Origin of the sequence: Streptomyces azureus (assembly GCF_001270025.1) — a bacterium.
Classification (GTDB): domain Bacteria; phylum Actinomycetota; class Actinomycetes; order Streptomycetales; family Streptomycetaceae; genus Streptomyces; species Streptomyces azureus.
The window spans coordinates 56,765-108,931 of the sequence record NZ_DF968220.1; the positions used below are offsets into that span (position 1 = coordinate 56,765).

The 52,167-nt window shown below is 71.2% G+C and carries 50 protein-coding genes, 1 tRNA gene and 2 pseudogenes (1 of these 53 running past the window's edge); 24 read left to right on the top strand and 29 right to left on the bottom strand.

Annotation, left to right across the window (positions count from 1 at the left end; translation table 11 throughout):
* From rsmA to rsmI, 5 genes are all read right to left on the bottom strand, one after another.
* Positions 1-757: the 5' portion of a 16S rRNA (adenine(1518)-N(6)/adenine(1519)-N(6))-dimethyltransferase RsmA gene (rsmA, locus tag AOQ53_RS07055; protein WP_059415928.1), read on the bottom strand. The gene continues 131 nt to the left of window position 1, outside the view; only the first 757 of its 888 coding nucleotides appear in the window; the start codon lies at positions 755-757; the stop codon falls past the left edge of the window.
* Positions 758-926: 169 nt separating this feature from the next.
* A complete protein-coding gene (locus tag AOQ53_RS07060; protein WP_174523241.1) occupies positions 927-2,387 on the bottom strand; it encodes a resuscitation-promoting factor in 1,461 nt (486 codons plus the stop codon).
* 118 nt (positions 2,388-2,505) lie between these two features.
* Positions 2,506-3,387, bottom strand: a complete 882-nt coding sequence (locus AOQ53_RS07065; protein WP_059415929.1) for a TatD family hydrolase — start codon at positions 3,385-3,387, stop codon at positions 2,506-2,508.
* A gap of 79 nt (positions 3,388-3,466) precedes the next feature.
* Positions 3,467-3,883 carry a hypothetical protein gene (locus AOQ53_RS07070; protein ID WP_059415930.1) on the bottom strand — a complete coding sequence of 139 codons (417 nt, stop codon included), beginning with the start codon at positions 3,881-3,883 and terminating at the stop codon, positions 3,467-3,469.
* Positions 3,884-4,179: 296 nt separating this feature from the next.
* Positions 4,180-5,028: a 16S rRNA (cytidine(1402)-2'-O)-methyltransferase gene (gene rsmI, locus AOQ53_RS07075; protein WP_059415931.1), complete on the bottom strand. Its 849-nt coding sequence runs from the start codon at positions 5,026-5,028 to the stop codon at positions 4,180-4,182.
* Between the two features lie 86 nt (positions 5,029-5,114).
* Here rsmI and AOQ53_RS07080 point away from each other — a divergent pair, with 86 nt between their 5' ends.
* The 4 genes from AOQ53_RS07080 to AOQ53_RS07095 all read left to right on the top strand — a co-directional run bounded on the left by AOQ53_RS07080 (position 5,115) and on the right by AOQ53_RS07095 (position 10,653).
* Positions 5,115-6,860 (top strand): dolichyl-phosphate-mannose--protein mannosyltransferase, encoded by a 1,746-nt coding sequence (locus AOQ53_RS07080; protein WP_059415933.1) that lies wholly within the window; start codon positions 5,115-5,117, stop codon positions 6,858-6,860.
* A gap of 43 nt (positions 6,861-6,903) precedes the next feature.
* Positions 6,904-7,092 carry a hypothetical protein gene (locus AOQ53_RS07085; RefSeq protein ID WP_059415935.1) on the top strand — a complete coding sequence of 63 codons (189 nt, stop codon included), beginning with the start codon at positions 6,904-6,906 and terminating at the stop codon, positions 7,090-7,092.
* A 159-nt stretch (positions 7,093-7,251) separates the two neighbouring features.
* Entirely contained in the window at positions 7,252-8,886 is a 1,635-nt protein-coding gene (locus AOQ53_RS07090) for a penicillin-binding transpeptidase domain-containing protein (protein WP_059415936.1), read from the top strand.
* A 96-nt stretch (positions 8,887-8,982) separates the two neighbouring features.
* Positions 8,983-10,653: a penicillin-binding transpeptidase domain-containing protein gene (locus AOQ53_RS07095; protein WP_059415937.1), complete on the top strand. Its 1,671-nt coding sequence runs from the start codon at positions 8,983-8,985 to the stop codon at positions 10,651-10,653.
* Between the two features lie 15 nt (positions 10,654-10,668).
* Here the strand turns inward: AOQ53_RS07095 and AOQ53_RS07100 are convergent, their stop codons facing one another.
* On the bottom strand, positions 10,669-11,034 hold the full coding sequence (locus AOQ53_RS07100; protein WP_059415939.1) for an SsgA family sporulation/cell division regulator: 366 nt from the start codon (positions 11,032-11,034) through the stop codon (positions 10,669-10,671).
* Positions 11,035-11,203: 169 nt separating this feature from the next.
* Between AOQ53_RS07100 and AOQ53_RS07105 the strand changes: the two genes are divergently transcribed.
* From AOQ53_RS07105 to AOQ53_RS07130, 6 genes are all read left to right on the top strand, one after another.
* Positions 11,204-12,322: an energy-coupling factor ABC transporter permease gene (locus AOQ53_RS07105; protein WP_059415941.1), complete on the top strand. Its 1,119-nt coding sequence runs from the start codon at positions 11,204-11,206 to the stop codon at positions 12,320-12,322.
* A gap of 1 nt (position 12,323) precedes the next feature.
* The gene (gene cbiQ, locus AOQ53_RS07110; protein WP_059415942.1) at positions 12,324-13,085 is read left to right on the top strand and encodes a cobalt ECF transporter T component CbiQ; all 762 of its coding nucleotides are present in this window, start codon (positions 12,324-12,326) and stop codon (positions 13,083-13,085) included.
* Positions 13,073-13,849, top strand: a complete 777-nt coding sequence (locus AOQ53_RS07115; protein WP_059415944.1) for an energy-coupling factor ABC transporter ATP-binding protein — start codon at positions 13,073-13,075, stop codon at positions 13,847-13,849. The genes cbiQ and AOQ53_RS07115 overlap by 13 nt, the downstream gene beginning before the upstream one ends.
* A 30-nt stretch (positions 13,850-13,879) precedes the next feature.
* Positions 13,880-14,341 (top strand): MarR family winged helix-turn-helix transcriptional regulator, encoded by a 462-nt coding sequence (locus AOQ53_RS07120; RefSeq protein ID WP_059415945.1) that lies wholly within the window; start codon positions 13,880-13,882, stop codon positions 14,339-14,341.
* Positions 14,342-14,454: 113 nt separating this feature from the next.
* Positions 14,455-14,901 carry an organic hydroperoxide resistance protein gene (locus tag AOQ53_RS07125; protein WP_059415947.1) on the top strand — a complete coding sequence of 149 codons (447 nt, stop codon included), beginning with the start codon at positions 14,455-14,457 and terminating at the stop codon, positions 14,899-14,901.
* Positions 14,902-14,936: 35 nt separating this feature from the next.
* Positions 14,937-16,100 carry a serine hydrolase domain-containing protein gene (locus AOQ53_RS07130; protein WP_059415949.1) on the top strand — a complete coding sequence of 388 codons (1,164 nt, stop codon included), beginning with the start codon at positions 14,937-14,939 and terminating at the stop codon, positions 16,098-16,100.
* Positions 16,101-16,292: 192 nt separating this feature from the next.
* Here the strand turns inward: AOQ53_RS07130 and AOQ53_RS07135 are convergent, their stop codons facing one another.
* The 4 genes from AOQ53_RS07135 to AOQ53_RS07150 all read right to left on the bottom strand — a co-directional run bounded on the left by AOQ53_RS07135 (position 16,293) and on the right by AOQ53_RS07150 (position 18,271).
* Positions 16,293-16,568, bottom strand: coding sequence for a DUF1876 domain-containing protein (locus AOQ53_RS07135; RefSeq protein WP_059416018.1), 276 nt, complete (start codon positions 16,566-16,568; stop codon positions 16,293-16,295).
* A 71-nt stretch (positions 16,569-16,639) separates the two neighbouring features.
* Complete coding sequence (locus AOQ53_RS07140) at positions 16,640-17,485, bottom strand: DMT family transporter (protein ID WP_059415951.1); 846 nt, start codon at positions 17,483-17,485, stop codon at positions 16,640-16,642.
* Positions 17,482-18,036, bottom strand: a complete 555-nt coding sequence (locus tag AOQ53_RS07145) for a YbaK/EbsC family protein (RefSeq protein WP_059415953.1) — start codon at positions 18,034-18,036, stop codon at positions 17,482-17,484. Before AOQ53_RS07145 ends, AOQ53_RS07140 begins: the two co-directional genes overlap by 4 nt.
* Positions 18,037-18,079: 43 nt before the next feature.
* A complete protein-coding gene (locus AOQ53_RS07150; protein WP_059415955.1) occupies positions 18,080-18,271 on the bottom strand; it encodes a hypothetical protein in 192 nt (63 codons plus the stop codon).
* 84 nt (positions 18,272-18,355) lie between these two features.
* Between AOQ53_RS07150 and AOQ53_RS07155 the strand changes: the two genes are divergently transcribed.
* Positions 18,356-19,495 (top strand): glutathione-independent formaldehyde dehydrogenase, encoded by a 1,140-nt coding sequence (locus tag AOQ53_RS07155; protein WP_059415956.1) that lies wholly within the window; start codon positions 18,356-18,358, stop codon positions 19,493-19,495.
* Between the two features lie 63 nt (positions 19,496-19,558).
* Here AOQ53_RS07155 and AOQ53_RS07160 read toward each other — a convergent pair whose 3' ends face one another.
* Both AOQ53_RS07160 and AOQ53_RS07165 read right to left on the bottom strand, forming a co-directional pair.
* Positions 19,559-21,760 carry an MMPL family transporter gene (locus AOQ53_RS07160; RefSeq protein ID WP_059415958.1) on the bottom strand — a complete coding sequence of 734 codons (2,202 nt, stop codon included), beginning with the start codon at positions 21,758-21,760 and terminating at the stop codon, positions 19,559-19,561.
* 102 nt (positions 21,761-21,862) lie between these two features.
* On the bottom strand, positions 21,863-22,462 hold the full coding sequence (locus tag AOQ53_RS07165) for a TetR/AcrR family transcriptional regulator (protein WP_059415961.1): 600 nt from the start codon (positions 22,460-22,462) through the stop codon (positions 21,863-21,865).
* Between the two features lie 164 nt (positions 22,463-22,626).
* On the opposite strand from AOQ53_RS07165, the gene AOQ53_RS07170 reads away from it, so the two are divergent.
* Positions 22,627-25,938, top strand: a complete 3,312-nt coding sequence (locus AOQ53_RS07170) for a S41 family peptidase (RefSeq protein ID WP_059415963.1) — start codon at positions 22,627-22,629, stop codon at positions 25,936-25,938.
* 80 nt (positions 25,939-26,018) lie between these two features.
* Here AOQ53_RS07170 and AOQ53_RS07175 read toward each other — a convergent pair whose 3' ends face one another.
* From AOQ53_RS07175 to AOQ53_RS07190, 4 genes are all read right to left on the bottom strand, one after another.
* A complete protein-coding gene (locus AOQ53_RS07175) occupies positions 26,019-26,240 on the bottom strand; it encodes a hypothetical protein (protein WP_059415965.1) in 222 nt (73 codons plus the stop codon).
* A gap of 76 nt (positions 26,241-26,316) precedes the next feature.
* Positions 26,317-27,201 carry an SDR family oxidoreductase gene (locus AOQ53_RS07180; protein WP_059415966.1) on the bottom strand — a complete coding sequence of 295 codons (885 nt, stop codon included), beginning with the start codon at positions 27,199-27,201 and terminating at the stop codon, positions 26,317-26,319.
* Positions 27,198-28,121: an alpha/beta fold hydrolase gene (locus tag AOQ53_RS07185; RefSeq protein WP_059415969.1), complete on the bottom strand. Its 924-nt coding sequence runs from the start codon at positions 28,119-28,121 to the stop codon at positions 27,198-27,200. Before AOQ53_RS07185 ends, AOQ53_RS07180 begins: the two co-directional genes overlap by 4 nt.
* Complete coding sequence (locus AOQ53_RS07190) at positions 28,118-29,707, bottom strand: flavin-containing monooxygenase (RefSeq protein WP_059415971.1); 1,590 nt, start codon at positions 29,705-29,707, stop codon at positions 28,118-28,120. Before AOQ53_RS07190 ends, AOQ53_RS07185 begins: the two co-directional genes overlap by 4 nt.
* A 130-nt stretch (positions 29,708-29,837) precedes the next feature.
* Between AOQ53_RS07190 and AOQ53_RS07195 the strand changes: the two genes are divergently transcribed.
* Complete coding sequence (locus AOQ53_RS07195; RefSeq protein WP_059415974.1) at positions 29,838-30,485, top strand: MerR family transcriptional regulator; 648 nt, start codon at positions 29,838-29,840, stop codon at positions 30,483-30,485.
* A gap of 11 nt (positions 30,486-30,496) precedes the next feature.
* On the opposite strand, the gene AOQ53_RS07200 is transcribed toward AOQ53_RS07195, so the two are convergent.
* A complete protein-coding gene (locus tag AOQ53_RS07200) occupies positions 30,497-31,300 on the bottom strand; it encodes an exodeoxyribonuclease III (RefSeq protein ID WP_059415976.1) in 804 nt (267 codons plus the stop codon).
* A gap of 59 nt (positions 31,301-31,359) precedes the next feature.
* On the opposite strand from AOQ53_RS07200, the gene AOQ53_RS07205 reads away from it, so the two are divergent.
* The gene (locus AOQ53_RS07205) at positions 31,360-31,836 is read left to right on the top strand and encodes a GNAT family N-acetyltransferase (protein WP_059415978.1); all 477 of its coding nucleotides are present in this window, start codon (positions 31,360-31,362) and stop codon (positions 31,834-31,836) included.
* A gap of 59 nt (positions 31,837-31,895) precedes the next feature.
* Here the strand turns inward: AOQ53_RS07205 and AOQ53_RS07210 are convergent.
* The 7 genes from AOQ53_RS07210 to galU form a co-directional block, all read right to left on the bottom strand.
* Positions 31,896-31,969 (bottom strand) — tRNA-Ala (locus AOQ53_RS07210).
* 82 nt (positions 31,970-32,051) lie between these two features.
* Positions 32,052-33,245, bottom strand: a complete 1,194-nt coding sequence (sepX, locus tag AOQ53_RS07215) for a divisome protein SepX/GlpR (protein ID WP_059415980.1) — start codon at positions 33,243-33,245, stop codon at positions 32,052-32,054.
* 172 nt (positions 33,246-33,417) lie between these two features.
* Positions 33,418-34,038 carry a GNAT family N-acetyltransferase gene (locus tag AOQ53_RS07220; protein ID WP_099054543.1) on the bottom strand — a complete coding sequence of 207 codons (621 nt, stop codon included), beginning with the start codon at positions 34,036-34,038 and terminating at the stop codon, positions 33,418-33,420.
* A 23-nt stretch (positions 34,039-34,061) separates the two neighbouring features.
* Positions 34,062-34,562: a MogA/MoaB family molybdenum cofactor biosynthesis protein gene (locus tag AOQ53_RS07225; RefSeq protein ID WP_059415984.1), complete on the bottom strand. Its 501-nt coding sequence runs from the start codon at positions 34,560-34,562 to the stop codon at positions 34,062-34,064.
* The gene (gene moaC / locus AOQ53_RS07230) at positions 34,559-35,053 is read right to left on the bottom strand and encodes a cyclic pyranopterin monophosphate synthase MoaC (RefSeq protein ID WP_059415986.1); all 495 of its coding nucleotides are present in this window, start codon (positions 35,051-35,053) and stop codon (positions 34,559-34,561) included. The genes AOQ53_RS07225 and moaC overlap by 4 nt, the downstream gene beginning before the upstream one ends.
* Before the next feature lie 62 nt (positions 35,054-35,115).
* Positions 35,116-36,453, bottom strand: a complete 1,338-nt coding sequence (gene glp, locus AOQ53_RS07235; protein WP_059415987.1) for a molybdotransferase-like divisome protein Glp — start codon at positions 36,451-36,453, stop codon at positions 35,116-35,118.
* Positions 36,454-36,457: 4 nt separating this feature from the next.
* Entirely contained in the window at positions 36,458-37,360 is a 903-nt protein-coding gene (galU, locus tag AOQ53_RS07240) for a UTP--glucose-1-phosphate uridylyltransferase GalU (RefSeq protein ID WP_059416020.1), read from the bottom strand.
* 93 nt (positions 37,361-37,453) lie between these two features.
* On the opposite strand from galU, the gene AOQ53_RS07245 reads away from it, so the two are divergent.
* On the top strand, positions 37,454-38,077 hold the full coding sequence (locus tag AOQ53_RS07245; protein WP_063888870.1) for a 5-formyltetrahydrofolate cyclo-ligase: 624 nt from the start codon (positions 37,454-37,456) through the stop codon (positions 38,075-38,077).
* A gap of 57 nt (positions 38,078-38,134) precedes the next feature.
* Here the strand turns inward: AOQ53_RS07245 and AOQ53_RS07250 are convergent, their stop codons facing one another.
* On the bottom strand, positions 38,135-40,936 hold the full coding sequence (locus AOQ53_RS07250) for a penicillin acylase family protein (protein WP_059415989.1): 2,802 nt from the start codon (positions 40,934-40,936) through the stop codon (positions 38,135-38,137).
* Positions 40,937-41,195: 259 nt separating this feature from the next.
* On the opposite strand from AOQ53_RS07250, the gene AOQ53_RS07255 reads away from it, so the two are divergent.
* The 5 genes from AOQ53_RS07255 (at position 41,196) to AOQ53_RS07275 (ending at position 46,377) form a co-directional block, all read left to right on the top strand.
* A complete protein-coding gene (locus AOQ53_RS07255) occupies positions 41,196-42,704 on the top strand; it encodes a potassium/proton antiporter (protein ID WP_059415991.1) in 1,509 nt (502 codons plus the stop codon).
* Positions 42,705-42,978: 274 nt separating this feature from the next.
* Positions 42,979-44,271, top strand: coding sequence for an MFS transporter (locus AOQ53_RS07260; protein ID WP_059415993.1), 1,293 nt, complete (start codon positions 42,979-42,981; stop codon positions 44,269-44,271).
* Between the two features lie 67 nt (positions 44,272-44,338).
* Positions 44,339-44,656, top strand: coding sequence for an FmdB family zinc ribbon protein (locus AOQ53_RS07265; protein ID WP_059415995.1), 318 nt, complete (start codon positions 44,339-44,341; stop codon positions 44,654-44,656).
* 77 nt (positions 44,657-44,733) lie between these two features.
* A complete protein-coding gene (locus AOQ53_RS07270; RefSeq protein WP_059415997.1) occupies positions 44,734-45,594 on the top strand; it encodes an S-methyl-5'-thioadenosine phosphorylase in 861 nt (286 codons plus the stop codon).
* A 195-nt stretch (positions 45,595-45,789) separates the two neighbouring features.
* Positions 45,790-46,377: a hypothetical protein gene (locus AOQ53_RS07275; protein WP_408055141.1), complete on the top strand. Its 588-nt coding sequence runs from the start codon at positions 45,790-45,792 to the stop codon at positions 46,375-46,377.
* 34 nt (positions 46,378-46,411) lie between these two features.
* Here AOQ53_RS07275 and AOQ53_RS48355 read toward each other — a convergent pair.
* Positions 46,412-46,555, bottom strand: a pseudogene (locus tag AOQ53_RS48355) (RNA-guided endonuclease TnpB family protein); the annotation flags it as partial.
* A pseudogene (locus AOQ53_RS48360) lies at positions 46,554-46,715 on the bottom strand (RNA-guided endonuclease TnpB family protein); the annotation flags it as partial. The pseudogenes AOQ53_RS48355 and AOQ53_RS48360, both read right to left, overlap by 2 nt.
* 172 nt (positions 46,716-46,887) lie before the next feature.
* Here AOQ53_RS48360 and mscL point away from each other — a divergent pair.
* A complete protein-coding gene (gene mscL / locus AOQ53_RS07280; RefSeq protein WP_059416001.1) occupies positions 46,888-47,346 on the top strand; it encodes a large conductance mechanosensitive channel protein MscL in 459 nt (152 codons plus the stop codon).
* Between the two features lie 25 nt (positions 47,347-47,371).
* Here mscL and AOQ53_RS07285 read toward each other — a convergent pair whose 3' ends face one another.
* Positions 47,372-47,551, bottom strand: a complete 180-nt coding sequence (locus tag AOQ53_RS07285; RefSeq protein ID WP_010035397.1) for a hypothetical protein — start codon at positions 47,549-47,551, stop codon at positions 47,372-47,374.
* A gap of 282 nt (positions 47,552-47,833) precedes the next feature.
* Positions 47,834-48,385 (bottom strand): glyoxalase superfamily protein, encoded by a 552-nt coding sequence (locus AOQ53_RS45855; protein WP_059416003.1) that lies wholly within the window; start codon positions 48,383-48,385, stop codon positions 47,834-47,836.
* Positions 48,386-48,751: 366 nt separating this feature from the next.
* On the opposite strand from AOQ53_RS45855, the gene AOQ53_RS07295 reads away from it, so the two are divergent.
* The 3 genes from AOQ53_RS07295 (at position 48,752) to AOQ53_RS07305 (ending at position 52,080) form a co-directional block, all read left to right on the top strand.
* Positions 48,752-49,780, top strand: coding sequence for a P1 family peptidase (locus AOQ53_RS07295; RefSeq protein ID WP_059416022.1), 1,029 nt, complete (start codon positions 48,752-48,754; stop codon positions 49,778-49,780).
* 155 nt (positions 49,781-49,935) lie between these two features.
* Positions 49,936-51,153 carry a L,D-transpeptidase gene (locus tag AOQ53_RS07300; protein WP_174523242.1) on the top strand — a complete coding sequence of 406 codons (1,218 nt, stop codon included), beginning with the start codon at positions 49,936-49,938 and terminating at the stop codon, positions 51,151-51,153.
* 180 nt (positions 51,154-51,333) lie between these two features.
* Positions 51,334-52,080 carry a DUF6227 family protein gene (locus AOQ53_RS07305; protein ID WP_059416007.1) on the top strand — a complete coding sequence of 249 codons (747 nt, stop codon included), beginning with the start codon at positions 51,334-51,336 and terminating at the stop codon, positions 52,078-52,080.
* Positions 52,081-52,167 lie beyond the last annotated feature (87 nt).

Sequence of the window (52,167 nt, forward strand, 5' to 3'; positions counted from 1 at the left end):
CGGCGGACCCGGCCCAGCCGGCGAGCGCGGCCCGCAGCGTCTTGCGGCGCTGGGCGAAGGCGGCGTCGACGACGGCGAACACCTCGCGCCTGGAGGCCGTCGTCTTCATCGGCTCGCTCCGGCGGACGAGGGAGACCAGGCCGCTGTCGACGTTGGGCGCAGGCCAGAAGACGTTCCGTCCGATGGCGCCGGCCCGCTTGACCTCGGCGTACCAGTTGGCCTTGACCGACGGGACGCCGTACACCTTCGAGCCGGGCGGGGCGGCGAGGCGGTCGGCGACCTCCGACTGGACCATGACCAGGGTGCGTTCGATGCTCGGGAAGACTTCGAGCATGTGCAGCAGGACCGGGACGGCCACGTTGTAAGGGAGGTTGGCGACCAGCGCGGTCGGGGCGGGGCCGGGCAGCTCCGTGACGTGCATCGCGTCGGAGTGGACGAGGGCGAACCGGTCGGCGCGGTCGGGCATGCGGGCCGTGATGGTCGCGGGCAGCGCGGCGGCGAGCACGTCGTCGATCTCGACGGCCGTGACGCGGTCGGCGACCTCCAGCAGGGCGAGCGTCAGTGACCCGAGGCCCGGCCCCACCTCGACGACCACGTCGTCGGGGTGGACCTGTGCGGTGCGGACGATACGGCGGACGGTGTTCGCGTCGATCACGAAGTTCTGGCCGCGTTGCTTGGTGGGGCGTACGCCGAGGGCTGCCGCGAGTTCGCGGACGTCGGCGGGGCCGAGGAGGGCGTCGGGGGTGGGGCTGGTCACGGGGACAAGGGTACGGGGGGTTTGGGGTCGGGTTTCTTGGTCCTCGGCGGTGGGGCCGGGGGCGGGGGGTGCGCGGCTCGGCGGAGCGGGGTGCCGCTGCGCCCACCCGTGCCGCCCTTGGCGGCACGATTGCCCGCAGCTGGGCCGGACTGGCGCCCCGCAGCTGGCCTCACCCGCGCAGGCGGCCCCCGCAGTGCGGCCAAGGGCTCGTCCCCCGCCGCACATACAGCTTCTTCGCGCGGTACGTCTGTTCCGCTGCCGGGGCGTCCTGGGGGCGGCCCTTGCCGCCGAGGGCCTGCCAGGTCTGGGTGTCGAACTGGTAGAGGCCGCCGTAGGTGCCCGACGAGTCGACCGCGTCGGGGCGGCCGCCGGACTCGCAGGCCGCGAGGGCCTGCCAGTCGAGGTGGTCGGCGCCCCGCACGGACGTCGGTCGCGGCTTCGTGCCGACCTTCACCACTTGCGGGCGTGGTTCGCGCACCACCTCGGACCGGATCCGGCGCGGCTTCTGCTTGACGCCGTTGACGGTGCGCAGGGAGTAGGTGACCCGGCGCAGGCCGGGCCGGCCCGCCTCTTCGACGACCTCCGTGCCGCGGAACAGGGTCGGGTCGCCGGTCCGCCGCACCTGGAACGGGATCTGCTCCTCTCGGACCTCCTTGCCGTCGGTGATCCGCAGCACCGTGACGGTCTGCCCGTCGCGCGGGAAGCTCCCCTGCGGGACGGACGTGGTGTCCTGGCCGCGCAGGGTGATCCCGGCCTCCTCGACGGCCTCCCGCACGGTCGCCGCGTTGGTGCGGACGGTGCGGGCCCGGCCGTCCGCCATGATCGTGACCGTACGTTCGGTCCGCACGTCCAGCGCGAGCCCTTCCCGCCCGATACGCCGGGAGCGCGACGTGGACACGTACGCGCCTTCCTGTCGCACCCCCAACTGCCGGAGCGCTCCCTCCACGGTGTGTGCCGTCGTCCACACCTCGCTCCGCTGTCCGTCAAGGGTGAGCCGCAGGGGGCGGCCGTAGTGCACGGCGACCTCGTCGCCGCTCGTGAGCTCCGTGCCGGGTCCGGGTGCCACCACGTCGTGGGCGCCGACGTCGACGCCCTCCTCCGCCAGCAGCTCGGTGACGTCGTCGGCGAAGGTGTGCAGGGTGCGCGCCTTGCCGTCGACGTTGAGCTCGATCGCCTTGTCCTTGGCGACGAACGCCGTGGTGCCGCCCGCCAGGAAGGCGACGACCAGGGCCTGCGGGAGCAGCCGCCGCATGGAGCCGTCGCCCGGCCGCTCGGCGTACCGCGCTTTGCGCCGACGCGCGGACCGCCGGTGCGAGCCGGTGCGCGCCGCGGCGCGGGCTTCGGCGCGCGCTTCCGCGCGCGTTGTGCGCGCGCCGGTCGCGGGTGGTGCCGCATCGTCGTCCGGGGCGCCCTGGCGGGGCAGCCCGGGCAGGGGCGGCACCTCGTAGGCGGGCCGGTAGGTGTCCTCGTGGGCGAGGGGCACCCCGTACCCGAGCGTCTCGGCGCTGCGCAGATCGGCGGGCGGCGCGTCGAAGCCGCCGTACACGGGGTCAGCGTAGGCCGGGCCATACGTCTCGTACGTCTCGAATGTCTCGTACGTTTTGTAGGTCTCGTACTGCGAGTTGCTCACGCCGACACGCTCCAGGGGCCGGAGGGGGTCCAGAGGGGTCCGGATCGGGCCCCCAGAACCTAGCGGAGCGTTCGTCACTCTCCAAAGCGACGCGACTACGCACAGTAGTACGGCGCGGTCAGTAGCCGAAGGCGCGCGCCGTGTTCTCCGCGAGAGCCGTCCCCAGCGTGTCCTCGTCGACGCCGCGCACCTCGGCCATGGCCCGCACGGTGATCGGCACGAGGTACGGGGCGTTGGGCCGGCCGCGGTACGGCACCGGGGTGAGGAAGGGTGCGTCCGTCTCCACCAGCAGCAGTTCCGGCGGGGCCACCGCCACCGCGTCCCGCAGGTTCTGGGCGTTCTTGAAGGTGACGTTGCCGGCGAAGGACATGAAGTAGCCCGCGCTCGCGCAGATCTCCGCCATCTCGGCGTCGCCGGAGTAGCAGTGGAAGACGGTCCGCTCGGGGGCGCCCTCCTCCTTCAGCACGCGCAGGACGTCGGCGTGGGCGTCGCGGTCGTGGATGACCAGGGCCTTGCCGTGCCGCTTGGCGATCTCGATGTGGGCGCGGAAGGACCGCTCCTGCGCGTCCTTGCCCTCGAGGCCGGTGCGGAAGTAGTCGAGGCCCGTCTCACCGACTCCCTTGACCTGGGGCAACGCGGCCAGCCGGTCGATCTCGGCGAGCGCGTCGTCCAGGGCCGCCCGGCCGCCGGGTTCGCGCGCGCCCTGCCTCGACCAGCCGTCGGGGTCGCCGTGGACGATCCGGGGCGCCTCGTTCGGGTGCAGGGCGACCGTCGCGTGGACGGCGTCGTACGCGGCCGCCGTCTCGGCCGCCCAGCGGGAGCCCTCGAGGTCGCAGCCGACCTGCACGACCGTCGTCACTCCGACCGACGCCGCCTTCGCCAGCGCCTCCTCGACCGTGCCGGACTGCATGTCCAGATGGGTGTGGGAGTCGGCGACCGGCACCCGGAGGGGGTCCGGGAGCGGGGGCGCGGCGTGCTTGCCGGAGTCGTTCGAAGGCATGCCCCGATCCTACGAAAGGGCGACGCCCTCCCCGGCAGGGGAGGAGCGGGGAGGGCGTCGACAAGGAGAGCCGGACGGGTCAGCTCGCCTTGCGCTGGAAGGGATGCAGCAGGTCGGACAGCTGCCAGTGGTGGTGCTCGGGCTGCTCACCCGTCCCCTCGGCGTCCGCCCCCGGGGCCTCCACGGGCCCGGCGGGCGGCGGCACGCGGTTATGCCGGTACTCCGCGTTGCGCGCCGACTCGACCCGGCCGGGCCGCATGATCCGTACGACGTGTCCGTCGCAGTTCTGGCACGTGGGCTTGCTCAACGGGGAGGGCACGACCTTGCCGTCCGCCACGTAGAAGACGAACTCGTGTCCCGCGGCGTCCGTGTGGTGCTCTATCTCGTAGGACTGCTCCCAGCCGTACCCGCAGCGCATACAGGCGAAGGAGTACGACTCGTTGACGACGGCGTTCGCGCCGGCGCGGAGCCCGGTCTGCCCTGCGATCTCACTCATGCCAGCTCCTGTTCCGCTGTGGCGTGAGGACGATTCCGTCCCCGCAACCCAGTGGACTCCTCGGCCGGACCGAAGGCAGCAGACCTGTCGACTATTGGCGCCGTTTTGGGGGTTCCTTGCCCCAGCTCCCCGTCGCCTTTGCCCACCCATGGGGCGCACGCTCATTCGACATGCGCCGTGCTCAGAGGTACTCAGCGCCCTTTCAGGGGCGCGACCCAAGGGGCGCGGGGAACCGCACGACCAGCCCAGGACGACCCGCGGCCCGCAGCGCCCACCCGCCCCCAAGTGGAACCCGGCTATGTCGCCGCGTTCTTCGCGGCAACCACCGCATCGAAAACCTGCCGCTTCGGCACCCCGGCCTCCTGAGCCACCGCGGCGATCGCCTCCTTGCGCCGCTCCCCGGCCTCCTCCCGCACCCGGACCCGCCGCACCAGCTCCTCCGCCCCGACTTCCTCGGCCCCCCGCTCCGGCGCCCCCTCCACCACCACGGTGATCTCCCCGCGCACACCTTCCGCGGCCCAGGCCGCCAGCTCGCCCAGTCCCCCGCGCCGTACTTCCTCGTACGTCTTCGTGAGCTCCCGGCACACCGCGGCCCGCCGCTCCGCCCCGAACACCTCGGCCATCGCCGCGAGCGTGTCGTCGAGCCGGTGCGGGGCCTCGAAGTAGACGAGCGTGCGCCGCTCCCCGGCCACCTCCCGCAGCCGCCCCAGCCGCTCCCCGGCCTTGCGCGGCAGGAACCCCTCGAAGCAGAACCGGTCGACGGGCAGACCCGACAGCGCGAGCGCGGTGAGCACGGCGGACGGCCCGGGCACGGCGGTGACCCGGACATCCCGCTCGACGGCGGCGGCGACCAGCCGATAGCCGGGGTCGGACACCGACGGCATCCCCGCGTCCGTGACGAGCAGCACCCGCGCCCCGCCCACCAGCTCTTCCACCAGCTCCGGCGTCCGCGCGGACTCGTTGCCCTCGAAGTACGACACCACCCGCCCCTTGGGCGTGACGCCGAGCGCCTGGGTCAGCCGCCGCAGCCGCCGCGTGTCCTCGGCGGCGACGACATCGGCTCCGGCCAGTTCCTCGGCGAGCCGGGGCGGGGCGTCCGCGATGTCGCCGATGGGGGTGCCTGCGAGTACGAGGGTTCCGGTCACGCCCCCCATCCTCCCAGGGGCCGAGGACGGGGACGCATACCGGCCATGCACGGGACTCACACAGCACGGTTCCCTACGATGGCGCGGTGACCAGTACCGCGTCCTCCACGGACACCCGGCAGGGCCAGGCGCCGCACGAGCAGCGGCCGCCCTGGCAGCAGCGGCTGCGCCGCTTCGGCTACCAGCAGCCAAGAAGCGACGCCCGCGACGTCCGTGACCGGCTGGTGCCGCCGTACACCGAGCCCGGCCCGCGCCTGTGGGCCGCGCTCGGCATCCCGCACACGCTCGCGGGGCGGCTGGTGCGCTGGTCGGGCTGGATCGGCCCGCTGCTCGTCACCCTGCTGGCGGGCGTGCTGCGGTTCTGGAACCTGGGCAACCCCAAGGCGGTGATATTCGACGAGACGTACTACGCCAAGGACGCTTGGGCGCTCGTCCACCGCGGTTTCGAAGTCAACTGGGACAAGAAGGCCAACGACCTGGTCCTCTCGTCCGGCGGGCACGTCACCATCCCGACGGACGCGGCGTACGTCGTGCACCCGCCGGTCGGCAAGTACGTCATCGGGCTCGGCGAGCTGCTGTTCGGTTTCGACCCGTTCGGCTGGCGGTTCATGACGGCGCTGCTCGGCACGCTGTCCGTGCTGCTGCTGTGCCGGATCGGCCGCCGGCTGTTCCGCTCGACCTTCCTCGGGTGCCTGGCGGGCGCGCTGATGGCGGTGGACGGCCTGCACTTCGTGATGAGCCGCACGGCGCTGCTCGACGGCGTGCTGATGTTCTTCGTGCTGGCCGCGTTCGGCTGTCTGCTCGTCGACCGGGACAAGGCCCGCGAGAAACTCGCCGCGGCGCTCCCGGTGGACGCCGACGGCCGGGTCCGTCCCGACCGGCACGTCGCCGAGACGGCACGCCTGGGGTGGCGCCCCTGGCGCTGGGCGGCGGGCCTGATGCTGGGCCTGGCCTTCGCCACGAAGTGGAACGGCCTCTACATCCTGGCCGCGTTCTGCCTGATGGCGGTCCTGTGGGACGTCGGCTCACGCAGGGTCGCCGGCGCCCGGCACCCGTACTCGGCGGTGTTCAGGCGCGACACGGGCCTGGCGTTCGTCGCCACGGTCCCGGTCGCGATCGTCACCTACGTGCTGTCCTGGACCGGCTGGATCCTCTCCCCCACCGACGGCTCGGGCGGCTACTTCCGCAACTGGGCCGCGACCGACGGCAAGGGCGGCAACTGGACCTTCCTGCCCGACTGGCTGCGCAGCCTGTGGCACTACGAGCACCAGGTCTACGAGTTCCACGTCGGCCTGTCCTCGCCGCACACCTACCAGTCCAACCCGTGGAGCTGGCTGGTCCTGGGCCGCCCGGTGTCGTACTTCTACGAGTCCCCCGCGCCCGGCCGGGACGGCTGCCCCGCGGACGCCGGCGAGAAGTGCGCCCGCGAGGTCCTGGCCCTCGGCACGCCGGTGCTGTGGTGGGTCGCCTGCTTCGCGGTCCTCTACGTCCTGTGGCGCTGGCTGCTGCGCCGCGACTGGCGCGCGGGCGCCATCGCCTGCGGCATCGCGGCCGGCTACCTGCCCTGGTTCATGTACCAGGAGCGCACGATCTTCTTCTTCTACGCCATCGTCTTCCTGCCGTTCCTGTGCCTGGCTGTGGCCATGCTCCTCGGCGCGATCATCGGCCCACCCCGCTCCACCGACACCCGCCGCGTCGTCGGCGCCACGGGCGCGGGCGTACTCGTCCTGCTGATCGCGTGGAACTTCGTCTACTTCTGGCCCCTGTACACCGGCACCGCCATCCCGATCGACGACTGGCGGGCGCGGATGTGGCTGGACACCTGGGTCTAGCTGAGAGGATGGCGCGGATCATCACACGAAACGGGGGGCGAGCATGCTCGTGCTCATACTGTCGGTCGTCGTCCTGCTCGTCATCGGCGGCTGCGTCTGCGTCTTCTGGGCGGCCCGGGGCGACGCCCCGCGCTGGGCGCGTGGGGTGGCCAAGGTGACGCTGCTCGGCAGTGAACTGACCCGGAGCGCGAACGGGCGTTCCGGGTCACAGCACAGCAGCGGGGACGACTAGCCGAAGAATCCCGGCACGCTGTCCGGGCGTGGTGCGCGTTCGGTCAAAAATCGAAACAACCGTCCCTGTGGTCACCCTCTGCGCTTAGAGTGCTCGCGGATCGAGCTTTCTGAACGCGTTCAAAGGAGCGTGTGAAGCTCAACGGGAGGGGACCGCCCAATGGGCAAGGGGGTCAAGGCCGCCGTGATAGGCGGCGTGTTCGCGGTGATGGTGGGCGGGGCCGGGTACGGGGCCTACAACATCATGAGCGCGCTGAACGGAGACGGGGGCGGCACGAGCGGGGTGGCCGCGGAGAAGAAGTCGGGGCCGCCCGGCAAGGACGAGGTCCAGGAGACCACGGCCAAGTTCTTCGCGGCCTGGGAGAAGGGCGAGGCCGCGACGGCGGCGTCGTACACGAACAACGACGCGGCCGCCGAACAGCTGCTGACCGCCTTCGGGGACGACGCGCACATCACCGACGTGAAGATCACGCCCGGCGCGGCGAGCGGCACCACCGTGCCGTACACGGTGAAGGCGAAGGTGGCCTACGACGGGAAGTCCAAGCCGCTGAGCTACAGCGGCAAGCTGAAGGTCGTACGCGGTCTCACCACCGGACGGCCGCTGATCGACTGGCAGCCGTCCGTCGTGCACCCCGACTTGAAGAAGGACGACACGCTCGTCACGGAGGAGTCGGCCAACCCGCCCATCGAGGCGGTCGGCCGCGACGGATCCGTGCTGACGAAGGAGAAGTACCCCTCCCTCGGCCCGGTCCTTGACGCCCTGCGCGACAAGTACGGTGAGAAGGCCGGCGGCTCCCCCGGCATCGAGCTGGTCGTCCGGCACACCGGTGGAAGCGCTCCCGACACCCCGCTGCTCACCCTCGCCGAGGGCAAGCCCGGCAGGCTCACCACCACGATCAGCCCGAGCGCGCAGTCGGCGGCCGAGAAGGCGGTCAAGCGCTTCGCCCAGTCGTCCGTGGTGGCCGTCAAGCCGAGCACCGGCGAGGTGCTGGCCGTGGCGAACAACCGTACGGACGGCTTCAACGCGGCCTTCGAGGGCCAGGCGGCACCCGGCTCCACGATGAAGATCATCACCGCCGCGATGCTCATCGACAACGGCGTGACCACGATGAACGGTCCGGCACCCTGCCCGGCCGGCGCCGTGTGGCAGGGCCAGAAGTTCGAGAACATCACCGACATGCGGCCCAACGAGAGCGCCACCCTCGCCAACAGCTTCATGCGGTCCTGCAACACCGCCTTCATCAAGCTCATCGACGAGAAGCCGCTCACGGACGCCTCGCTGACCCAGGAGGCCGAGCAGCGCTTCGGGCTGGGGCAGGACAACTGGAAGACCGGCATCGTCTCCTTCGACGGCAGCGTCCCCGCGGTCAGCGGCCCGGACCGGGCGGCCGGTGCCATCGGGCAGGGCCAGGTGCAGATGAGCCCGCTGAACATGGCCTCGGTGACCGCCACCGCGATCACCGGCACCTTCCGCCAGCCCTATCTCGTCTCGCCGAAGCTGGACGACCGCCAGCTGGCCCAGGCCGAGGGCCTGAAGGCGAGCACCGCCGCCCAGCTGAAGCAGATGATGCGGCTCACCGCCACCCAGGGCACCGCCCAGGAGGCCATGGCCGGGCTCGGCGGCGACATCGGCGCCAAGACCGGTTCCGCCGAGGTCGACGGGAACGCCAAGTCCAACAGCTGGTTCACCGGGTTCCGTGACGACATCGCGGCGGCGGCCATGACCGAGCAGGGCGGCCACGGCGGCGACGCGGCCGGGCCGATTGTCGCAGCCGTGCTACGAACGGGTGGCTGATCTCACCTCCGCCGGACGGGACTCTAGGGTGGTGGCCGTCGTTGGGACAGCCGAGGGCAACGGGGACCCTGGGGATTCGTGGAGGAACGAACAGCTGTGGGCAACAGAAGGCGCGTCGCCGAGCGAGGGAAGACGAGGCCCGCCGTGATCGGCGGGGTGATCGCCGTGGTCGTCGGCGCTGCCGGGTTCGGCGCCTACGCGCTGTACGGCGGCGCGTCGGCCGACGACGGCACCCGGGCGGCCTCCACCGACCAGAAGCCCGAGGTGAAGACCGGGCCCTTGTCGGCGACCGAGGTCACCACCACCGCCAAGGCCTTCCTCACCGCCTGGCAGTCGGGGAAGGTCACCGAGGCCGCCGCGGCCACCGACGACTCGGCCGCGGCGAAGTCCCTGCTCACCGGCTACACCAAGGACGCCCGTATCAAGGACGTCACCCTCACCCCGGGCACGCCCACGGGCGACAAGGTGCCGTTCTCCGTCAAGGCCACGGTGTCGTACAAGGACACCGAGAAGCCGCTGGCGTACGACAGCGCACTGACCGTCGTCCGCCGCACGAGCGACGGCAAGCCGCTGGTCGACTGGCACTCGGCGGTCGTCCACCCCGACCTGAAGGACGGCGACAAGCTGGTCACCGGCGAGGCGGGCACGCCCCCGGTCAAGGCGCTCGACCGGGACGGCGGCGAACTGACCAAGAAGAAGTACGCCTCGCTGGGGCCCGTCCTGGACGGGCTGCGCGAGAAGTACGGCAAGCGTGCGGGCGGCAAGGCCGGCATCGAGCTCCGGGTCGAGCGCGGGAAGTCCGCGAAGTCGGACGACCTGTCCGACAAGACCCTGCTGGAGCTGAGCAAGGGCACGCCCGGCACGGTGAAGACCACGCTGGACCCGGCCCTCCAGACGGCGGCCGAGAAGCAGGTCGCGAAGAAGCCCCGGTCGTCGGTGGCCGTGGTGCGGCCCTCGACCGGCGAGATCCTGGCCGCCGCCAACGCCTCGCCCGGCTTCAACACCGCCTTCCAGGGCTCCCTGGCCCCCGGCTCCACGATGAAGGTCATCACCGCGTCGCTGCTGCTCGAGAAGGGCCTGGCGTCGGCGGACAAGAAGCACCCGTGCCCGAAGTACTTCACGTACGGGCACTGGAAGTTCCAGAACGACAAGAAATTCGAGATCAAGGACGGCACGTTCAAGGCGAGCTTCGCCCGCTCCTGCAACACGGCCTTCATCAGCCAGGCGCCCAAGCTCAAGGACGACGACCTGACCAAGCAGGCCCAGCAGGTCTTCGGCCTGGGGCTGAACAACTGGGCGATCGGTGTGCCGTCCTTCGACGGCGCGGTGCCGGTGCAGTCGGCTGCCCAGATGGGCGCCTCGCTGATCGGGCAGGGCGGGGTCCGGATGAACCCGCTGAACATGGCGTCGGTGTCGGCGACGGTCGAGTCCGGCACCTTCCACCAGCCGTACCTGGTCTCCCCGGACGTGGACGGCCGCAAGCTCGCGACGGCCTCACGCACGATGTCGGCGGGCACGCTGTCCCAGCTGCGTGAGCTGATGTCGTACACGGCCGACTACGGCACGGCCGCGGAGGCGATGGCCGGGGTGAGCGGCGACGCCGGCGCGAAGACCGGGTCCGCCGAGGTCGACGGGCAGAAGAAGCCGAACGGCTGGTTCACCGCCTACCGGGGCGATCTGGCGGCCGCGGGCGTGGTCCAGCAGGGCGGCCACGGCGGCGAGACGGCCGGGCCGATGGTGGCGGCACTGCTGAAGATGGGCGGCTGAGCCCCGAGTCGAAGCTCAGTGAGTCACCGGTTCCGCGGCGGCCATGTACGTCCGCCGCAGGAACCGCAGCAGCGCCTGCCGCTCGAACTGCACCACCGACACCCCCTGCGCGGAGTGGAACTCCACGACGGCCTGCACCCGGCCGCACGGCCACACCCGGACCTCACCGCTGCCGGTGGGGGCCCGCAGCCCCTCCTCCAGCAGCCGGCGGTCGAAGGTCCACTCGCGCGCCCCGGCCCCGGGCAGCCCGATCCGTACGGCGCCCGGGTCCCGCTCGGGGTCGTAGCGCAGAGTGACCGGAACCGCTTCCTGCTCCGCGTCCAGCGGGACGTCCGCGTCCGTGACGATGCGAGCTCGGGCGTACTGCTCGACTACGGACATCCGACGGCCCTTTCACCGTGCGCCACCTGTGTGGAGAGTGTGCGTCCACTCCCCCTCCAATGTCGCATATTTTCCGGATCGCGCCCCCGGAGACCGGACATATCACGGATGAGATAAAACGAGCATCACGCTCTTGCAAATCATTCGCATCAAGCCACATCATCGAACGGTGCATGTACCTGACGGATTCATCAACGCGCCCACCTCCGCCGCCACCGGTGTGATCGCCGCGGGCGCCGTCGCCGTGAGCCTGCGCGGCGCGCGCCGGGAACTCGACGAGCGGACGGCACCGCTGGCCGGACTCGTCGCGGCGTTCATCTTCGCGGTGCAGATGCTGAACTTCCCCGTCGCGGCGGGGACCAGCGGCCATCTGCTCGGCGGTGCGCTCGCCGCGATACTCGTCGGCCCCTACACAGGGGTCCTGTGCGTCTCCGTCGTCCTGCTCATGCAGGGCATCCTCTTCGCGGACGGCGGCCTGACCGCGCTCGGGGTCAACATCACCAACATGGCGATCGTCACCACGGTCGTCGCCTACGCCCTCTTCCGCGGCCTGGTGAAGGTGCTGCCCCGCAGCCGCCGGTCGGTCACCGTGGCCTCCTTCGTCGCCGCCCTGGTCTCCGTGCCGGCCGCCGCCCTGGCCTTCACGCTGATGTACGCGGTCGGCGGCACCACCGACGTGTCGATCGGCAAGGTCGCCACCGCCATGGTCGGTGTGCACGTCCTGATCGGCATCGGCGAGGCCGTGATCACCGCGTTGACCGTCGGCTCGGTCATCGCCGTACGCCCTGACCTGGTGTACGGCGCGCGCGGCCTCACGCAGAAGCTCAAGCTGCGGGTGAACGGCGAACTCGTCGACGCGCCGCCGGCCGAGCCGGAGCCCGCCCCCGTGGCCGCCCGGACCTCGCACCGCAAGGTGTGGGCGGCGGGCCTGGTCGCCTCCCTGGTCCTGGCCGGGTTCGTCAGCTTCTACGCGTCCGCCGACCCCGACGGCCTGGAGAAGGTCGCAGCCGACCACGGCATCGACAAGAAGGCCGAGGAGCACGCGGTGGCCGACTCCCCGCTCGCCGACTACGGCGTCGAGGACGTCGACGGCGCCCGCCTGTCCGGGGGGCTGGCGGGCGTCATCGGCGTCGGGGTCACGGTCGTCGCGGGCAGCGCGGTCTTCTGGGCCGTGCGCCGTCGCCGTTCGGACGACACGTCCCCGTCGAACACGGCGGACACGACCGGCACGACCGGCACGATTGGCACCTCGGCCACGTCGGGCACGACGAGCAGCACGAGCGTCTGACATGGGAGCAGGGCACGCGCACAAGCTCTACCGGCACGGGCACTCGCCCGTGCACGGCCTGCCGCCGCACACCAAGCTCGCCGCCGTGTTCGCCTTCGTGGTGGTCGTGGTGTCGACACCGCGGGAGGCGATGTGGGCGTTCGGGCTGTACGCCGTGCTGCTCGGGGCCGTGGCGTGCGTCGCGCGCGTACCCGCCGGGTTCCTGCTGAGGCGGCTGCTGATCGAGGTGCCGTTCGTCGCGTTCGCGGTGCTGATGCCGTTCGTGGCGGAGGGCGAGCGGGTCGACGTCCTCGGTATGTCCCTGAGCGTCAACGGCCTGTGGGGCGCCTGGAACGTGCTCGCCAAGGGCACGCTCGGCGTCGCCGCCTCCGTCCTCCTCGCCGCCACCACCGAGCTGCGCGAACTCCTCCTCGGCCTCCAGCGGCTCAGGCTCCCGCCACTCCTCGTGCAGATCGCGTCCTTCATGATCCGCTACGGCGACGTCATCACGGACGAGATGCGGCGCATGCGGATCGCCCGGGAGTCGCGCGGCTTCGAGGCGAAGGGCGTCCGGCACTGGGGCGTCCTGGCCAAGTCCGCGGGCGCCCTGTTCATCCGCTCCTACGAGCGCGGCGAGCGCGTGCACCTGGCCATGGTCAGCCGCGGGTACGCCGGCTCCATGCCGGTCATCGACGAGGTGACCGCGTCCCGGGCGCAGTGGACGTACGCCCTCGCCCTGCCCTGTGCCGCCCTCGTCGTGTGTCTGCTGGGATGGACCCTGTGACTGATGTGACCCCTTCACTGGACGTGGCCGGTCTGGCCTTCGCCTACCCCGACGGGCACCAGGCGCTCTTCGGCGTCGACTTCTGCGTCGCGCGCGGCGAGCGGGTCGCGCTGCTCGGCCCGAACGGCGCCGGAAAGACGACCCTCGTGCTCCACCTCAACGGCATCCTGACCGGCGGCACCGGCACGGTGAAGGTGGCCGGGCTGCCCGTCGGCAGGCAGCACATGGCGGAGATCCGGCGCCGGGTCGGCATCGTCTTCCAGGACCCGGACGACCAGCTCTTCATGCCGAGCGTCCGCGAGGACGTGGCGTTCGGGCCCGCCGCGGCCGGGCTGAAGGGGCCGGAGCTGGAGAAGCGCGTGGACCGGGCGCTGGCGCGGGTCGGCATGGCGGAGTTCAAGGACCGCCCGCCGCACCACCTCTCCTTCGGCCAGCGCCGCCGGGTGGCCGTGGCGACCGTGCTCGCCATGGAACCGGAGATCCTCGTCCTCGACGAGCCCTCCTCCAACCTCGACCCCGCCTCCCGCCGCGAACTGGCCGACATCCTCCGCTCCCTCGACGTGACCGTGCTGATGGTCACGCACGACCTGCCGTACGCCCTGGAACTGTGCCCGCGCTCCCTGATCCTCAGCGAGGGCGTGATCGCGGCGGACGGCCCGACCGGCGAACTGCTCTCCGACGAGGAACTGATGCGCGCCCACCGGCTGGAGCTGCCGTTCGGTTTCGATCCGCGTACCGTGCCGGCCGCTCCGGCCCGTCCGTGACAATGAGCGCGTGACGAAGACAATGAGCGCGTGACGAACGAGGAGACCGAGAGCTCGCTGCTGCTGGACCAGCAGCTGTGCTTCGCGCTGTACGCCGCCCAGCGCGCGGTGACGGCGGCGTACCGCCCGCTCCTCGACGAACTCGGCCTCACCTATCCGCAGTACCTCGTCCTGCTGGTCCTCTGGGAGCGCGGGCAGACCACGGTCAAGGAGCTGGCGGCCGCGCTGAGGCTCGACTACGGCACGGTGTCGCCCCTGCTGAAGCGGCTGGAGGCGGCGGGTCTCGTACGGCGTGAACGGTCGGCCCGGGACGAGCGGTCGGTGCTCGTGGCGGTGACCGGGCGCGGGGAGGAACTCCGGGAGCGGGCGGCGAGCGTGCCCGGCGCGCTGGCCTCGGCGACGGGGCTCGACGGCACGGAGGTCGCGCGGCTCCGCGAGGAGCTGTGGCGGGTGGCGGAGAGGGCCGAGTCGTCAGCGGACCGCGCCCGCTGATCCGCGAAGGGTGTTACCCCCGGTTGCCACCCCCTCGCAGCGACAGGCGGGTTACTGGCCAGTACCTTGTGCACGATGTATTTGCGCGCACTTGTTTCCCGGGGGAGGACAGCATGACTGACGGCCCCGCCGTCGACACCCGCCCGACGAAGATCATGTATGTCGCCGAGGCCACCGCCCACGGCGGCCGCGAGGGCCATGTCACCAGCCAGGACGGCTGGCTCGACCTGAAGGTCGCGATGCCCCCGCAGCTCGGCGGCGACGGCAACGGCACCAACCCGGAACAGCTCTTCGCGGCCGGCTACAGCTCCTGCTTCCACAACGCGCTGATCCTGGTCGGCAACCGCGAGGGCTACGACCTGACCGGCTCCACGGTCTCCGCGAAGGTCGGCATCGGCCCCAACGAGCAGCGCGGCTACGGCCTCGCGGTCGCCCTGAGCGTCTCGCTCCCCGTCCTCGACCCGGACCTCGCGAGCAAGCTGGTGGACGCGGCCCACGAGGTCTGCCCGTACTCGAACGCGACCCGCGGGAACATCGACGTCACGATCGTGCTTGGTTGAAGGGGGAGCGAGTCGGCGAGACGAGGAGTACGGACGTGGACGTGCACGGCACAGTGGCCGAGGGCTTCGAGCCGGTCAGGGACGCGTTCGCACGGAACTTCGCCACGCTCGGGGAGCGGGGCGCGGCGGTCGCCGTCTACCGGGACGGGCAGCGGGTCGTCGACCTGTGGGCCGGCTCGAAGGACGTCGACGGCACGGATCCCTGGGAGCGCGGCACCGCCCAGGTCGTGCGCTCGGCGACGAAGGGTGTCGCCGCCGCCGTACTCCTGCTGCTGCACCAGCGCGGACTGCTGGACCTGGACGCACCGGTGGGCCACTACTGGCCGGAGTTCAAGGCGCGGGGCAAGGAGCGGGTGCTGGTCCGGCACGTCCTGAACCACCGGGCCGGCCTCCCCGTCCTCGACCACCCCCTCACCCCCGAGCAGGCCCTCGACCCGCTCCGGGGCCCGGAGGCGGTCGCCGCCCAGGCCCCCGCCTGGGAGCCGGGCACCGACCACGGCTACCACGCGCTCACCTACGGCTGGCTGCTCGACGAACTCGTGCGACGCGTGACGGGACAGGGCACCGGCGCATGGCTCGCCTCGCAGATCACCGGCCCCCTGGGTCTGGACCTCTGGCTGGGCCTGCCGGACGCGGCGGCCGGCCGGGTCGGACGCGTGGGCCGCGTCGAGGGGCCCGAGCCGGCCGGCGGCCTGCGCGCCCGCCCGAAGCGCTCGGTCACCGAGGCCTACGAGGACCCGGCCTCCCTGACCCGCCGGGCCTTCGCGGCGATCACCCCGTTCCCGGACCAGAACGACCCGGCCTACCGCGCGGCGGCCCTGCCCGCCACCAACGCCATCGCGACGGCGGACGGACTGGCCCGCCTCTACGCGACCCTGATCGGCGACACCGCCGGGGCCTCACGCCTGTTCACACCGGAGACGGTCGAGCTGGCCCGGGCCGAGGAGTCGGCGGGCCCCGACCGCGTCCTGGTGGTCGGCACCCGCTTCGGCCTCGGCTACATGCTGCACGGCAGCGCCTCCCCCTTCCTCACGCCGGGCTCCTTCGGCCATCCGGGCCGCGGCGGCGCCCTAGGCTTCGCCGACCCGGACACCGGGATCGCGTTCGGCTATGTCACCAACGGCTTCCGCAAGACGGTCACGGCGGATCCGCGGGCGCAGGGGCTGGTGCGGGCGGTGCGGGGAGCGCTGGAACTCTAGGCCCTGCCGTCGAATTCCCGTCGTCCGCCCGAAGGGCGGGCCCCGCGGCGTCAGGTGCGTGCTCTCGGCGAGCCGGGCGCAGGCCCTCGTACTGGTCGTGCGTGAGTCTGTGCCCGGTGCGGCGAGAGCACGTCCATGGCGCCGCGGGGCAGGCGGGAATTCGACGACAGGGCCTGGACGTCTTGGACGTCTCTAGACGTGAATCGGGTGGGAGGTCCGCCCCGACGCCTGGTCGATCTCGTCGTGGGCCTTGGTCAGGAGCCGCATGGCGAGCTCGTTGAGCGCCCGGGCGCCGGCGATCTCCTCCCCGACTCTGGGCTGATTGACGTCGGTCCGGTGCCGGCTCGCGTGCCCGTGCGCCCGTACCTCGGTGCCGTCGGGCAGCCGGACCAGCGCCACCGCCTGGGTGTGCTGATCGTCCTCCCGGAACTCCATCTCGACGTGCCATCCCACTGTGGTGTGCATCATGACGATCACCTCCGGAACACTTAGTTCCAGGGTGCTCCTCCCACCGGCTGGACGCACCCGCCTGGCCCGGCCTATCCGGCGTGCAGCATCAGCCCGATCCCGACGACGAGCAGCCCGGCCGCCGCGATTCTCGCGGCCCCGAACCGCTCCTTGAAGAACACGGCCCCGATGGCGGCGCCCACGATGATCGACGACTCGCGCAGGGCGGCGATGGGTGCGAGCTCGGCCCTGGTCTGGGCCCACAGGACGAGGGCGTAGGCGGCGACGGAGAGGGCGGCCCCGATGAGCCCGATCCCGGCGAACGGCCGGAGAACGGCGAAGCTCTCCCTCCTCCAGCGACTCACGGCGCAGGCGGGGATCACGACCCCTTGGACCGCCATCAGCCAGGCGATGTACCCGAGGGAGGAACCGGAGGCGCGCACGCCGAGGCCATCGACGACGGTGTACGCCGCGATCGTCAGGCCGGTCGCGAGGGCCGCTCCGATCGCCGCCCAGTCGGGCCGGCGACCGCGCAGTCCCCACACGGCGACGCCGGTCAGCCCCGTACACGACAGGGCGATACCGGCGGCGGCCCACCCGTCGGGCACCTCGTGCGCGAAGACGGCGGCGAGCACGGTCACGACGAGCGGCGCGGTGCCGCGCGCGATGGGGTAGGCCTGCCCGAAGTCACCCAGCCGGAAGGACTTCATCAGCAGCGCGTAGTAGGCGATGTGTATGGCGGCGGAGCCGAGCAGATACGGCCATGCCCGGGCCGCCGGAAACGCCACGAAGGGCGCCAGGGCCAACCCGATGACCACCCCGCCGCCCGAGATCAGCGCGAACCCGGCCAGCTTGTCGGTGATCTTGTGGGCGATGGCGTTCCAGCTGGCGTGCGTGACGGCGGCGAGCAGGACGGCGGCGGTGACCAGGGGCGTCACGCGGAGAGCTCGCGCACGTCCACGAGGGTGCCGCCGGCGTGGGTGACGAGGTCGTGGGGCGCCATGGGGAACACGGTGTACGGCGTCCCGGCGGCGGCCCAGACGACGTCGTGCCCGAACAGGGACCGGTCGGCCAGCACACGCGTTCTCGTCCTGTGCCCGAAGGGCGGCACCCCGCCGATGGCGTACCCGGTGGTCTCCCGCACGACATCGGCCTTGGCCCGCGTGACCTTCTCCGCTCCGAGCTCCTTCCGCACGAGCTCGACGTCGACCCGGGAGGCTCCGTCCATGAGCACCAGGACGGGCACCCCTCCCCCAAGCTCTCGGCTGCGCTCGAGCAGGGGGGACCCCCATGCCGCGAAGATCAGCGACTTGCAGATCTGGCTCAGCTCACACCCGAGCGCGGCGGCGGCCTCGGCAGCGGTACGGGTGGCTTCCGGGAACCGGCGGACCTGAGGTACGAGGTCCTCGATCCCCAGCTCCCGCAGGGCCGCGGCGAAACGGGGGTGTACTCCGAAGTTCTCGGCGTCCGTGGCGGCTGTCGTCGTCATGCGGGCACGCTAGCGGTACGTGTACGGCGCACGCGAGGTGGTTTCAGCCGGTGCCGTCCTCCGGCCGGACATCCGCGAACTCCCACCACGCGAGCGGCAGCCAGTCTCCGTCGACGAAACCGTCGACGGACCCTCCGGTGCCCTGGATGGTCACGCGCGTCCCCACCGGATAGACGATGCCGGACAGGCCGGGGACAGATACGAGCAATGTGCCGATACGTCCTGACAAAGCCATTGTTCCTTCCCTCTGTAGATGCAAATCGTCTCATCATGTACCAGCCTGGTATATGACCCACGGCACAGTTGGAGGTGCGTGACGATGAGGGCTGTCGTGTACAAAGGCCCCTTCGAGGTAGCGATAGAGCAAGTGGAGGACCCACGGATCCAGCACCCGAACGATGTGATCGTCCGTGTCACCTCGACCGCCATCTGCGGCTCGGACCTGCACATGTACGAGGGCCGTACCGCCGCGGAACCGGGGATCGTGTTCGGCCACGAGAACCTCGGGGTCGTCGAGGAGACAGGAGAGGGGGTCACCTCGCTCAGCCGCGGCGACCGGGTGGTCATGCCCTTCAACGTGGCATGCGGCTTCTGCAAGAACTGTACGGCCGGCTTCACGGGCTTCTGCCTGACCGTGAACCCGGGCTTCGCCGGCGGCGCCTACGGCTATGTCGCGATGGGGCCCTACGTGGGAGGCCAGGCGGAGTACGTGCGAGTGCCGTACGCCGACTTCAACTGCCTCAAGCTCCCCGAGGGCACAGCGAAGGAGACCGACTTCGTCCTTCTCGCCGACATCTTCCCGACCGGCTACCACGGCAACGAACTGGCCGACGTGCGTCCCGGTGACAGCGTCGCGGTCTACGGCGGCGGCCCGGTCGGGCTCATGGCCGCCTACTCCGCGATGCTGCGCGGTGCGAGCAAGGTGTTCGTGGTCGACCGCGTGGCCGAGCGGCTGCAGAAGGCGCGGGAGATCGGTGCCGTGCCGGTCGACTTCACCCAGGGCAGTCCGGCGGAGCAGATCAAGGAACAGACCGACGGCCAGGGCACGGACAAGGGGATCGACGCCGTCGGCTACCAGGCGCAGGCACAGGGCGAGGACCGCGAGGAACCGGCGACCGTACTGAACTCGCTCGTCGAGACGGTCCGGCCGACGGGCGCGCTCGGCGTGCCCGGCCTGTACGTCCCGCGCGACCCCGGCGGACCGGACGAGCAGGCGAAGCAGGGCATGCTCATGGTCTCCATCGGGCGGCTCTTCGAAAAGGGGCTGCGCGTGGGCACCGGTCAGTGCAACGTCAAGCGCTACAACCGTCAGCTGCGTGACATGATCATCGAGGACCGTGCGCAACCCAGCTTCGTCGTTTCGCACGAGCTTCCTCTCGACCAGGCGCCGACGGCGTACGAGAAGTTCGACAAGCGCGTCGAGGGCTACACCAAGGTCGTCCTCCACCCGCACGCATGAGATGAGCCGGTGAGGGCTCCCCGTCCCCACGGGGCCCTCACCGGCCGGTCTCTCGGGGTGCGGTCAGGCGCGCACCAGTTCCTCGTCCTGGTCCCCGGACGCCGAGCGCAGCCCCTCACCCTCCACGTCCACGTTGGGCAGCGCCCGGTCCAGCCACTTGGGCAGCCACCAGGCCCTGCGGCCGAGGAGGGCCAGGACGGCCGGGACGATGGCCATGCGGACGACGAACGCGTCGAAGAAGACCGCGATCGCCAGGCCGAAGCCGATCATCTTGACCATGGACTCGGACGAACCGATGAAGCCGGCGAAGACCGCCATCATGATCACCGCCGCGGCCGTCACCACCCGGGCGCCGTGCCGGAAGCCCGTCACGATCGCCTGGCCGGCCTTCTCGCCGTGGACGTAGGCCTCCCGCATCCGGGTCACCAGGAAGACCTCGTAGTCCATGGCCAGGCCGAAGACCACGCCCACCATGAAGATCGGCATCATCGACATGACCGGGCCGGTCTGCTCGACGCCCATCAGGTCCGCCAGCCAGCCCCACTGGAAGACCGCGACCACGGCGCCGAGGGCCGCCATCACCGACAGGAGGAAGCCGAGGGCAGCCTTCAGGGGGACCAGGATCGAGCGGAACACCACGATCAGCAGGAGGAAGGCCAGGCCGACCACCAGCACCAGATAGGGGATCAGGGCGTCGTTCAGCTTCTCGGAGACGTCGATGTTCATCGCCGTCTGACCCGTGACCAGCACGTTCGCATCCGAGTCGGCCTTGATCCCGGCGCCCTTGCCGCGGATGGAGTGGACCAGGTCCTCGGTCGCGACCGACGACGGTTTGGAGTCCGGGATGACGGTGATCGTCGCCGTGTCGCCGGCCTTGTTGGGCGCCGGCGGCGTCACCGTGACGACGTCCTCGAGTCCCTTGATCTCGTCGTCGACCGCCGTGAAGGCCGCCTTCGGGTCGTCGCTGTCCTTCGCGTCGACCACGACCATCAGCGGGCCGTTGAAGCCCGGCCCGAAGCCCTCGGAGAGGAGGTCGTAGGCGCGGCGCTGCGTGGTGGACGTCGGCTGGGAGCCGTCGTCCGGCAGACCCAGTTCCAGGCTCGCCGCCGGGACGGCCGCCGCGCCGAGGCCGACGACGCCGAGCAGCAGGACCGCGACCGGGCGGCGCACGACGAAGCTCGCCCAGCGCGTGCCCAGGTTCGGTTTCACCGGCTTGTCCTGCGTCCTGGCCCGGCCGAGCAGCTTGCCCTTCTCCCCTGCCGGCTTCACCCTCCGGCCCGCGTACCCCAGCAGCGCCGGGATCATGGTCAGCGCGATCAGCACCGCGATGGCCACCGTGCCCGCCGCCGCGACGCCCATCTTCGTCAGCATCGGGATGTTGACGACGGACAGGCCCACCAGCGCGATCACGACCGTGAGGCCCGCGAAGACCACCGCGGAGCCCGCCGTGCCGACGGCCCGGCCCGCCGCCTCCTCCCGGTCGCGGCCCTCGGCCAGTTCGGCCCGGTAGCGGGAGACGATGAACAGCGCGTAGTCGATGCCGACCGCGAGGCCGATCATCATCGCGAGGGTGGAGGTCGTCGAGCCCAGGTCCAGCGCGCTGGCCAGCGCCGTGATCGAGGAGACGCCGATGCCCACGCCGATGAGCGCCGTCAGCAGCGGCAGACCGGCCGCGACCAGCGAGCCGAAGGTGATGACGAGGACGACCGCGGCGACCGCGATGCCGATGATCTCGGTGGTGCCGGTGTGCGGGACGGTCTGGAGCGCGTCACCGCCGATCTCGACGGTGAGCCCCGCCTTCCGCGCGTCCTGCGCGGAGTCCTCCAGGGCGTCGCGGGAGGAGTCCTCCAGCTCCATGCCGGAGACCTTGTACGACACCTGCGCGTACGCGATCGTGCCGTCCTTGCTGACGGCCTTCGCCTGGTACGGGTCGGTGACGCGGACGACCTCGGAGCCGTCGGCGAGTTCCTTGACGGTCTCCTGGACGGTCGCCTTGTTACCGGGGTCGGTCATCTTCTCGCCGCTCGGCGCCTTGAAGACGACCCGTGCGGTGGCTCCGTCGGCGCTCGCGCCGGGGAAGCGCTGTTCCAGCAGGTCGAAGGCCTTCTGGGCCTCGGTGCCGGGGATGGAGAACGAGCTGTTGCCGGCGGCGGGGGCGCCGGCCGCGCCGACACCGGCGAGGGTCAGCAGGGCCACCCATATCAGGGCGACGACATGCCGCCGCCGGAACGAGATCCGGCCGAGTTTGCAGAGGAATGTGGCCACGAGGGCGTACTCCCGGTCAGGTCGTGGGTTGGTTCTGGGCAGGGCTGATCAGCCCGACGACGTGAGCGGTGACGTCAGGTGGAGGGTTGACTCAGGGAATCGTCAGTCGACGGGAATGCCGAGGGCGGGGAGGACCACGGCGTCGATGTACTTGAGGAGGAACTCCTGCGTGGGCGGCTGGTCGTCGATCAGCGTGCGCGTGGCGAACGCGCCCACGAACATGTGCACGATGTAGTCCAGCGCCGGGCGGCCGGCCTGGACCTCGCCGCGGTCGACGGCCCTCTGCACCACCCGGTGGAACTCCTCCATCTCCGGCTCGATGAGCAGTTCCTTGAACGCCTGGAGGAGGTCCGGGTTGCCGTGCACCGCCATGAACAGACCCCGCATCAGCGCGGCGTTCTGCTGCATGGTGCAGTCGTCCTCACGCGAGGTGAGGGCGTGCAGGTCGCCCCGCAGGGACCCCGTGTCGATATCGGCGATGTTGCCCGGCTTGTTGTGCCGGATCGCCTTCGCCACCAGCTCCGGCTTGCCACCCCACTGGCGGTAGAGCGTCGCCTTGCTGGACCGGGTGCGAGCGGCCACGGCGTCCATGGTGAGGGCGTCGTAGCCGACCTCGCGGAGCAGGTCGAGCACGGCCGCGTACAGCTCGGCCTCACGCTCGGGGGTGATCCGACTGCGACGCGCGGTGGCGACCTCAGCCATCTCGCTCACCTTCCTGCTCCGAACGACACGGTTTCGTACGTCATGAATGTAGCGCAGCCCTCATAAAAACGAAACCGTTTCGTACGTGCTCTCGGTCACGAGGCAGCCAGCCCGCTGGTTTGTCATAACTTGCTCCGGTCCGCCCCCGGGCAAAGCATGGTGAGGTGAGCTATCTGCGTCTGCCACACATCCATGACGACCTGCTGAGCTTCGTGGCCGAGGACGACCTCTGGCTCGCCCCGGCCGACGACCCCGGCCGCGCCTGGCGGCTCACCGTCGACCGCACGAAGGTGGGCCACCCCCGCTTCTCGCCCGACGGCCGCCACCTCGCGTACACGAGCTGGCGCAGCCTGGTGCCCGAGGTCCATCTCATCCCGGTGGACGGCGGCCCGGGCCGGCAGGTGAGCCACTGGGGCAGCGCCGACACCCGGGTCTGCGGCTGGACCCCGGACGGCGAGATCCTGGCCGTGGCCTCGCACGGCGAGCCCTTCTCGTACTTCACCTGGGCCTACAAGGTGTCCCTCGACGGCGACCCGGGCCGCAAGCTGCCCTGGGGCCCGGTCGCCGACATCCAGGTCGCCGATCTGGACGGGGAGCGCAAGTCTCTCCTCCTCACCGGCACCCCGCCGCACGAACCGGCCGCCTGGAAGCGCTACCGGGGCGGCGCCACGGGCAGGCTGTGGCTGCACGGCGAACGGCTGCTGGCCGGTCTCGGCGGCCATCTGCACTCCCCCATGTTCGTCGGCGGCCGGATCGCCTTCCTCTCCGACCACGAGGGCGTCGGCAACCTCTACTCGTGCGCCTACGACGGCTCCGACCTGCGCCGGCACACCGACCACGACGCCTTCTACGCCCGGCACGCCTCCAGTGACGGCACCCGGGTGGTGTACCAGTGCGCGGGCGACCTGTGGCTGGTCGACGACCTGTCACCGGACTCCGGGCCGCGCCGGCTGGACGTACGGCTGAGCGGGCCGCGCGCGGGGCGGCGCCCGTACCAGGTGGCGGCGGCCCAGCACGTCGACGGGATCTCGGTCGACGAGACCGGGCGGGCCAGCGCGGTCGTAGTACGCGGCAGCCTGTACTGGCTCACCCACCGGGACGGGCCGGCCCGCACCCTCACCGACACCCCGGGCGTCCGGGTGCGGATGCCGGAGATGCTCGGCGCGAGCGGGCGGGTGGCATATGTGACGGACGCGGAGGGCGAGGACGCGATCGAGATCGCCTTCCTGCCCCGGGCGAGCGGCGACCGCGGGCCACGGCGGCTGGCCTCGGGCGAACTGGGCCGAATCCGCGAGCTGGTGTCGGACCCGGAGGGCGAGCGGCTGGCGGTCGCCTCGCACGACGGGCGACTGCTGCTCGTCGATGTCGCGGAGGACGACGGCGCGGAGGACGGCCTGGAGGAAACAGAAGAAGGCGTCACGGCGGGCGGCGACCCGGCAGGCTCGGGCGGCGTCGTCACCGAGTTGATCCGGTCGATCAACGGCCCCGTGCGCGACCTCGCGTTCTCCCCGGACGGGGCGTGGCTGACCTGGTCGCATCCGGGGATCGGGCGGACACTGCGGCAGATCAAGATGGCCCGACTCACCGGAACGGCAGAAGGGGACAGGTTCGTCGTCGACGTCACCAACGGCCGTTTCGAGGACGAGAACCCGGTCTTCACGAGCGACGGCCGTTACCTCGCCTTCCTCTCCTGGCGCGGCTTCGACCCCGTCTACGACGTGCACACCGGCGACCTGTCCTTCCCGCTGGGCTGCCGCCCGTATCTCGTCCCGCTGTCCTCCGCGACGCCCTCCCCGTTCGCGCTGAGCCCGGAGGGCCGCCCGGCCGCCGGGGGCCTGGACCCGGTGGAGGACGACGAGAACGGGGAGAACGGCGCCGTGACCGTCGAGATCGAGGGGCTGGAGAGCCGGGTCACGCCCTTCCCGGTGGCCGCCTCCAAGTACTCGGCGCTGCACCCGGTGGCGGGCGGCGGGCTGGTGTGGCTGCGCTGGCCGATCTCGGGCGCGCTGGGCGAGACGTTCGCGAACCCGGACGACACCAGCGGCCGGCCGACGCTGGAGCACTTCGGCATCACCAAGGCCAAGAAGTCCGAACTCGCCCTGCACCTGGACTTCTTCGCGGTCAGCGGCGACGGCACACGGCTGGTGATCGTCGACGAGGGCGAGCTGCGCGCGGTGCCCGCGACCGAGCCCGGCGACGCCGACACGACGGTGTGGATCGACGCGCGCCGCATCCTGCACGTGGTCGACCCGGCGGCTCAGTGGCGGCAGGCGTACGAGGAGGCCGGACGGCTGATCCGGGCGTACTTCTGGGAGCCGGGCATGTGCGGCATCGACTGGGACGGAGTGCTGGACCAGTACCGTCCGCTGGTCGAACGGGTCGCCTCCCCGGACGAGTTCGCCGATCTGCTGCGCGAGGTGCTGGGCGAGCTGGGCACGTCCCACGCCTACGTCGCCGCCGCCCGGCGCAACGAGGGCCCGCCGCACTACCAGCGCCGGCAGGGCCTGCTGGGCGCCAACTTCGTACGCAGGGACGGCGGCTGGATGGTCAAGCGGATCCTGGCCGGCGACTCCTCCGACTCCAAGGCCCGCTCCCCGCTGGCCGGCACGGGCATCCGCGAGGGGGCGATCCTGACCCACGTCGACGGCCGCCCGGTGGATCCGGACGCGGGCCCGTATCCGCTGCTGGCCGGCGCGGGCGGTACGACGGTGGAGCTGACCTTCTCGTCGGCGGAGGGCGCGGGCCCGCCCCGGCGGGTCGCCGTCGTCCCGCTCGTCGACGAGCGGCCGCTGCGCTACCAGGACTGGGTGGCCAAACGCCGGGCGGTGGTGCGGGAGTTGAGCGGCGGGCGGTGCGGCTACCTGCACATCCCGGACATGGGCGGTTCGGGCTGGGCACAGTTCAACCGCGATCTGCGCATGGAGGTGTCCCGGCCCGCGCTGATCGTGGATGTGCGCGGCAACGCCGGCGGCCACATCAGCGAGCTGGTCATCGAGACGCTGAGCCGCACGATCCTGGGCTGGGACCTGACCCGCGACGCCCAGCCCGTGTCGTACACCTCGAACGCGCCGCGGGGCCCGGTGGTGGCCCTGGCGGACGAGGCGACCTCCTCCGACGGCGACATGATCACCGCCGCGTTCAAGCTGTTGAAGCTGGGCCCCGTGGTGGGGCAGCGCACCTGGGGCGGTGTGGTCGGCATGACCGGCCGCCATGAGCTGGGGGACGGCACGGTGATCACGGTGCCGATGAACGCGGCCTGGTTCGACGCCTACGGCTGGTCGGTGGAGAACAAGGGCGTCGCCCCCGACATCGACGTCCTGCGCACCCCGCTGGACTGGGCGGAGGGCCGTCACGCCCAGCTGACCGACGCGGTGGAGCTGGCGCTGGGGCTGCTGGAGACCAATCCGCCGGCGGCACCGCCGACTTACAGCGACGTACCGGACCGCTCCCGTCCGAAGCTGCCGCCCAGGACGTGAGAAGCCCAGGACCTGAGAAGGCCCAGGGCGTGAGGAAGGGGTGCCCCGCGCGGGGCACCCCTTCCCTTCGGCACGCAACGTCAGGCGTCGTAGTCCTGGTCGAAGCGGTCCTCCTGCTCGCGCTCACGCTCGCGGTCACGGTCGCGGTCGCGGTCGCGGTCGCGCTGCGGCTGCGAGGGGTCCATGTCCTCGTCACGCCGGCGGCCGCGGCCCTGCATCTGCTCGCGAGCCTGGTCCGCCTTCTGCCGGGCCTGGTTCTGCCACTGCTCGGACTTCTCCTGGAACTGGTCCTTCATACCCATGTGGGTTCACTCCCGTTGGGGGTGAGGGGATCTGGCCCGACCAGATTCACACGGGCCGTGACGCTGCGCATGTCGATCACTTACGGAGCGTAGCCCGCTGCTGCTCATCGGCCACTCCGCCCGCCCCGACGAGGCCCGTGCGCGTGCCCGTCAGCCGGTCCGCGAACCGCCGCATCTCCCGCCGGCCCACCGTCCCGATGACCCCTGGCAGATATCCGCGCACGCCCTGCATCCCGCGCAGCCACCACTGCCCGTAGACATGGCTCGACCGGCGCTCGATCCCGGCCACGAGCCGGTCCACCGCCGGGCCCAGCGGGTACGTCTTGTTGGACGGCCAGGGCAGCCGCTGCCTCAACTCCCGCATGACGTCGTCCTGGTCGGCCCCGCGCACCATGTCGGTGTCGGTCCACGACAGGTACCCGACGCCGACCTTCACGCCCCGGTACCCGACCTCGGCGCGCAGACTGTGCGCGTAGGCCTCCACCCCGGACTTGGACGCGCAGTACGCGGTCATCATCGGCGCCGGGGTGATCGCGGCGAGGGACGCGATCTGGAGCAGATACCCCCGGCTCTCCAGCAACAGCGGCAGGAAGGCGCGGGCCGTCACCGCCGAGCCGACCAGGTTGACCTCGATCACCCGCCGCCAGGACTCCGGGTCGGAGTCGGCGAACGGACCGCCCGTGGCGACACCGGCGTTGGCGACGACGATGTCGACCCTGCCGAAGCGCTCCTTGACCTCCTGCGCGACCCGGTCCATCGCCTCGTGGTCGGTGACGTCGGCGTGCCAGTGGTGGCTGTCGCTGTGCAGCCGCCCGGAGACCTCCTTGAGCGCGTCCGGTTCGAGCCCGACCAGTGCGATCTTCACGCCGCGCGCGGAGAGCTTGCGGGCCAGCAACTCCCCGACGCCGCGCGCCGCCCCGGTCACCACGGCGACCCTCCCCTCAAGGTTCACCCTGCTCATGCGCTCTCCTCGGATGCGACCTGGATGTGTGCCCCGACGAGTTCACGGATCTTCCCGGTGACCAGCTCGGGCGCCTCGACCGGCGTCATGTGGCCGATGCCGGGCAGCTCGGTGAGCCCGGTGCAGTGCGGCAGCGCTTCGGCCAGGGCCCGGGCCTGCACCGGCGGTGTCAGCCGGTCTGCCGTACCGACGACGACGGCTGTGGGCACGGTCAACTCCCGTACGCCGTGGTCGAGGTCGAGCAGGTCCAGCACGTGCGACCAGGTGTAGCGGACCTCGCGGGGGCAGGCGTGCACGATGCGGGCGCAGGCCTCGACCATGTGCGGTGCCGAACCCGGGCCCATGGTCCCGTACTTGAGGATCCGGCGGGCCAGCGGCGTGACCGGGCCGAGTGGCGCCCGGGAGCCCAGGATCCGCCGCGTCAGCCAGGTCCGCAGCCGCCCGGGCCGCATGGGGACGACGGTGGAGGCGGCGACCAGCTGCGAACTGCCCGTGCTGCACAGCAGAACGGCGGCGGTGTGCTCGCGGAAGGCGGTTCTCCCGGAGGCCGCCATGACGGTCATGCCGCCCATGGAGTGCCCGGCGACCACGGCCTGTTCGCCGGGCGCCAGGGTGGCTTCGAGTACGGCCTCCAAGTCGTCGGCGAGGGTGTCGGTGCTGCACGCCGGGCTCGCGGGGCTGCGTCCGTGGCCGCGCTGGTCGTAGGCGATGACCCGGTGGTCGGCGGCCAGGTCGCGTATCTGCGCCGCCCAGAAGGCGGTGGAGCAGGTCCAGCCGTGGGCGAGGACGACGGCGGGGGCGCCGTCGGGCCCGTGTATCTCGACGTGCAGCCGGGCGCCGTCAGCGGAGACGGCTGTCAGTTCGCGCGCGGGGGCGGGCGGGGCGTAGGGCCCGGCGTCGACGGACAGGAGGCGGCTCACGCGTCCACCCCGGCCTTCTTCTCGGTCTTCTTCTCGGTCTTCTTCTCGGCCTTCTTGGCCGTCTGCTCGGCCGCCGGGGCCCGCAGGACCTCGTACTCCGCGAGGTCCACCCGCCGCGTCGCCCGCCGGAACTCGGCTGTCGTACCGGGCCAGAGGGTGGTGTTGCGGCCACTCGCGTCGAGGTACCAGCTGGTGCAGCCGCCGGCGTTCCACACGGTCCGCTTCATGCGCTCCTGCACCCGGTGGTTCCAGGCGCGTACGGCGCTCGGCCGGGCGTCGAGGGCGACCCGGCCTCCCCCAGAGCCCGAAGGGCCTGGGGGGACCCCCAGGACGTCGAGTTGGCGGACGAAGTCGGCCAGGTAGTTCAGCTGGGACTCGATCATGAGGATCATCGAGGAGTTCCCGAGGCCGGTGTTGGGCCCGATGATCGTCATCCAGTTGGGGAAGCCGGCGGCCGAGGCGCCGCGCAGGGCCTCCATGCCGCCCTTCCAGGTCTCGGCGAGAGTCCGTCCGTCGGCGCCCACGACCCGCTCGGCGATGGGCATGTCGGTGACGTGGAACCCGGTGCCGAAGACGATCGCGTCCACCTCGGCCTCGCTGCCGTCGGCGGCGACGAGGGTCGATCCGCGGACCTCGGCCAGCCCGCTCGCGACGACGTCGACATTGGGCTGCGCGAGCGCCGGGTAGTAGTCGCTGGACAGCAGGATCCGCTTGCAGCCGATGCGGTAGTCCGGGGTGAGCTTCGCCCGCAGGGCCGGGTCCTTGATGGCGCGGGCCATGTTGCGCCGGGCCAACTGCTCGACGAAGCCGAGTTGGTTCGGGCGCTTGGTGAACGCCTGGACCTGCAACTCCCGGATGCCCCACAGCAGTCCGCGCCGCAGCTGCGAGGTGACGGGCAGCTGCCGGTGGAGCCACCGCTCGGCGTCGCTGATGGCCCGGTCGACGCGGGGCATCACCCACGGCGGGGTGCGCTGGAAGAGCGTGAGCCGCGACACGTCGGGCTGGATGGCCGGCACGATCTGGATGGCCGAGGCGCCGGTCCCCACCATCGCGACGCGCTTGCCGCACAGGTCGTAGTCGTGGTCCCAGCGGGCCGAGTGGAAGACCTTGCCCGGGAAGGAGTCCAGCCCGGGGATGTCCGGGATCTTCGGGTCGGACAGCGGTCCGGTGGCGGAGACGACGATGTCCGCCGACAGATTCCCGCTGCTGGTCTCGATGTCCCAGCACAGCCGCTCGGCGTTCCACGTCATCCGCTTCACCTCCGAGTCGAAGCGGATGTGCGGCCGCAGCCGGAACGTGTCCGTCACGTGCTCCAGGTAGGCGCGGATGTGCTCCCGCCCCGAGAAGGTGCGCGGCCAGTCGGGGTTGGGCGCGAAGGAGAACGAGTACAGATGCGACGGCACGTCACACGCGCACCCCGGGTAGCTGTTGTCGCGCCAGGTCCCGCCGACGCTGCTCGCCCGCTCCAGGACGACGAAGTCGGTGACGCCCTCGCGGCGCAGCCGCACGGCGGCCCCCAGCCCGCCGAACCCGGAACCGACCACCGCGACCCGCACATGCTCGCGTTCGTGTTCGCGTTCGCCCATGCCGACACCTCCACACACCACGAGAACCATGCCAGTGAACACTGGCGCAATGGGAGACTAGGGCAGTCGCGTACTGATGGGTAGGGGGCCGTCGAGGAAAGTTACCCTCGGTACGCCTTAAGGTGCCCAGGTGGCCGAGAAGCGTGAATACCGCATGGAAGAGCTGGCCCGCCTGGCCGGGATCACGGTGCGCACCCTGCGCTTCTACCGCGAACGCAAGCTGATCCCGCCACCTCGCCGGGAAGGCCGGATCGCCTGGTACGACGACCAGCACCTGAACCGGCTGCGCACGATCACGGCCCTGCTGGAACGCGGCCACACGCTCAGCGGCATCGCGGAGCTGGCGGAGGCCTTCGACCACGGCCGGGACGTCGGCGACCTGCTCGGCGTCGGCGCCCCCACCGAGGAGGAGCCGGTCCACCTCACCCCCGAGGAACTCGCCGACCACTTCGCGGGCGAGGCCACCCCCGAGAACCTCGCCGCCGCGATGGAGCTCGGCTACCTCGGCACCGACGGCAACGAGATCGTCCACATCAGCCGCCGCCTCCTGGACGTCTCCTCGGCCCTGGTCCGCGAGGGCATCCCCCTCGCGGAGGTCCTCGGCGCGGCCAAGCAGGTCCGCACCCACGCCGACGCCCTCGCCGAACTCTTCACCGGCCTGGTCCTGCGCCACGCCTCCGAAGACGACCTGCCCCGCCTGCGCCCGCTGGCCCGCAGCGTGGTGGAGGCGGAGCTGTCACTGGCCATGGACCGCAGGATGCGCGGGGGCGGAGGCTGACCGCCGAGGCACTAGCGGTCGTAGACGACGGTCACCGGCGCGTGGTCGGACCACCGCTCCGCGTGCGTGGCGGCCCGCTCCACGAACCCCTTGACCGCCCGCCCGGCGAGCCCCGGGGTGGCCACGTGATAGTCGATCCGCCAGCCGGTGTCGTTGTCGAAGGCCCGCCCGCGGTACGACCACCACGAGTACGGCCCCTCGGTGTCCGGGTGCAGGGCGCGTACGACATCGACGTACCCGCCGTCCGCGGGATCGAGTACCTGGGACAGCCACTCCCGCTCCTCGGGCAGGAACCCGGAGCTCTTGGTGTTGCCGCGCCAGTTCTTGAGGTCGGCCCGCTGGTGGGCGATGTTCCAGTCGCCGCAGACGAGCACCTCACGCCCCTCGGCGGCGGCCCGCTCCCGGAGCCTCTTCAGATAGGCGAGGAACTCGCCCATGAAGCGCTCCTTCTCGTACTGCCGCTCGGTCCCGACCTCACCCGAGGGCAGATACAGGGAGGCGACGGTGACTCCCGGCAGGTCCGCCTCGACATACCGCCCGCTGCCGTCGAACTCGGCGGACTTGAACCCGACCTGGACCCGGTCCGGCTCACGCCTGCTGTACAGGGACACCCCGGCCCGCCCCTTGGCGGCGGCCGGCGCGTGCACCACGTGCCAGCCCTCGGGATCGCGGACGTGCTCGGGCAACTGCTCCGGCTCGGCCCGCACCTCCTGGAGACACAGCACGTCGGCATCGGTCTGCGCGAGCCACTCCACGAAGCCCTTCTTCGCGGCGGCACGCAGCCCGTTCACATTCACAGAGGTCACAGTGAGCACCCCGGCACGATACCGGCACACTGGACGAGGTCCAGTTCCGGATCGAATACGGTAGCCGGATGCATATACGCCGGGTCTCCTTCGACCACCCCGACGCCGTGAAGCTGAACGACCAGGTCCAGGCCGAGTACGCCGTCCGCTACGGGGACGACGGTGACGCCACGGTCATGGCCGCGTCGGACTTCGAGCCGCCGAACGGCATCTACCTGATCGCGTACGACGAGCTCGGCACCCCCGTCGCCTCGGGCGGCTGGCGCGCTCAGGACACGAACGACGAGGGCAACCTGGACGGCGACGCCGAGGTCAAGCGCATGTACGTGATCGAGCAGATGCGCGGCCGGGGCCTCGCCCGCCGCATCCTGGCCGCCCTGGAGGAGGACGCCCGCGCGGCCGGCCGCATCCGCATGGTCCTGGAGACGGGCCTCAAGCAGCCGGAGGCCATAGCCCTGTACACGTCCAGCGGCTACGAGCCGTGCGCCAAGTTCGGCTACTACCGGCATTACGAGTCGAGCCGGTGTTTCGCCAAGAGCCTCTGAGCACTTGGGAACAGAGCAGAGCCCCTGTCGGCTTTCGCCGACAGGGGCTCGAAGCTGCGTGGACCTGAGGGGATTTGAACCCCTGGCCCCCTCGATGCGAACGAGGTGCGCTACCGGACTGCGCCACAGGCCCTTGCAACGAGTGAAACTTTAGCACCCCGATCGGCCTGCTTGGAAATCCGTTCCCGAAGGGCGGTCACCTGCGGCTTCGCGGGCTACTCGTTGGCGGCCCGGGGCCGGCCCCCGTCCTCGTACTGGTCGAACAGCGGCGTGCGGCCGCGCTCCCGTGCCCGCCGTGCGGAGGCCGCGCGGCGGGCGTCACTGCGCCCGTCGTCGTCCGCTCTTTCCTGCCCGCGATGCTCCGCCTCGCCGGGGTCCGCGCTGTCGGCGGGGGCCGGGGCGTCCTCGTGGTCCGGGGTCACGGCGCTCGACCGCGCGGAGCTCCAGGTGTCGGGGGCTCCGAGGTCCACGTCACTGGTGGCCCGGGGCGCGACGGGTGCGGTCACATAGGTCGGCAGGGGCACCGGCACCGGCTCCCAGCTGTCACCCTGCCCCGGCCGCCGCTGCCGCTCGCGCTGCTGGTCGACCCACTCGGCGTGGTCGGTCTGCTCGACGAGTGCGCGCCGGTCCGCCGCGAGGGCCGACAGGCCGGGGTCGGTCGTCGGCTCGGGTCCTTCCTCCGGGTCGTCGGCCGCTTCGTCGGTGGCGGCGCGCCGGCGGGGCTGCCGCTGGCGCTCCCGCAGCCGCTGGGCCGCGACCTCGGCCCGGCGGCGGTCCATCTGGTAGGCGAAGCGGCGGCGCTCCTGGGAGCGCAGGTACGCGATGTACACGCTGAGCATGACGGCGGGCACACCGGGCGCCCACAGGAACGCGAGGCCCCCGACGGCGGCGACGATCGCGCCGAGGGTGAAGGCGAGGAACAGCATGGTGGTGGTGCGCCGACGGCGCGCGAGCACCTTCGAGCGCCGGGCCCGCGCTGCGGCCGCCTCGTTCGCCTTGTTCGCCTGGGGCGTCGCGCCGCGCCGGGCGGCGGGCACTGGGCCCCGTCCGCGTTCGGCACTCGCCGGTCCGGGCGCCGGGCGGGCCGGCTGCTCGGGGGCGGGGGACGGTACGGGTGCCTGGGTCTGCGGACGCGTCTTGGACACGGCGAAGGCCCGGACGTCCACCGAGTCGGTGACGGCGTCCAGGTCGTCGGCGTCCTGCTCCCCCTCCTCGGCGGAGCGCGCCCGCAGGTCCCTGGCGTACCGGCGCTCCATGGCCGCCTTTCCGGACAGAAGCCGGATGGCGGTGCTGAAGCGTTCCGTCGGACGGGCCTCGTTCAGCTCGTCCTGCCTACGGAGCCACATCGGCACCAAGTAGGCGGCCCAGGCCCCGACAATGACTGCGTAGATGAGGCCGCTGCTGCTCACGCCTCACACGGTAGAGGGGTTTGCGTGAGGCCATCTGCCAATTGAGCCGGTGTGTCGCACGATCTGGCTGATATTTCGAACTTTTTTTGTGACCGATGCGATCAGCAGACCGCCGCGGCCGGGAATTCAATGGCCTGAGGCGGTCACCGGCCGATCAATTTCGAACAAACATTCAATTTCCGGGGTGGTGCCGGATTCCCGGATTACTCTGCGATCGTGCCCGGTGCCAGCGCCTCAGCAACCCGTCCGGCACCTCTTCCGCCGTCAGCGCGAAGACGAGGTGATCTCGCCAGGCGCCGTCGATGTGGAGATAACGCGGCCTGAGCCCCTCCTCACGGAATCCGAGTTTCTCCACGACCCGGCGGCTCGGCCCGTTCTCGGGGCGAATGCAGACCTCGATGCGGTGCAGCCCGACCGTACGGAAACAGTGGTCCACGACGAGTGCCACCGCCGTCGGCATCACCCCGCGGCCGGCCACCCCCTCGTCCACCCAGTAGCCGACGTGCCCCGAGCACATCGAACCCCAGGTGATTCCGGCCACGGTCAACTGCCCCACCAGCCGCCCCTGGTACTCGATGACGAAGGGCAACATCCGGCCCGCGTTCGCCTCCGACCTCAGGTGGCGGACCATCTGGCGGAAGGTCGGGCGGTGCGTCAGCGGCCCACCGGGCGCGGGCGGCGGAATGGTCGCCTCCCAGGGGCGCAGCCAGTCACGGTTGCGCCGGTTGACCTCGCGCCACGCCCGCTGGTCGCGCAGCTTTATCGGCCTGAGGACGATGTCGCCGTCCACCAGCTCGACTGGCCAGGATGGGCTGTTCAGCTCGCACCCCCATAGCCGGGTCTGGGGTGGTCACCGCCGCGGAGCTGCTCGACGGCATGGACCAGTAGCGGTTCCAGGACGGCCAGGCCGTCCTTCACACCGCCGCTGGAGCCGGGCAGGTTGACGATCAGGGTCCCGCCCGCCACTCCGGCCAGGCCCCGGGAGAGCGCCGCGGTCGGCACCTTCTCCCTGCCGAACGCCCTGATGGCCTCGGCGATGCCCGGGACCTCGTGGTCGATCACCCGGCGCGTCGCCTCGGGCGTGCGGTCGGTGGGCGAGATGCCCGTGCCGCCGGTGGTGACGATGACGTCGTAGCCGGTCTCGACACCGGCGCGCAGGGCCGCCTCCACCGGGCCGCCGTCGGGGACGACCTGCGGGCCGTCGACCTGGAAGCCGAAGCCCTTCAGGCCGTGCGCGATCAGCGGGCCGCCCTTGTCCTCGTAGATCCCGGCGGCGGCCCGGTTGGATGCGGTGACGACGAGAGCGCGGTACGTCATGCCCGGCTCCAGTCGCCCGACTTGCCGCCCGTCTTCTCCTCCACCCGTACGTCCGTGATGACCGCTCCCTTGTCGACCGCCTTGACCATGTCGATCACGGTGAGCGCGGCGACGGAGACCGCGGTGAGGGCCTCCATCTCGACGCCCGTGCGGTCCGTCGTCTTCACGGTGGCCAGAATCTCCACCGCGTCGTCCGCGACCGTCAGGTCCAGTTTCACACCGGACACCGACAAGGGGTGACAGAGCGGGATCAGGTCCGGGGTGCGTTTGGCGCCCATGATCCCGGCGATCCGCGCGGTCGCGAGGGCGTCGCCCTTGGGGACGCCCTCGCCGCGCAGCAACTCGATCACGCGGGGCGAGACGAGGACGCGTCCGCTGGCGCGGGCGGTGCGCGCGGTCACGTCCTTCTCCGACACGTCGACCATGCGGGCGGCACCCGCCTCGTCGATGTGCGTCAGGCGGTCCTGCGTAGGGGGGTCCTGCGTGCTCATGCTGTGTGGCGCTCCCGGTCCGGGCCTGCTGTGCGCGACACGGTACCCCCAACCAGCGCCTCTCAGCCGAGCAGGACCACCTCGACCTCGGTGCCGGGCTCCACGGACTCGGTGTCCTCGGGGACGACGATCAGCGCGTCGGCGTGGGCGAGGGCCGCGACCAGGTGGGATCCGGCGCCGCCGACCGGGGTCACCCGTCCGTCGTCGTACGTGCCGCGCAGGAACTGGCGGCGGCCCTTCGGGGAGGTCAGCGCCTTGTCCGCGGTCAGGGTCGCCCGGGTCGTCGGCCGGTGGACGTCCTCAAGGCCCATGAGGGCGCGGATCGCGGGGCGGACGAACAGTTCGAAGGAGACGTACGACGACACCGGGTTGCCGGGCAGGGCCAGCAGCGGCGTGTGGTCGGGGCCGATGGAGCCGAAGCCCTGGGGCTTGCCGGGCTGCATGGCGAGCTTGCGGAACTCGATGCCGCTGCCCGCCTCGTCCTCGTCGGCGACGTGGGACAGGGCCTCCTTGACGACGTCGTAGGCCCCGACGCTCACGCCGCCCGTGGTGACCATCAGGTCGGCGCGGACCAGCTGGTCCTCGATGGTGGAGCGCAGGGTCTCGGCGTCGTCGGCGACGGCGCCCACACGGTAGGCGATGGCTCCCGCGTCGCGGGCGGCGGCGGTGAGGGCGAAGCTGTTGGAGTCGTAGATCTGACCGGTGCCCAGTTCCGCGTCGGGCTGGACGAGTTCGCTGCCGGTGGAGAGCACCACCACGCGCGGGCGCGGGTGTACGCGGACGGTGCCGCGGCCGATCGCGGCGAGCAGGGCGATCTGGGGCGGGCCGAGGATCGTGCCGGCCTCCAGGGCGCGGTCGCCGGCCTTCACGTCGCTGCCCGTGGCACGCACGTGCGCACGGGCCTCGGCCGGGCGGTACACGTGCACGTGTCCTGTGGCGCCCTCGGGGCCGAGGCTGCGGGCGCGCATCCCGGCCACCGGGCCCTCGCCGAGCCCGCCGTCGGTCCACTCGACGGGCACAACCGTCTCGGCGCCGGGCGGCAGCGGGGCGCCGGTCATGATGCGGGCGGCCTGGCCGGGGCCCACGTGGAGCAGCTCGGCCTGGCCGGCGGCGACGTCCCCGACGACCTCCAGGGCCGCCGGGAACTCCTCGCTCGCGCCCGCGACGTCCGCGACCCGCACCGCGTAGCCGTCCATCGAGCTGTTGTCGAAGGGCGGCAGGGACACCGGCACCGTGATGTCCTCGACGAGGACGCAGCCCTGGGCGTCGAGCAGGTGCAGCTCGATGGGTTCCAGGGGGCGGACGGTGGCGAGGATGTCCTCCAGGTGCTCCTCCACCGACCAGAGGTGGTCGGGTCCCGAGTGGTCCTGGCCGGTGACGCGGGGCGCGGCGCTGCTCAACGTGCTACATCTCCTCGGCTACGTAACTGCGAAGCCAGGTCCGGAAGTCCGGGCCCAGGTCTTCACGTTCGCACGCGAGCCGGACAATGGCACGCAGGTAGTCGCCGCGGTCGCCGGTGTCATAGCGGCGGCCCTTGAAGACGACGCCGTGCACCGGGCCGCCGATCTTCTCGTCTTCGGCGAGCTGCTGGAGGGCGTCCGTGAGCTGGATCTCGCCGCCGCGGCCCGGCTCGGTCCGGCGCAGTATGTCGAAGATGTGCGGGTCGAGGACGTAGCGGCCGATGATCGCGTAGTTGGACGGGGCGTCGGCCGGGTCGGGCTTCTCGACGAGGCCGCTGACCTGGACGACGTCGCTGTCCTCGGTGCTCTCGACGGCCGCGCAGCCGTAGAGGTGGATCTGCTCCGGGGCGACCTCCATGAGCGCGATGACGCTGCCGCCGCGCTGCTCCTGGACCTCGACCATGCGCTGGAGCAGGGGGTCGCGGGGGTCGATCAGGTCGTCGCCGAGGAGGACGGCGAAGGGCTCGTCACCCACGTGCGGGGCGGCGCACAGGACGGCGTGACCGAGGCCCTTGGGGTCGCCCTGGCGGACGTAGTGCATGGTCGCGAGGTCGCTCGACTCCTGCACCTTGGCGAGGCGGCCGGCGTCGCCCTTCTTCTGAAGCGCCGACTCCAGCTCGTAGTTGCGGTCGAAGTGGTCCTCGAGGGGGCGCTTGTTGCGGCCCGTCACCATGAGGACGTCGTCGAGACCCGCGGCGACGGCCTCCTCGACCACGTACTGGATCGCGGGCTTGTCGACGACCGGCAGCATCTCCTTGGGAGTGGCCTTGGTGGCCGGCAGGAACCGGGTACCGAGGCCTGCTGCTGGAATGACAGCCTTGCTGATCCGAGGGTGCGACTGAGTCATGCCCGCCACCATATCCGGTGCCTTTGCGCGGAATCCGCGACTCCGGTTCATAGGCGCTCATATGAGCGTATTGCGACGGTACGGGAGCAACCTTTGAGTCACATCGGACGTCCGGGCGAGCCTGACAAGCGGAGTTTGCGGCGCGAGCTCCTCGCGGTGAGGAACAGGTTGACGGCGGATGACCTGCGGGAAACCTCGGTCGCGCTGGCCGGGCGGGCGCTGGAGCTGCCCGAGTTGGCGCGGGCCGGCACGGTGGCCGCGTACGTCTCCGTGGGGAGTGAGCCGGGTACGCGCGCGCTCCTTGACGCGCTGCGCGCCCGGGGCGTACGCGTCCTGCTTCCGGCCCTGCTGCCCGACAACGACCTCGACTGGGGCGTCTACGAGGGCGAGGGCTCGCTGGCGCGCGTCCAACACGGCGGCAGGATGGCCCTCTTCGAGCCCGCGGGCGAGCGCCTCGGCCCGGACGCCGTGACCACCGCCGACGCCGTGCTGCTGCCGGGTCTGGCGGTCGACACGCGCGGAATGCGGCTGGGGCGCGGCGGAGGCTCGTACGACCGTGTGCTGGCGCGGCTGGAGCGGGCGGGTGCGCGTCCCGCGCTGGTGGTGCTGTTGTACGACTCGGAGGTGGTCGAGCACGTCCCGGAGGAGCCCCACGACCGGCCGGTGCAGGCGGTGGTGACGCCGTCGGGGGTGCGGCGGTTCCGGCAGGAGCCCTGATGCGAAACGGCCCTCCACGCGTGCGTGGAGGGCCGTTCGGTTTCCGGTGTCAGCGGCTCACGGCTTGAGCACCAGCTTGTCGGTCGTGCCGTCCTCGACCGCCCGGTCCGAGAAGGACCACGGGAGCAGTTCGCCGTCGGCCCACTTGTCCGTCTGGTCGACGTAGTGGGCGCTGTAGGCGTGTCCGGAGGCGCCGCTGAGGTTGATCCAGCGGGACTTGTCGAGGTCGCCGAGGTTCACGACCATCCGCATGGACGGCACCCACACCACGCCGTAGCCGCCGGCCGCGTTCCAGCCGGTCGCGTTGACGGTGGCCTCGCCGCCGCTGAGCTCCCAGGGGCCACGGTTGAGGGCGTACTGGAGGAAACCTGGGCCCTCGGTGCCGAGGGTCTGGTTCTTCAGGAACAGGCGGTGCAGCCGTCCCCAGGTCCAGGTGTCGATGTCCTTGCCGAGCTTGGCGGTCAGCTCCCAGCGGGCGTCGACCATGGCGCGCCTGAACAGCTGGTCGCGGTTGACGGCGCCGTCGCGGGTGCCCACCTCGGGCGTCTTCCACCAGTCGCTGTCCGGCTGGTCCATCAGCTTGCGGACCACCTCGAACCAGCGGTCGCCGCCGTTGGGCTGCGCCTGGTCCGGGTCACGCTCGCCGCACTCGCGCACCTTCTCCGCCTCGTCGGCGGGCCCGGTGGTGTTGACCGGCTCCACCCACAGGCACTGGCCCTTGACCCGCAGTTCCTTGGGCAGCTTGTTGCCGAAGGCGAGCTTGAGGATGTTGCGCCAGACCGCGTTGAAGTAGGCGGCGGCCGCCGAGTCGGTGTCCTGGGTGTAGTCCCAGCCCTCCAGCAGCTTCTGCGCCTCGCGGACGTCCTTGTTCTCGGGGTCGATCTTGAGCAGCGTGGGCACCAGCAGCCGGGCGATCTCGCTGCTGTTGTCCAACTGCATCTGGCGCATGTCGTCGGTGGAGATCTTGCCGCCGCCCTTGATCTTCGACTGGATCAGGTCGGTGATCCGCTGGCTGCGCGTGCCGTAGCCCCAGTCCTTGGTGAGGGTGTAGGGGTACTTGTCCGGGTCGATCACGGCCTGGTTGGCGGTGACGATGTAGCCCCGCTTCGGGTCGTACTCGTACGGCAGCGCGTCCTGCTCGATGTAGCCGGTCCAGCGGTACTCGGGGTCCCAGCCGGGCGCCGGGACGGAGCCGTCGTGGTCCCGGGAGCGCTTGGGGATCCTGCCCGGCAGGGTGTAGCCGATGTTGTTCTCGGTGTCCGCGTAGATCAGGTTCTGCGAGGGCACGTCGAACAGCGCGGCGGCCCTGCGGAAGTCGGTCCAGTTCTTCGCCCTGTCCATGGCGAAGACGGCGTCCATGCTGGTGCCCGGCTGAAGCGCGGTCCAGCGCAGTGCGACGCCGTAGCCGTCGCCTCTGTCGGGTGCGGCGGTGTCGACGGCGGCCTTCCTGCCGACCTTCACGAGCTCCTTGGCACGGTCGGACAGCAGGGGGCCGTTGTTGGTCCCGCGGACGACGATCTTCCTGGGCGAGCCGCCGGCGACCTTGATGGTCTCCTCGCGCCTCTCGAAGGGCTTGACCTTGCCGTCGTACAGGTAGCCGTCGCCGGTGATCTTCTCCAGGTAGAGGTCCGTGACGTCGACGCCGGAATTGGTCATGCCCCAGGCGATGTCCTGGTTGTGACCGATTATCACGCCGGGCATGCCGGCGAAGGTGTAGCCGCTGACGTCGTACTGGCACGCGCTGGAGACGCTGCGGCAGTGCAGGCCCATCTGGTACCAGACGGACGGCAACGAGGGCGACAGGTGCGGGTCGTTGGCCAGCAGCGGCTTGCCGGTGATGGTGTGCTGCCCGCCGACGACCCAGGAGTTGGAGCCGATGCCGTCACCGTTCACGCCGACGGCCGGCGGGAGGTCGCTCAGGGCATCGCTGAGGCCGGTGAGCTGGCTGTCCAGGCCCGAGGTACCGGAGGCCGTGCCCGCGGTGCCGGAGGCCGTGCCCGCGGAACCCGCTGTGCCGGCCGCGGTGCCGCCGGTCCCGCCGGTGCCCGTGCCGCCGGTGCCGCTCGTGCCGCCCTGTTCGAACGCGCCCGTCAGCTCGTCGTACTGGCCCTCCTGGACGATCGCCTTGTTCCGGCTGTACGGGTACTGCGGGTACAGCTCGGCGATCTGCTTCGGGCCGAGGCGGCTGGTCAGCAGGGCGCGGTCGATCTCGTTCTTCATGTTGCTGCGCAGGTCCCAGGCCATCGCCTTCAGCCAGGAGACCGAGTCGACCGGGGTCCACTTCTGCGGCTTGTAGTCGTTGGTGAACCCGAGCGCCGCGTACTCCAGGGAGATGTCCTTGCCGTCCTTGCCCTGGAGGTAGGCGTTGACCCCCTCGGCGTAGGCCTGGAGGTACTTCTTCGTGGAGGCCGACAGCTTGGTGTCGTACTCCTGCTTGGCGACCCGCTCCCAGCCGAGCGTGCGCAGGAACTCGTCGTTGTCGACCTGGCTCTTGCCGAACATCTCCGACAGCCGGCCGGCGGCCATGTGACGGCGTACGTCCATCTCGTAGAACCGGTCCTGCGCCTGGACGTAGCCCTGCGCCATGAACAGGTCCGCGTCGGAGGAGGCGTAGATCTGCGGGATGCCGTAGTCGTCGCGTTTGACCTCGACGGGTCCCGAGAGGCCCTTGAGCGTGAGGGTGCCCTTGGTCTGCGGGAACGAGGCGCGGACGGTGCTGATGGACCAGTACGCCCCGAAGGCGACGCCTCCGATCAGTGCCAGCACCAGGACGAGCACGATCAGACGTGCTTTGCGCCCCTTTCTCCTGCCGGACTTGCCGGGCTGCTGACCCGTGGAGGCGGTGGTGTCGGTGGGCATCGCTGTCCTTGCTGTCCTAAGTCGAGCGGCAGGTTCGGCTGTGCTTTTAACTGAGCGCTGGAGCAACGATAGGCGCAGGGCCTCACGCCCCTTGACGCGGAGTCGGGAACCGGCACGGATGAATGTTCGATCTCACCCTCGGAAGCGTCAAGAAATCGTCAAGAGTTAGGTAAGGTAACGAAGTAGTTGGCGCGATGCGCCACAGCGTCATGTGCGATGTACGTGAGCCCACGCGCGTGCGCGTGCGGGCCAGGGAAGGATTCGGCCGCTGACTGTTCACCACCTCAACCAGCTCCTGCTCGTCTGCTCGCTCGTCCTGCTCGTCGCCGTCGCAGCGGTACGGATCTCCTCGCGCAGCGGGCTCCCCAGCCTGCTCGTCTATCTGGGGATAGGCGTCGCCATGGGCCAGGACGGCATCGGCGACATCCACTTCGACAACGCCGAACTGACCCAGGTCATCGGATACGCGGCCCTGGTCGTGATCCTGGCCGAAGGTGGACTGGGCACGAAGTGGAAGGAGATCAAGCCGGCCCTGCCGGCCGCCACGGCGCTGGCGCTGGCCGGTGTCGCGGTGAGCGTCGGGGTGACGGCGTCGGCCGCGCACTACCTGATCGACCTGGAGTGGCGGCAGGCGCTGATCATCGGGGCGGTCGTCTCCTCGACCGACGCGGCGGCCGTGTTCTCCGTGCTGCGGAAGATCCCCCTCCCCGCGCGCGTGACGGGCACGCTGGAGGCGGAGTCCGGCTTCAACGACGCCCCGGTGGTCATCCTCGTGGTCTCACTGTCCACGGCGGGGCCGGCCGAACACTGGTACGTGCTGCTCGGCGTGATCCTGCTGGAGCTGGCCATCGGTGCGGCCATCGGGCTCGCGGTGGGCTGGCTCGGCTCCTGGGGGCTGAGGCACGTGGCGCTGCCTGCCTCCGGCCTCTACCCGATCGCCGTCATGGCCATCGCCGTGGTGGCGTACGCGGCGGGCGCGCTGGCCCACGGCAGCGGCTTCCTCGCGGTGTATCTCGCCGCGATGGTGATGGGCAACGCGCGGCTGCCGCACTGGCCGGCCACGCGCGGCTTCGCCGACGGGCTCGGCTGGATGGCTCAGATCGGCATGTTCGTCCTGCTCGGCCTGCTGGTCACCCCGCACGAGCTGGGTGACGACATCGTGCCCGCGCTCGTCATCGGGCTGGTGCTGACCATGGTGGCGCGCCCGCTGAGCGTGGTGGTCTCCCTGTCGCCCTTCCGGGTCCCGTGGCAGGAACAGGCCCTCATGTCCTGGGCCGGGCTGCGCGGGGCGGTGCCCATCATCCTGGCGACCATCCCCATGGTGGAGGGCGTGGAGGCGAGCCGCCGGATCTTCAACATCGTCTTCATCCTGGTCGTCGTCTACACCCTGGTCCAGGGCCCGACCTTGCCGTGGCTGGCCCGCACGCTGCGCCTGGGCGACGGTTCGGAGGCCGCCGACCTCGGCATCGAGTCGGCCCCGCTGGAGCGACTGAGCGGGCATCTGCTGTCCGTGGCGATCCCCGAGGGGTCGAAGATGCACGGGGTGGAGGTCAACGAACTGCGGCTGCCGCCCGGCGCCGCCGTGACGCTCGTCGTACGCGCCTCGGAGTCGTTCGTGCCGCTTCCTACGACGGTGCTGCAACGCGGGGACGAGCTCCTCGTCGTGGCCACGGACCCGGTGCGGGACGCGACGGAGCGGCGGCTGCGCGCGGTGGGCCGCGGCGGCAAGCTGGCCGGATGGCTGGGGACGGACGAGGCGAGTCGTTAAGGGCGGTTTCGCGTCGTTCATGCCCCCGATTTCGCAGGTGGACACACCCGCAGTGCTCTTTTTCACAGGCAGGCCCACTCACGGGCCTGTACGATAAAGGCGTTACCCAAGATCGAACCAACTCTGCCTGACGCAGAGCTGGCGCGACCGTATGGCGGTCGGGTCACCCCTCCTCACCGGGCCCCGGCATCTACCGCAGTTCCGCGCAAGAGGACAGCTCTCGGCGCCGCCCGCTGACGGGCCCGCGCTACCAGGCGGCAGAAAGGCACGGGCCGTGGCGTCCACGGTCACCTCGAAGAAGTCGAAGAACTCGACGGCTTCCGCCCGCCCGGGATACGGCCGGCTGCTGCGCACCCGCGGCGCCTGGACGTTCCTGCTCCCCGGCTTCGCGGCGCGCCAGCCGTTCGCGATGCTGACGATCTCCATCGTGCTGCTGGTGCAGCACACCACCGGCTCCTACGGAGCGGCGGGCGCCGCCGCGGCCGTCACCGGTGTCTCCATGGCGCTGTTCGCTCCCTACAGCGGCCGCCTCGCCGACCGCTACGGGCAGCGTGCCGTGCTGGTCCCCGGCGTCCTGCTGCACACCCTGTCCGGGCTGACGCTGACGGCTCTGGCGCTCATGGACGCGCCCTTGTGGGCGCTGTTCGTGGCGGCCGTCCCGACCGGCGCCTCGGTGCCGCAGGTCGGTCCCATGGTGCGGGCCCGCTGGGGCGTGAAGCTCAAGGACTCGCCGCTGCTGACCACCGCGGCGGCCTTCGAGTCCGTCACGGACGAACTGACCTTCGTCGTCGGCCCGCTGCTGGCCACCGCCCTGTGCACGGCCGTCGACCCGGCCGCCGGGCTGGTCACGGAGGCCTCGCTGACCCTGATCGGCGGTCTGCTGTTCGCCGCGCAGAAGAGCACCCAGCCCTCGGTCACAGGCCGCGGCCACGCGCGCGTGGAGCACGCTTCCGCGCTGCGGATCCCCGGAGTGCGCGTGCTGATCGTGACGTTCCTGGGCATCGGGTCCGTCTTCGGCGGTATGCAGGTCTCGCTGGCCGCGTTCACCGAGTCGATCGGCGAACCGGGCCTCAACGGCGTCCTCTACGGGATCTTCGCCGCGGGCAACATGATCTCCGGCCTCGCCTGCGGCGCGATCGCCTGGAAGGTGGCCCCGCAGCGGCGCCTCGTCGTCGGCTACACGGCGCTCGCGCTCACCGCGTCGGGCCTGTGGGCCGCCCACTCGGTGCCGGTCCTCGCCGGGCTCGGCCTGCTGGTCGGCATGTGCATCGCGCCCGCCCTGATCACCGGCTACACCCTGGTCGAGGGTCTGGTCCCGGCCGGTGCCCGCACCGAGGCCTTCACCTGGCTGACGGGCGCGGTGGCGCTCGGCCAGGCGGCCGCCGTCACGGTCGCCGGGCAACTGGAGGACCACTTCCGGGACGGCGCCGGTTTCCTGGTGCCGATGGGCGGCACCGTGCTCGCCCTGGCGACCCTCCTGGCCCTGCGTTCCCGGCTGTCGGGACGTGCCCAGGGCCGCACCGTCGCACGTGGCGTGGGTCACCGCGTGCCGGTGGCAGTGGACTGAACGGCCGGAATACGTCAAGATGGATCGTCGTTAGCACTCATCGAGTGAGAGTGCCAGGAGGAAGACAGTGCCCACCTACCAGTACCAGTGCACCGAGTGCGGCGAGGGCCTCGAGGCGGTGCAGAAGTTCACCGACGACGCCCTCACCGAGTGCCCCAGCTGCAAGGGCCGCCTGAAGAAGGTGTTCTCGGCGGTCGGCATTGTCTTCAAGGGCTCCGGCTTCTACCGGAACGACAGCCGCGGCTCCTCGTCGAGCAGCACCCCGGCGTCGAAGTCGTCGAGCACCTCCTCGTCGTCCTCCGACTCCGGCTCCAGCGCCGGCTCCGGTTCGAACTCGTCGTCCGGCACCGGCAGCTCGACCAGCAGCAGCACCACCGCCGCGTAAGGCCAGTTTCTTACGGGACCCTGTCGCCTTTCGGCGGTGGGGTCCTCGGCGTTTCCGCGTGCGGTTAGGGTGCGGGCATGGCGAACAAGGCGAACGTGGCGAACACGGGGGGCGCCGGGATCGGCGTCATCGGCGGCTCCGGGTTCTACTCCTTCCTCGACGACGTGACCGAGGTCCAGGTCGACACCCCGTACGGGCCGCCCAGCGACTCCCTCTTCCTCGGCGAGGTCGCCGGCCGGCGCGTGGCCTTCCTGCCCCGGCACGGACGGGGCCACCATCTGCCGCCGCACCGGATCAACTACCGGGCCAATCTGTGGGCGCTGCGGTCGGTCGGCGTGCGCCAGGTGCTCGCCCCGTGCGCAGTCGGCGGTCTGCGGCCCGAGTACGGGCCGGGCACGCTGCTGGTTCCGGACCAGCTGGTCGACCGGACCAAGTCCCGCGCCACCACGTACTTCGACGGGCTGCCGCTGCCCGACGGGACGGTGCCGAACGTGGTGCACGTGTCGCTGGCCGACCCCTACTGCCCCGCCGGGCGGGCCGTCGCGCTGAAGGCGGCGCGCGGGCGGGACTGGGAGCCGGTGGACGGGGGCACGCTGGTCGTCATCGAGGGGCCGCGCTTCTCGACCCGTGCCGAATCGTTGTGGCACCAGGCGCAGGGCTGGTCGGTGGTGGGCATGACCGGCCACCCCGAGGCGGTGCTCGCCCGCGAGCTGGAGCTCTGCTACACGTCCCTGACCCTGGTCACCGACCTCGACGCCGGTGCCGAGACCGGGGAGGGCGTCTCGCACGACGAGGTGCTGCGGGTGTTCGCGGCGAACGTGGACCGGCTGCGGGGCGTGCTGTTCGACGCGGTGGCGGGATTGCCGGGGGAGGACGAGCGGGGCTGTCTGTGTGTGAACGCGTTGGGTGGGATGGATCCGGGGTTCGCGTTGCCGTAGGCGGTGGGTGCCGGATGTGGGCGTTGGGGGTGGGCGTTGGGACGGGTGTTGGGGGCGGGTGTTGGGCGGAAGTTGCCGTTCGGGTGAGGGAGTTGTCCACAGGGCGGCGGTAGGTCCACAGGCCTGAGCGGGCCGTGGTGCGAAGCCTCATCGTGGGGAGCGCAAGCCGTTCGCTCGTCCCAGGTGGTGGTCCCCATGTCCCTCGCTCCGTCTTCCTCTTTCCTCACCCTGCCTTCTTGGTCTGTTGCCGCATGCCCGCCCGGGCCCGAGGTCCCTGCGGCGCGTGAGGTGCCGCGGTTCGACCCCGTACGGGTACGCGGCGGCCGAGTCGGCCGGCTGGTGCGGCACCGGCGGCGGGCCCTGGCCGTGGGCCTGGCGGTCACCGCTACCGCGCTGGTCGCGGCCGGACCGCGCGGCTCCGACGGTGCCCGTGGACATCCCGGGGCTCAGCCTCCCGCGCACGCGGCCCCGGTGTCCGGGGAGCAGCCCGTGCGGACGCGTCGTGCCCTTGGGGCGGTGACGGCCCCGGTCCGGATCGCCGACGCGGCCACCGTGCGGCTGCTGCGGCCCGGCGACCGGGTCGACGTCATCGCCGCCGAGGAGACGGTGTCGGGCGGCGATGCCCGGGTGGTCGCGCGCGGGGCCAGGGTGACCAAGGTGCCGGAACCGCTGGAGGGCGCGGGCGACGGAGGAGCACTGGTGATGCTGTCGGTGCCGCGTGCCACGGCCGCCCGGCTCGCCGGTGCGAGCGCCACCGCGCGGTTGGCGGTGACGCTGTGCTGAATCCTCTCCTCCCTTGAGGGAGGGGGTTTCTGACTCAGGCTGCTTCCTGGAGCAGCGCTCCAGGAGGTCTTGCGCCATCAGCACCAGCCGGGTTGAGACCAGCCCGGAGGAGCATCACGCGTGCGGAGTTCTTGTCCCGTGGGGTCACGGTTCCGCATGCGGTGCAGGTGTAGGTGCGGCAGGGGCTGGACCTGGGCGGGGACGACGAACGAGCAGTACCAATGCCCGGGGCTGTCCCGGTACACACGCACCGAGGACGGCCCAGCCGACAGTTCACGCGACCACACCACGGTCACGACGATGCCGCCCGCCAGGTGCGACCGGCCGTCCTTCGGCCTCGGTCAGCATCCTGTCGAGCTGCGTCACCGGCGTGAACGCCGGGCCGCCTCGCAAGAAGCACGTGAACCCGCCCCTCGTTCGAGGGCCCCAGGTGCTCCGTTCGGAGCAGCGTTGGCGTAGGTTGCGGAGCGTTTTGTTCCACAAGCTGCTGGTGCGAGGAGAGACCCCGAGGTGAGCGAGAAGAAGGAACCGAGCCTCTGGGAGGGCTTCAAGGCCTTCCTGATGCGAGGGAACGTCGTCGACCTGGCGGTGGCGGTGGTGATCGGTGCCGCCTTCACCAACATCGTCAATGCCGTGGTGAAGGGGATCATCAATCCCGTCGTCGGAGCCATCGGGACCAAGAACCTCGACCACTACAGCTCATGTCTGAGCTCGACGTGCGAGGGCGAGGAGGGCATCCGGATCCTGTGGGGTTCCGTCCTCGGCGCCACGCTGAGCTTCGTGATCACCGCGGCGGTCGTCTACTTCCTGATGGTCCTGCCCATGGCGAAGTACCTGGCCCGGCTGGAGGCCCGCCGCAAGGCGAAGGAGGGCGCACAGGAGGTCATCGAGGTGACCGAGCTGGAGGTGCTGAAGGAGATCCGGGACGCGCTGGTCGCACAGCGCGGCTCCGGACACGACCGGCAGTAGCGCCCCGGGCGGCCGCCCGGCCGGCTCAGAGGTGGTGGGGCGGCTTCTCGTCGAGGAAGCGCTTGAGGTCGGCCGCGCCACCGCCGGCGTCGGAGCGCTCACCCCAGCCTCGGTCGGTGTCGTCGGAGGACTGCTGGTCGAGCGGGTCGTCGAAGACCAGCGCGGGCTTCGGCGCGCGCGGCTCGGGATCGGGGGCGGTGCTCATGCGTCCAGGGTACGGTCGCGGAGAAATTCCCCGTGCCTTCTGTTGTGCTGGGACTCATGACGTCCAGCCCCACTCCCCCGCCCGTGCCCTCCGGCGCGCCCGGCGCCCGGAACTCCGACGCGTTGTGGAGCAGCGCGCAGCGACTCCGTCGTTGCTCCACCTCAGCGCGCCCGTGGACCCGGGAGCACCGAAATGCCCTGGAGCGTGCCCTGGCGGCCCGCTGGGCATCAAGTCGCCTGGTACTCCAGCTGTAGATGGTGATCTGGCTGCCGCCGGGGTCGGCTATTGCGCGGGGCGCCGCTGCGTGAATCTCAGGTTGTTGCCGTACGGGTCGATGACCTGCAACGTCGGTCCTCCTGGCGCGTCCGGATCGATTCCGGGACGGAGCGGAGCGTTGGGTCGGGCGAGCAATTCCTTGTGCAGCGCGGCCACGTCACGCACCGGGATCCAGACCGTGCTGTTGGGGCTGCCATCGCCGTGGTGCTCGGAGAGGTGCAGCACGGCTGATGATCGCGATACCTGCACATACAGTGGCAGCCCGGGCTCGAACCGGTGTTCCCAGTCCAGGGTGAAGCCCAGGTAGTCGAGGTAGAACGGCAGTGCCTGCGCGACGGACATGACGCGCAGGACCGGCACGCCCGGGCTGATGTCCGGCGCGTCAGGGCTCCCAGCCCTGCTCGCCAGGGCTGCGAGCACATTCCAGTCCTTGGTGCCGAGCTGGTGGGCGATCAGTTCGAGCGCGAGGCTGTGCGGAATCTCGATCCCTGCTGTGGCAAGGTTCTCGCGCAGGAGTCTGGCCAGCTTCTTGGCGTGGTCAGTGGTAGTAGACGTCATCGTGCCCGGCTTTCCACACGGCCCGTCCTGCCGATGCTCGCGTTGTCGGCTGGTGCCGCGTTCAGTGAGCCGAGGCGAGGGCGACCCACGGTGCATTCACCCAACCTCGAAAGGCGCGAGCGGCCGGCTGCACCAGGCCGCTGCCGATGCTATCGGTCGACCTGAGCGGCGCGCCACCACGGCGTCACCGCCGACAAGCGGCGAATCAGACATGACCATACGAAGGCTGTGCTGGGGCGGTTGACCAGCTCGTGGCAGCGATGACGTCGCGTGCGCTTCATGTACACCCACCAGCAGGCCACGCGCAGGGCCGCCCGGGAGGGTGGGTACGCCCGCAGAGCCTGGGTCTGGACAAGACTGGGCGCCATGACAGTTGACGCTCTGACGGATGTCTCCGGCCTGCGGGTGGGGCACGCGACACGCGCCGGTGACGGTTGGCTCACCGGCACCACGGTGGTGCTGGCCCCGGAGGGCGGGGCGGTGGCCGCCGTGGACGTGCGGGGCGGTGGCCCGGGCACCAAGGAGACGGACGCCCTCGACCCGCGCAACGTGGTGCGGAAGGTCGGGGCGATCGTGCTGACCGGCGGCAGCGCCTACGGGCTCGACGCGGCTTCGGGGGTGATGGCCTGGCTGGAGGAACAGGGGCGCGGGATCCGTGTCGGGGCGGACCCGGCGCATGTCGTGCCGGTGGTGCCCGCCGCCTGTGTCTTCGACCTGGGGCGGGGCGGCGACTTCCAGGCCCGGCCGGACGCGGCCACCGGCCGTGCGGCGGTCGAGGCGGCCGCGGCGAGCGAGCTCGGCGCACCGGTGCCCGAGGGATGTGTGGGCGCCGGCACGGGGGCGGTGGCCGGGGTGGTCAAGGGCGGCGTCGGCGGCGCGAGCACCGTGCTCGGCTCGGGGATCACGGTGGCCGCGCTGGTGGTGGCCAACGCGGCGGGGTCGGTGCTGGATCCGGAGACGGGGGTGCTGTACGGGGAGTTGTTCCAGGGGCGGGTGGAGTACCCGGAGGCGCGGGTGCACGAGGCCGCGCGCCGGCACCTCGCCGAGACGGCCGCGCGGAACGCGCCTCCGCCGCTCAACACCACGCTCGCGGTGGTCGCCACGGACGCGGGTCTGTCGAAGGCGCAGGCGCAGAAGCTGGCCGGTACGGCACACGACGGCATCGCCCGCGCGGTGCGGCCGGTGCACCTCCTCAACGACGGGGACACGGTGTTCGCGCTGGCGACCGGGGACCGCGCCCTGGACGCCGCGAACCCGCTCGCCCTCAACGAGATCCTCGCGGCCGGCGCGGACGTCGTGACCCGGGCGATCGTGCGGGCCGTGCGCGCTGCGGAGCCGGTCGACGGTCCGGGCGGGGCGTGGCCGTCGTACGGGCAGTTGTACGCGGGCCGCTGAGCGGACGGGCACCGCACAGCGACGCCGGACATTGTCCCGTCCCTGTAACGGTGATGTCGCTCATGGCGGTCGGACGCAACCCGACCGGCCGCCCGGCCCCTCTTCTCCCACGTACTGGAGCGGACCACGCACATCACTCGAACTGGGAGCAGCCCGTGACAACGCCGGACATTGCAGCGCGGCGCAAACTGGGGGCATGTGCCGCCCTGATGGTCGGCGCCCTGACGCTCACCGCCTGCGGTGGCAGCGCCAACGCCAAGGACGACGCCAAGGGTGGCGACGACTCGGCGAAGACGTCCGTCGCGAAGATCGCCATCTCGGCGAAGGACGGTTCGACCGACGCCTCCATCAACTCGACCGGCGTGAAGGTCAGCGACGGGAAGCTGACCGACGTGAAGATGACGGTGGCGGGCAGCGATCAGGCCGTACCGGGCTCGATCTCCTCCGACGGCAAGGCCTGGAAGCCGAAGGAGCAGCTGGAGCGCGGCACCAAGTACCAGATATCGGCGACCGCCAAGGACACGAAGGGCCGTACGGCGGCCGCGAACTCCATCTTCACGACGGTCACCACGGCGAACAGCTTCATCGGGACGTACACGCCGGACAACGGCACCACGGTCGGTGTGGGCATGCCGGTGTCGTTCAACTTCGACAAGGCCATCACGAACCGCAGGGACGTGCAGTCACACATCACGGTCACGTCCAGCAGCGGGCAGAAGGTCGTCGGGCACTGGTTCGGCTCGCAGCGGCTCGACTTCCGGCCCGAGGAGTACTGGAAGGCCGGCTCCAAGGTCACGATGAAGATCGACCTGGACGGGGTCGAGGGCACGAACGGCGTCTACGGCGTGCAGAAGAAGACGGTCACCTTCACCGTCGGGCGCTCGCAGGTCTCCACGGTCGACGTCAACACGCAGACCATGACGGTCGTGCGGGACGGCAAGACCGTCAAGACGATCCCGATCTCGGCGGGCAGCCCGCAGCACACCACGTACAACGGGCAGATGGTGATCTCCGAGAAGTTCGTGCAGACCCGGATGAACAGCCGGACGGTCGGGCTCGGCGGTGAGTACGACATCCCGGACGTGCCGCACGCGATGCGCCTGACGACGTCCGGCACGTTCATCCACGGCAACTACTGGTACAACAAGGGCAATCCCCCCTTCGGCCGCCAGGGCACCAGCCACGGCTGCGTCGGCCTGGCGGACGTCCAGGGCGCCGGGGGCAGCACGCCCGCCAAGTGGTTCTACGACAACTCGCTCATCGGGGACGTGGTGGTCGTCAAGAACTCCCCCGACAAGACGGTGGCGCCGGACAACGGGCTCAACGGCTGGAACATGGCGTGGAGCCAGTGGGTCGCGGGCAGCGCCTCGTAAAGCGGATGAACGGCCTCCCCGTCTGGGGCCTTTGACGGACCGACCGGGCCACGCGGGAACTTTTCGCGCGGCCCGCGCGTTTTCCTGGACGTACGTTTTCTCGGTTCCCGGACATGATGTCCGACCGAGGGGCTACCGTATGCACCCACAAGGTGACATGCAGCAACGCCGGGAGAAACCTTGAGCGTTCCGTACGAGACGGCAGCGTACGAACCCCACGACTCGCCCGAGTCTCCGGAGGAGCACCTCGCGCGACTCCTCGGCCGCGCCCTGAACTCCTTCGAGCTGCCGGACGAGACGATAAGGCGGCTGGACTGCGCGCTGGCGCACGACGGTTCACTGCACTCCGCACACCACAGCGCGGGCCTGCACCGGGAGACGTACCGGCACACCTGGCTGCTCGCCGACGGTTCGGCGCTCACGCTCTGGGAGCTCGTCCACAACACGGCCCCGGGCAGCGAGCCACAGCACGAGGTGTACGTCGACGAGGAGGAACTGCGCGCCGCCACCTCGCGTCTGCCGCTGCCGCCGGACGCGCCTGACTTCGAACTGCCGGTGACGGTGCAGCTCTCCCCGGTCCCCGCGCCCCGGCACGCCTACGCAGGGGACAACTCGGCGGACCACGCGCGGCGTTTACTGCGCCGCGCGGAGAACGCGGACCGGCCGGGCGACGACACGGCGGCCCTGCTGGCCACGGCGTCCGGTCACCAGATCACCCAGGCCTTCGGCCGCCCGTGCCGCGCGGGCCGGGCAAGGCTGGGCTACTCACTCTACGAGCACGCGTTCCTGCTGCGCGACGGCGCGGAGGTCTCCCTCTGGGAGGTGGAGCACACGGCGACGCCGGACGGGCGGCACATGTGCGAGGTGTACGCCAGCGAGGACGCGGCACGCGAGGCGATGGAGCGGCGGGCGGCGCAGCTCTCCTGACCCCCCCCCGGCTGTCCTGCTTGAGTTCTAGCGATCGTCGCAACACCCCAGCTCAAGGGGTGCGATGTTCGAGATCCGCAAGACACG

Bases quoted from the DNA above. Each gene is read 5' to 3' on its own strand.
- AOQ53_RS07125 (WP_059415947.1), top strand. From the start codon at position 14,455: ATGACTGACGGCCCCGCCGTCGACACCCGCCCGACGAAGATCATGTAT.
- AOQ53_RS07090 (WP_059415936.1), top strand. From the start codon at position 7,252: ATGGGCAAGGGGGTCAAGGCCGCCGTGATAGGCGGCGTGTTCGCGGTG.
- AOQ53_RS07085 (WP_059415935.1), top strand. From the start codon at position 6,904: ATGCTCGTGCTCATACTGTCGGTCGTCGTCCTGCTCGTCATCGGCGGC.
- AOQ53_RS07250 (WP_059415989.1), bottom strand. From the start codon at position 40,936: ATGCCCACCGACACCACCGCCTCCACGGGTCAGCAGCCCGGCAAGTCC.
- AOQ53_RS07205 (WP_059415978.1), top strand. From the start codon at position 31,360: ATGCATATACGCCGGGTCTCCTTCGACCACCCCGACGCCGTGAAGCTG.
- AOQ53_RS07295 (WP_059416022.1), top strand. From the start codon at position 48,752: ATGACAGTTGACGCTCTGACGGATGTCTCCGGCCTGCGGGTGGGGCAC.
- AOQ53_RS07275 (WP_408055141.1), top strand. From the start codon at position 45,790: ATGTCCCTCGCTCCGTCTTCCTCTTTCCTCACCCTGCCTTCTTGGTCT.
- AOQ53_RS07190 (WP_059415971.1), bottom strand. From the start codon at position 29,707: ATGGGCGAACGCGAACACGAACGCGAGCATGTGCGGGTCGCGGTGGTC.
- AOQ53_RS07225 (WP_059415984.1), bottom strand. From the start codon at position 34,562: ATGACGTACCGCGCTCTCGTCGTCACCGCATCCAACCGGGCCGCCGCC.
- AOQ53_RS07165 (WP_059415961.1), bottom strand. From the start codon at position 22,462: ATGGCTGAGGTCGCCACCGCGCGTCGCAGTCGGATCACCCCCGAGCGT.
- AOQ53_RS07285 (WP_010035397.1), bottom strand. From the start codon at position 47,551: ATGAGCACCGCCCCCGATCCCGAGCCGCGCGCGCCGAAGCCCGCGCTG.
- AOQ53_RS07270 (WP_059415997.1), top strand. From the start codon at position 44,734: ATGGCGAACAAGGCGAACGTGGCGAACACGGGGGGCGCCGGGATCGGC.
- AOQ53_RS07180 (WP_059415966.1), bottom strand. From the start codon at position 27,201: ATGAGCAGGGTGAACCTTGAGGGGAGGGTCGCCGTGGTGACCGGGGCG.
- AOQ53_RS07150 (WP_059415955.1), bottom strand. From the start codon at position 18,271: ATGGCTTTGTCAGGACGTATCGGCACATTGCTCGTATCTGTCCCCGGC.
- AOQ53_RS07175 (WP_059415965.1), bottom strand. From the start codon at position 26,240: ATGGGTATGAAGGACCAGTTCCAGGAGAAGTCCGAGCAGTGGCAGAAC.
- AOQ53_RS07135 (WP_059416018.1), bottom strand. From the start codon at position 16,568: ATGATGCACACCACAGTGGGATGGCACGTCGAGATGGAGTTCCGGGAG.
- moaC (WP_059415986.1), bottom strand. From the start codon at position 35,053: ATGAGCACGCAGGACCCCCCTACGCAGGACCGCCTGACGCACATCGAC.
- AOQ53_RS07145 (WP_059415953.1), bottom strand. From the start codon at position 18,036: ATGACGACGACAGCCGCCACGGACGCCGAGAACTTCGGAGTACACCCC.
- AOQ53_RS07115 (WP_059415944.1), top strand. From the start codon at position 13,073: ATGGACCCTGTGACTGATGTGACCCCTTCACTGGACGTGGCCGGTCTG.
- AOQ53_RS45855 (WP_059416003.1), bottom strand. From the start codon at position 48,385: ATGACGTCTACTACCACTGACCACGCCAAGAAGCTGGCCAGACTCCTG.
- cbiQ (WP_059415942.1), top strand. From the start codon at position 12,324: ATGGGAGCAGGGCACGCGCACAAGCTCTACCGGCACGGGCACTCGCCC.
- AOQ53_RS07070 (WP_059415930.1), bottom strand. From the start codon at position 3,883: ATGAGTGAGATCGCAGGGCAGACCGGGCTCCGCGCCGGCGCGAACGCC.
- AOQ53_RS07065 (WP_059415929.1), bottom strand. From the start codon at position 3,387: ATGCCTTCGAACGACTCCGGCAAGCACGCCGCGCCCCCGCTCCCGGAC.
- AOQ53_RS07100 (WP_059415939.1), bottom strand. From the start codon at position 11,034: ATGTCCGTAGTCGAGCAGTACGCCCGAGCTCGCATCGTCACGGACGCG.
- galU (WP_059416020.1), bottom strand. From the start codon at position 37,360: ATGACTCAGTCGCACCCTCGGATCAGCAAGGCTGTCATTCCAGCAGCA.
- AOQ53_RS07155 (WP_059415956.1), top strand. From the start codon at position 18,356: ATGAGGGCTGTCGTGTACAAAGGCCCCTTCGAGGTAGCGATAGAGCAA.